General features: G+C 49.5%; 60 protein-coding genes, 1 other RNA gene, 1 pseudogene and 1 riboswitch (1 of these 63 running past the window's edge). Of the genes and pseudogenes, 17 read left to right on the forward strand and 45 right to left on the reverse strand.

What is annotated here, in order from left to right; all coding sequences use genetic code 11:
• Nucleotides 1–93 (forward strand): annotated as a pseudogene (locus HF569_RS08140) (IS5-like element ISLpl3 family transposase); the annotation flags it as partial.
• 137 nt (nucleotides 94–230) lie between these two features.
• Here HF569_RS08140 and HF569_RS08145 read toward each other — a convergent pair.
• The 3 genes from HF569_RS08145 to HF569_RS08155 all read right to left on the reverse strand — a co-directional run bounded on the left by HF569_RS08145 (nucleotide 231) and on the right by HF569_RS08155 (nucleotide 1,671).
• Entirely contained in the window at nucleotides 231–614 is a 384-nt protein-coding gene (locus HF569_RS08145) for a type II toxin-antitoxin system HicB family antitoxin (protein WP_168902043.1), read from the reverse strand.
• Nucleotides 615–680: 66 nt separating this feature from the next.
• Nucleotides 681–878 (reverse strand): type II toxin-antitoxin system HicA family toxin, encoded by a 198-nt coding sequence (locus HF569_RS08150; RefSeq protein ID WP_168902044.1) that lies wholly within the window; start codon nucleotides 876–878, stop codon nucleotides 681–683.
• A gap of 82 nt (nucleotides 879–960) precedes the next feature.
• Nucleotides 961–1,671, reverse strand: a complete 711-nt coding sequence (locus tag HF569_RS08155; RefSeq protein ID WP_168902045.1) for an MBL fold metallo-hydrolase — start codon at nucleotides 1,669–1,671, stop codon at nucleotides 961–963.
• Between the two features lie 184 nt (nucleotides 1,672–1,855).
• Between HF569_RS08155 and HF569_RS08160 the strand changes: the two genes are divergently transcribed.
• Complete coding sequence (locus HF569_RS08160) at nucleotides 1,856–2,278, forward strand: MerR family transcriptional regulator (RefSeq protein WP_168902046.1); 423 nt, start codon at nucleotides 1,856–1,858, stop codon at nucleotides 2,276–2,278.
• A 156-nt stretch (nucleotides 2,279–2,434) separates the two neighbouring features.
• Nucleotides 2,435–3,256: a helix-turn-helix domain-containing protein gene (locus HF569_RS08165; RefSeq protein ID WP_168902047.1), complete on the forward strand. Its 822-nt coding sequence runs from the start codon at nucleotides 2,435–2,437 to the stop codon at nucleotides 3,254–3,256.
• Nucleotides 3,257–3,354: 98 nt separating this feature from the next.
• Here HF569_RS08165 and HF569_RS08170 read toward each other — a convergent pair whose 3' ends face one another.
• Nucleotides 3,355–3,708, reverse strand: coding sequence for a YrdB family protein (locus HF569_RS08170; protein ID WP_168902048.1), 354 nt, complete (start codon nucleotides 3,706–3,708; stop codon nucleotides 3,355–3,357).
• 229 nt (nucleotides 3,709–3,937) lie between these two features.
• On the opposite strand from HF569_RS08170, the gene HF569_RS08175 reads away from it, so the two are divergent.
• The 3 genes from HF569_RS08175 to HF569_RS08185 are packed head-to-tail and all read left to right on the forward strand — an operon-like array spanning nucleotide 3,938 to nucleotide 5,426.
• Entirely contained in the window at nucleotides 3,938–4,363 is a 426-nt protein-coding gene (locus HF569_RS08175; RefSeq protein WP_168902049.1) for an SRPBCC family protein, read from the forward strand.
• Nucleotides 4,363–5,283 (forward strand): quinone oxidoreductase family protein, encoded by a 921-nt coding sequence (locus HF569_RS08180; RefSeq protein WP_332870969.1) that lies wholly within the window; start codon nucleotides 4,363–4,365, stop codon nucleotides 5,281–5,283. The genes HF569_RS08175 and HF569_RS08180 overlap by 1 nt, the downstream gene beginning before the upstream one ends.
• Before the next feature lie 2 nt (nucleotides 5,284–5,285).
• The gene (locus tag HF569_RS08185; RefSeq protein WP_168902050.1) at nucleotides 5,286–5,426 is read left to right on the forward strand and encodes a hypothetical protein; all 141 of its coding nucleotides are present in this window, start codon (nucleotides 5,286–5,288) and stop codon (nucleotides 5,424–5,426) included.
• 65 nt (nucleotides 5,427–5,491) lie between these two features.
• Here HF569_RS08185 and HF569_RS08190 read toward each other — a convergent pair whose 3' ends face one another.
• From HF569_RS08190 to HF569_RS08240, 11 genes are all read right to left on the reverse strand, one after another.
• Nucleotides 5,492–6,010, reverse strand: coding sequence for a hypothetical protein (locus HF569_RS08190; protein WP_168902051.1), 519 nt, complete (start codon nucleotides 6,008–6,010; stop codon nucleotides 5,492–5,494).
• A gap of 15 nt (nucleotides 6,011–6,025) precedes the next feature.
• Nucleotides 6,026–6,421, reverse strand: coding sequence for a DUF3021 domain-containing protein (locus tag HF569_RS08195; protein WP_168902052.1), 396 nt, complete (start codon nucleotides 6,419–6,421; stop codon nucleotides 6,026–6,028).
• 12 nt (nucleotides 6,422–6,433) lie between these two features.
• Complete coding sequence (locus HF569_RS08200) at nucleotides 6,434–6,889, reverse strand: LytTR family DNA-binding domain-containing protein (protein WP_168902053.1); 456 nt, start codon at nucleotides 6,887–6,889, stop codon at nucleotides 6,434–6,436.
• Between the two features lie 21 nt (nucleotides 6,890–6,910).
• Nucleotides 6,911–7,786, reverse strand: a complete 876-nt coding sequence (locus HF569_RS08205) for a YhgE/Pip domain-containing protein (protein WP_168902054.1) — start codon at nucleotides 7,784–7,786, stop codon at nucleotides 6,911–6,913.
• Between the two features lie 2 nt (nucleotides 7,787–7,788).
• Complete coding sequence (locus HF569_RS08210) at nucleotides 7,789–8,649, reverse strand: ABC transporter ATP-binding protein (protein ID WP_168902055.1); 861 nt, start codon at nucleotides 8,647–8,649, stop codon at nucleotides 7,789–7,791.
• Between the two features lie 236 nt (nucleotides 8,650–8,885).
• Entirely contained in the window at nucleotides 8,886–9,536 is a 651-nt protein-coding gene (locus tag HF569_RS08215; protein WP_168902097.1) for an endonuclease III domain-containing protein, read from the reverse strand.
• A gap of 126 nt (nucleotides 9,537–9,662) precedes the next feature.
• Entirely contained in the window at nucleotides 9,663–10,511 is an 849-nt protein-coding gene (locus HF569_RS08220; protein WP_168902056.1) for an alpha/beta hydrolase, read from the reverse strand.
• 199 nt (nucleotides 10,512–10,710) lie between these two features.
• Entirely contained in the window at nucleotides 10,711–12,066 is a 1,356-nt protein-coding gene (locus tag HF569_RS08225) for an MFS transporter (protein WP_408610797.1), read from the reverse strand.
• A 138-nt stretch (nucleotides 12,067–12,204) separates the two neighbouring features.
• A complete protein-coding gene (locus HF569_RS08230; RefSeq protein WP_168902057.1) occupies nucleotides 12,205–12,492 on the reverse strand; it encodes an ArsR/SmtB family transcription factor in 288 nt (95 codons plus the stop codon).
• Nucleotides 12,493–12,634: 142 nt separating this feature from the next.
• Nucleotides 12,635–13,552 carry a prenyltransferase gene (locus HF569_RS08235; protein ID WP_211089684.1) on the reverse strand — a complete coding sequence of 306 codons (918 nt, stop codon included), beginning with the start codon at nucleotides 13,550–13,552 and terminating at the stop codon, nucleotides 12,635–12,637.
• Nucleotides 13,553–13,653: 101 nt separating this feature from the next.
• Nucleotides 13,654–14,496, reverse strand: coding sequence for a class I SAM-dependent methyltransferase (locus HF569_RS08240; protein ID WP_168902059.1), 843 nt, complete (start codon nucleotides 14,494–14,496; stop codon nucleotides 13,654–13,656).
• 244 nt (nucleotides 14,497–14,740) lie between these two features.
• Between HF569_RS08240 and HF569_RS08245 the strand changes: the two genes are divergently transcribed.
• Complete coding sequence (locus tag HF569_RS08245; protein WP_168902060.1) at nucleotides 14,741–15,241, forward strand: VanZ family protein; 501 nt, start codon at nucleotides 14,741–14,743, stop codon at nucleotides 15,239–15,241.
• Between the two features lie 117 nt (nucleotides 15,242–15,358).
• Here the strand turns inward: HF569_RS08245 and HF569_RS08250 are convergent, their stop codons facing one another.
• The 6 genes from HF569_RS08250 to HF569_RS08275 form a co-directional block, all read right to left on the reverse strand.
• The gene (locus HF569_RS08250) at nucleotides 15,359–15,796 is read right to left on the reverse strand and encodes a GtrA family protein (protein ID WP_168848628.1); all 438 of its coding nucleotides are present in this window, start codon (nucleotides 15,794–15,796) and stop codon (nucleotides 15,359–15,361) included.
• 286 nt (nucleotides 15,797–16,082) lie between these two features.
• Nucleotides 16,083–16,610, reverse strand: coding sequence for a folate family ECF transporter S component (locus HF569_RS08255; RefSeq protein ID WP_232842598.1), 528 nt, complete (start codon nucleotides 16,608–16,610; stop codon nucleotides 16,083–16,085).
• A gap of 39 nt (nucleotides 16,611–16,649) precedes the next feature.
• Nucleotides 16,650–16,747, reverse strand: a riboswitch (THF riboswitch).
• A 51-nt stretch (nucleotides 16,748–16,798) separates the two neighbouring features.
• The gene (locus HF569_RS08260) at nucleotides 16,799–17,665 is read right to left on the reverse strand and encodes a DegV family protein (protein WP_168848630.1); all 867 of its coding nucleotides are present in this window, start codon (nucleotides 17,663–17,665) and stop codon (nucleotides 16,799–16,801) included.
• 212 nt (nucleotides 17,666–17,877) lie between these two features.
• A complete protein-coding gene (locus HF569_RS08265) occupies nucleotides 17,878–19,125 on the reverse strand; it encodes an MFS transporter (protein WP_168902061.1) in 1,248 nt (415 codons plus the stop codon).
• Complete coding sequence (locus tag HF569_RS08270; RefSeq protein WP_168902062.1) at nucleotides 19,112–20,422, reverse strand: alkaline phosphatase family protein; 1,311 nt, start codon at nucleotides 20,420–20,422, stop codon at nucleotides 19,112–19,114. Before HF569_RS08270 ends, HF569_RS08265 begins: the two co-directional genes overlap by 14 nt.
• A 22-nt stretch (nucleotides 20,423–20,444) precedes the next feature.
• The gene (locus HF569_RS08275; protein WP_168902063.1) at nucleotides 20,445–20,876 is read right to left on the reverse strand and encodes a MarR family winged helix-turn-helix transcriptional regulator; all 432 of its coding nucleotides are present in this window, start codon (nucleotides 20,874–20,876) and stop codon (nucleotides 20,445–20,447) included.
• Nucleotides 20,877–21,154: 278 nt separating this feature from the next.
• Between HF569_RS08275 and HF569_RS08280 the strand changes: the two genes are divergently transcribed.
• A complete protein-coding gene (locus HF569_RS08280) occupies nucleotides 21,155–22,873 on the forward strand; it encodes an NFACT RNA binding domain-containing protein (RefSeq protein ID WP_168902064.1) in 1,719 nt (572 codons plus the stop codon).
• A gap of 93 nt (nucleotides 22,874–22,966) precedes the next feature.
• Here the strand turns inward: HF569_RS08280 and HF569_RS08285 are convergent, their stop codons facing one another.
• The 7 genes from HF569_RS08285 to HF569_RS08315 all read right to left on the reverse strand — a co-directional run bounded on the left by HF569_RS08285 (nucleotide 22,967) and on the right by HF569_RS08315 (nucleotide 31,255).
• Complete coding sequence (locus HF569_RS08285) at nucleotides 22,967–25,540, reverse strand: carbamoyl phosphate synthase preATP-grasp domain-containing protein (RefSeq protein ID WP_168902065.1); 2,574 nt, start codon at nucleotides 25,538–25,540, stop codon at nucleotides 22,967–22,969.
• A 3-nt stretch (nucleotides 25,541–25,543) separates the two neighbouring features.
• Nucleotides 25,544–26,620 carry a carbamoyl phosphate synthase small subunit gene (locus tag HF569_RS08290; protein WP_168848635.1) on the reverse strand — a complete coding sequence of 359 codons (1,077 nt, stop codon included), beginning with the start codon at nucleotides 26,618–26,620 and terminating at the stop codon, nucleotides 25,544–25,546.
• A 25-nt stretch (nucleotides 26,621–26,645) separates the two neighbouring features.
• Nucleotides 26,646–27,179 (reverse strand): bifunctional pyr operon transcriptional regulator/uracil phosphoribosyltransferase PyrR, encoded by a 534-nt coding sequence (gene pyrR, locus HF569_RS08295; protein ID WP_168848636.1) that lies wholly within the window; start codon nucleotides 27,177–27,179, stop codon nucleotides 26,646–26,648.
• Nucleotides 27,180–27,313: 134 nt separating this feature from the next.
• Nucleotides 27,314–28,237: an RluA family pseudouridine synthase gene (locus tag HF569_RS08300; RefSeq protein WP_168848637.1), complete on the reverse strand. Its 924-nt coding sequence runs from the start codon at nucleotides 28,235–28,237 to the stop codon at nucleotides 27,314–27,316.
• Nucleotides 28,237–28,701: a signal peptidase II gene (lspA, locus tag HF569_RS08305; protein ID WP_168848638.1), complete on the reverse strand. Its 465-nt coding sequence runs from the start codon at nucleotides 28,699–28,701 to the stop codon at nucleotides 28,237–28,239. Before lspA ends, HF569_RS08300 begins: the two co-directional genes overlap by 1 nt.
• A 485-nt stretch (nucleotides 28,702–29,186) precedes the next feature.
• The gene (locus tag HF569_RS08310) at nucleotides 29,187–30,842 is read right to left on the reverse strand and encodes a formate--tetrahydrofolate ligase (protein ID WP_168902066.1); all 1,656 of its coding nucleotides are present in this window, start codon (nucleotides 30,840–30,842) and stop codon (nucleotides 29,187–29,189) included.
• Complete coding sequence (locus HF569_RS08315; protein ID WP_168848640.1) at nucleotides 30,839–31,255, reverse strand: EbsA family protein; 417 nt, start codon at nucleotides 31,253–31,255, stop codon at nucleotides 30,839–30,841. Before HF569_RS08315 ends, HF569_RS08310 begins: the two co-directional genes overlap by 4 nt.
• 38 nt (nucleotides 31,256–31,293) lie before the next feature.
• Between HF569_RS08315 and HF569_RS08320 the strand changes: the two genes are divergently transcribed.
• Nucleotides 31,294–31,701 (forward strand): ribonuclease HI family protein, encoded by a 408-nt coding sequence (locus tag HF569_RS08320; protein WP_168902067.1) that lies wholly within the window; start codon nucleotides 31,294–31,296, stop codon nucleotides 31,699–31,701.
• Here HF569_RS08320 and HF569_RS08325 read toward each other — a convergent pair.
• From HF569_RS08325 to HF569_RS08335, 3 genes are all read right to left on the reverse strand, one after another.
• Nucleotides 31,677–32,801, reverse strand: a complete 1,125-nt coding sequence (locus HF569_RS08325; RefSeq protein WP_168902068.1) for an NAD(P)/FAD-dependent oxidoreductase — start codon at nucleotides 32,799–32,801, stop codon at nucleotides 31,677–31,679. The two genes, HF569_RS08320 and HF569_RS08325, sit on opposite strands and share 25 nt — an antisense overlap.
• Before the next feature lie 241 nt (nucleotides 32,802–33,042).
• Nucleotides 33,043–33,645, reverse strand: a complete 603-nt coding sequence (locus tag HF569_RS08330; protein ID WP_168902069.1) for a nitroreductase family protein — start codon at nucleotides 33,643–33,645, stop codon at nucleotides 33,043–33,045.
• A gap of 219 nt (nucleotides 33,646–33,864) precedes the next feature.
• The gene (locus HF569_RS08335) at nucleotides 33,865–34,383 is read right to left on the reverse strand and encodes a TetR/AcrR family transcriptional regulator (RefSeq protein ID WP_168902070.1); all 519 of its coding nucleotides are present in this window, start codon (nucleotides 34,381–34,383) and stop codon (nucleotides 33,865–33,867) included.
• A gap of 178 nt (nucleotides 34,384–34,561) precedes the next feature.
• Between HF569_RS08335 and HF569_RS08340 the strand changes: the two genes are divergently transcribed.
• Nucleotides 34,562–35,227, forward strand: coding sequence for a CPBP family intramembrane glutamic endopeptidase (locus HF569_RS08340; protein WP_168902071.1), 666 nt, complete (start codon nucleotides 34,562–34,564; stop codon nucleotides 35,225–35,227).
• Between the two features lie 45 nt (nucleotides 35,228–35,272).
• On the opposite strand, the gene HF569_RS08345 is transcribed toward HF569_RS08340, so the two are convergent.
• The 10 genes from HF569_RS08345 to HF569_RS08390 all read right to left on the reverse strand — a co-directional run bounded on the left by HF569_RS08345 (nucleotide 35,273) and on the right by HF569_RS08390 (nucleotide 42,508).
• Nucleotides 35,273–35,614 (reverse strand): hypothetical protein, encoded by a 342-nt coding sequence (locus HF569_RS08345; protein ID WP_168902072.1) that lies wholly within the window; start codon nucleotides 35,612–35,614, stop codon nucleotides 35,273–35,275.
• A gap of 70 nt (nucleotides 35,615–35,684) precedes the next feature.
• A complete protein-coding gene (locus HF569_RS08350; protein ID WP_168902073.1) occupies nucleotides 35,685–36,149 on the reverse strand; it encodes an 8-oxo-dGTP diphosphatase in 465 nt (154 codons plus the stop codon).
• Entirely contained in the window at nucleotides 36,146–37,228 is a 1,083-nt protein-coding gene (locus tag HF569_RS08355; RefSeq protein ID WP_168902074.1) for an acyltransferase family protein, read from the reverse strand. The genes HF569_RS08350 and HF569_RS08355 overlap by 4 nt, the downstream gene beginning before the upstream one ends.
• A gap of 95 nt (nucleotides 37,229–37,323) precedes the next feature.
• Entirely contained in the window at nucleotides 37,324–37,512 is a 189-nt protein-coding gene (locus HF569_RS08360; protein ID WP_168848649.1) for a hypothetical protein, read from the reverse strand.
• A 121-nt stretch (nucleotides 37,513–37,633) separates the two neighbouring features.
• Nucleotides 37,634–38,968: an ammonium transporter gene (locus HF569_RS08365; RefSeq protein ID WP_168902075.1), complete on the reverse strand. Its 1,335-nt coding sequence runs from the start codon at nucleotides 38,966–38,968 to the stop codon at nucleotides 37,634–37,636.
• Nucleotides 38,969–39,337: 369 nt separating this feature from the next.
• Nucleotides 39,338–39,718, reverse strand: a complete 381-nt coding sequence (locus HF569_RS08370; RefSeq protein WP_168902076.1) for an HIT family protein — start codon at nucleotides 39,716–39,718, stop codon at nucleotides 39,338–39,340.
• 6 nt (nucleotides 39,719–39,724) lie between these two features.
• Nucleotides 39,725–40,870 (reverse strand): THUMP domain-containing class I SAM-dependent RNA methyltransferase, encoded by a 1,146-nt coding sequence (locus HF569_RS08375; protein WP_168848652.1) that lies wholly within the window; start codon nucleotides 40,868–40,870, stop codon nucleotides 39,725–39,727.
• Between the two features lie 263 nt (nucleotides 40,871–41,133).
• Nucleotides 41,134–41,513: RNase P RNA component class B (rnpB, locus tag HF569_RS08380), an RNA gene on the reverse strand.
• A 17-nt stretch (nucleotides 41,514–41,530) separates the two neighbouring features.
• Nucleotides 41,531–41,884: a cell division regulator GpsB gene (gpsB, locus tag HF569_RS08385; protein WP_168848653.1), complete on the reverse strand. Its 354-nt coding sequence runs from the start codon at nucleotides 41,882–41,884 to the stop codon at nucleotides 41,531–41,533.
• Nucleotides 41,885–41,938: 54 nt separating this feature from the next.
• Nucleotides 41,939–42,508 (reverse strand): DUF1273 domain-containing protein, encoded by a 570-nt coding sequence (locus HF569_RS08390; protein WP_168848654.1) that lies wholly within the window; start codon nucleotides 42,506–42,508, stop codon nucleotides 41,939–41,941.
• Nucleotides 42,509–42,701: 193 nt separating this feature from the next.
• Here HF569_RS08390 and recU point away from each other — a divergent pair, with 193 nt between their 5' ends.
• The 3 genes from recU (at nucleotide 42,702) to HF569_RS08405 (ending at nucleotide 47,748) form a co-directional block, all read left to right on the forward strand.
• Nucleotides 42,702–43,310: a Holliday junction resolvase RecU gene (recU, locus tag HF569_RS08395; protein ID WP_168902077.1), complete on the forward strand. Its 609-nt coding sequence runs from the start codon at nucleotides 42,702–42,704 to the stop codon at nucleotides 43,308–43,310.
• Nucleotides 43,311–43,340: 30 nt separating this feature from the next.
• Nucleotides 43,341–45,671, forward strand: coding sequence for a transglycosylase domain-containing protein (locus HF569_RS08400; protein WP_168902078.1), 2,331 nt, complete (start codon nucleotides 43,341–43,343; stop codon nucleotides 45,669–45,671).
• A 349-nt stretch (nucleotides 45,672–46,020) separates the two neighbouring features.
• On the forward strand, nucleotides 46,021–47,748 hold the full coding sequence (locus HF569_RS08405; RefSeq protein ID WP_168902079.1) for a phosphatase PAP2 family protein: 1,728 nt from the start codon (nucleotides 46,021–46,023) through the stop codon (nucleotides 47,746–47,748).
• A gap of 121 nt (nucleotides 47,749–47,869) precedes the next feature.
• Here HF569_RS08405 and HF569_RS08410 read toward each other — a convergent pair whose 3' ends face one another.
• From HF569_RS08410 to HF569_RS08425, 4 genes are all read right to left on the reverse strand, one after another.
• On the reverse strand, nucleotides 47,870–48,568 hold the full coding sequence (locus tag HF569_RS08410; RefSeq protein ID WP_168902080.1) for a DnaD domain-containing protein: 699 nt from the start codon (nucleotides 48,566–48,568) through the stop codon (nucleotides 47,870–47,872).
• A 133-nt stretch (nucleotides 48,569–48,701) separates the two neighbouring features.
• Nucleotides 48,702–49,877 (reverse strand): pyridoxal phosphate-dependent aminotransferase, encoded by a 1,176-nt coding sequence (locus HF569_RS08415; RefSeq protein ID WP_168902081.1) that lies wholly within the window; start codon nucleotides 49,875–49,877, stop codon nucleotides 48,702–48,704.
• 16 nt (nucleotides 49,878–49,893) lie between these two features.
• Complete coding sequence (locus HF569_RS08420; protein ID WP_168902099.1) at nucleotides 49,894–50,397, reverse strand: cell wall elongation regulator TseB-like domain-containing protein; 504 nt, start codon at nucleotides 50,395–50,397, stop codon at nucleotides 49,894–49,896.
• A 49-nt stretch (nucleotides 50,398–50,446) separates the two neighbouring features.
• Nucleotides 50,447–53,290, reverse strand: coding sequence for a helicase C-terminal domain-containing protein (locus tag HF569_RS08425; protein WP_168902082.1), 2,844 nt, complete (start codon nucleotides 53,288–53,290; stop codon nucleotides 50,447–50,449).
• A gap of 301 nt (nucleotides 53,291–53,591) precedes the next feature.
• Between HF569_RS08425 and mvk the strand changes: the two genes are divergently transcribed.
• The 4 genes in view from mvk to fni are tightly spaced (at most 59 nt apart) and all read left to right on the forward strand, a layout consistent with a single transcriptional unit that may run on beyond the window.
• Nucleotides 53,592–54,539: a mevalonate kinase gene (mvk, locus tag HF569_RS08430; RefSeq protein ID WP_168902083.1), complete on the forward strand. Its 948-nt coding sequence runs from the start codon at nucleotides 53,592–53,594 to the stop codon at nucleotides 54,537–54,539.
• Nucleotides 54,536–55,513, forward strand: a complete 978-nt coding sequence (mvaD, locus tag HF569_RS08435) for a diphosphomevalonate decarboxylase (RefSeq protein ID WP_168902084.1) — start codon at nucleotides 54,536–54,538, stop codon at nucleotides 55,511–55,513. Before mvk ends, mvaD begins: the two co-directional genes overlap by 4 nt.
• Nucleotides 55,514–55,572: 59 nt before the next feature.
• Entirely contained in the window at nucleotides 55,573–56,646 is a 1,074-nt protein-coding gene (locus HF569_RS08440; RefSeq protein ID WP_168902085.1) for a phosphomevalonate kinase, read from the forward strand.
• A gap of 10 nt (nucleotides 56,647–56,656) precedes the next feature.
• Nucleotides 56,657–57,671: the 5' portion of a type 2 isopentenyl-diphosphate Delta-isomerase gene (gene fni, locus HF569_RS08445; protein WP_168902086.1), read on the forward strand. Its footprint extends 26 nt past the window's final position; only the first 1,015 of its 1,041 coding nucleotides appear in the window; it begins with the start codon at nucleotides 56,657–56,659; the stop codon falls past the right edge of the window.

Raw genomic sequence — 57,671 nt, forward strand, 5'->3', positions numbered from 1 at the left:
AACTTTCGTAGGATTGCAACGCGTTATGATAAGCTCGCTCATGTTTATCTGGCTACGGTTTACATTGCCTCAATTTGCATCTTACTTAAGTAGTTTTCAGACGGACCCTAGTCAAACTAAAATAAGGTTCCCCAACGCTTGACTGAATCGTCGAAGAACCTTATTTTATGGACTACTAATTGTAATTTCAAATTGTGCGTGTAATTCCGAAAAATGGCCTCACCCCGAGATTAAACTCCCAGCTTTGTTCTTAGCGCTTCTGTCAGCACCTGAGAAACGTTAATTTTTTGTTCCTTAGCTATTTCATTTAAATACTCTGGAATCGTCACATTTTTACGTACCGTTTTTGAATATTTTATACGAAATGCTGCTAAGTCGACGGAGATATAAACCAGAGACTCTCCAGCTTCTAACTTGATGTCCTCTGGATTGGAAGGCTGCGGATACTCTGATTGATCCTCCAACAAGTTGCCAATCAGATCTTCAGCCATCGTCACAGCGTCCAAGGGATCGTTTCCCTGTGTAAATCCGCCTTGTAGATCGGGAATGTGAACTAGCGTATAGTCCCCATCCTGACTAAAAATAGCAGGGTAAATAACCATATCCTTTTTCATCGCATCAACTCCCTTTCAATAATCCGTTGGTTACTCAGAAAATAGGTAACAGCAGTAAATACGGATCTATACTTCCTTTATATTTGCTTCTTTCAAAATTGCCTGCTCTAATCCCTTGCCTAATTCCTTAGCATGAATCGGTATCATAACAGTAATGTTTGTTTGAGGATTGTAGAGCTTCAAATGTGATGACCCATTCTGGGATTTCTCAATGAAACCATACTTTTTCAACAGCTTAACCATTTGTCGTGGCTTCATTGGCATCCAGAACACCTCTTAATTTAATTCGTGATTTTATTATACACACTGAATACGCATAAAGCAAGTAGGAAATATTCCCACTTTTTTAGATTCTCTCCTGTCTTCTCTTTGCTCGCTCAATCGCAATTGCCATCTGCTGATTTGCCTGTAAAATAACTTTACCGTGGCCGACCATTAAATACTGAACTGGCAACTGATTCAGACGTTCAGCACTTTTAACGGCAGTCGGTAGGCTCCACGTCGCCGCTGCGGAAAAGGGGAATCGCCACCGTTTATCACCAGCTACTGCCAGCCCACCTTGAACGACAAATGCGTCGCCTGCCAATAGAGATTGCGAACTCGCCTGATAAAAAGCCATGGAACCCGGCGTATGTCCCGGTACCAAGTAAGCCGTCAATGACCCCACGTGGTCTCCTGATGCCAATACGTGATCTGGCCGAGTTTCAATTTGCATCGTACCACCTTTAATTTCAGTTTGTGCTTCCCCAACCTCCAAACTGAGATCACCTGTGAGCAACCTGGCATCACGCTTAGAAATATAAACATCAACCGCTGGAAATGCCGCCTTAATGGTATCTAATGACCCAACATGATCGACATGCGCATGCGTCAGAAGAACACGTGTCAACGGCTTCTTTAATCGCTTAATTGCTTTTAAAATTCTCTTTGCACAAAATTTCATACCCGTATCCACTAGTGTCAATTCCACCCCTTCATCAACTAAATAGCAGTTGATTGGAAAAAGATGGGGCAAAAAGGTTAGCTGATAAATGTTACCGAACCGTCTCATTCTCATAAGTGCTTTCCTCCCAAGTAATGCCATTACTTTGATTGTCACGAGCTTAACATAGGGGTAAAGCCCCACCTCAAGGAATTTCTCAAAAATTAGTCATTTTACGGCTTAACTAACGAGACGTTCCATAAGTTGCCTAGCACCCGTCACATGCTATACTCAGTACATTATTGAGGAGGTCTACGTGATGAACACCACTGAATTTTGTCAGCGTACCCATGCAACCCGTGATACCCTGCGTTTTTATGATACTATTGGCATTCTGACACCCGATCGACGATCAAATAATTATCGTGATTATTCGGAGGACGATTTAGTTACCTACCAGATCATTCAAAACCTAAAGGTAGCCGACGTTTCCCTAACTGAAATTGCACAGATTCTGACCTTACGAACCCGGCCAGTCACGGTGAGTTGTCGCGACGATGTGCTGACAATTGTGCAGGAAAAGACTACTCAATTTGCTAAGCAACAGCAGTTCTACAGCCAGTTGTTACAGATAACCACTCAGATGTGTACGACATTGCAGACTAACCACCAAGAACAATTGATGGCTCTGATTGAACAATTAGGTGGTATTGGTGATCCCACAGTCTCTGATAGAACCTAACTGGATAAACACTTGCTAAAAAATAGCATACTTCATCCAACTTTCGTGAATTATACTAGCACGATTGCAACTCACCTCAAAAAAATTCCGTGCATTCCTTTTCAATTCAGGTTATCCTACCCATACCAAGTAACCACCTAAGGAGGCCTACCAAACATGTCTCTTGGCACCACACTCAAACAAGTTCGCCAACAACAAGGCCGCTCACAAAAAGACGTGGCTGTCGGCATCTGCGCACAGTCCATGTTATCCGCCATTGAAAACGACCACTACACCCCCAACGCCAAGCTCCTACTAGCACTTTGCCGACGACTGGCTATTTCCCTTGACGAAATTAGTCTAGCTAACGACTTTGCCATTAGTGGGGATGATACACTTAACGCCCACATGCAGAGACTCTGCAATCAGCATCGTTATCAAGCGCTTAACGATTTTTTACTTTTACCTAGCACGTTAGCCGCCGTGATCACCGATCAGCAGACTCAGGCATACTATTACTACCTGGGCGTTTCTCAATTACATCTGACCGCGCAATTAGATGAAGCTGAGCAGAATCTTAGATTTGCCACCACGATGAGCACAGGTAAAACACCCACAACCTTAACGCGTTTGGCACTGGCTTCACTCGCGACCGTAAAAGCCCAACAGCATCACAACCATGTCGCAAGCCAACTCGTTGACCAAGCGCTAGCTGATATCGATCAAGTCGTTTATGAGGAAAATTGCAATATCATTTTCTACTTGGCCGCTTTGACGGCACACTTTCTCCACGATAGCCAGCTGGCAACCCAGCGACTCCTGACCGGGATTGCCTACATCACCGACCACGACTCCCACTACATGCTCGCCAATAGCTATCGCCTACTCGCAGAGATTGCCGATCAAGCCGGCCGAAGAAACGACGCTCAAGCCGCTCGGCAAAAACAACAATTTTTAAGCAGCCTCTTCCATGAAAAGGTTCCGGAAAGGTTTAATTAAGGCTGCCCGTCTTTCTATAAGTACCTAACACCAATAAAGTAAGGCCGTCCATTGCAGGCGGTCTTTTTACATAATATTTTTTCAAAGCGTCATAAATTTCAGCGTACACTGCCGTACAGTTCATCTCCAACGTGCGCCACGATGGCATTCAACCCAACTATGACAGCATATCCAACACCCACATGAAGCGCCATTTTGGAAATCAGTAAGTATGTGCACCCGCCAAAAATGACCATCTCAATCACTATCCTCCAAAAGAGGCCGACACGCCTCGGGGATAGCGGCGCCATACAGATCGACCAAACCACATAGATCGCAATAGGAACCAACACACCTATCAACAGATTAAGCGGCAACTTATATTTCGTAAGACCTATCAAAATGATGAAGACTAAAGTCACCACTTCTACTAAGAACCGCAATAGCGCATTCATTTGAAAGAAAATTGGCATTCGGCTCAACCTCCATTAACTAACATCTATTTGATCGCCCTTACCTTAACATGGGGGTGCACGCCCAGCTCAAGAACTTTTCTCACCAGCGGTTCAACCTTTAAGTGAACTAACGAGGAAAACACTAAGAGCGAATCCCCCCAAGAAATTTCAACTATCAGTATTCTGATTTTCCCTCAAGTTCAGATTCAGTTAAAGTTAGGCCATCCACATGAAGGAGGGCCTTTTTATGTCAGAAATTTTATTCACCAATACTGTTGTCACACTTGCTGATGCTACTCGGATTCAAACCATTCTCGCCCACCCAGAGAATTTACTGTTATGGGACAATGAAATTACCACCGTCACCGCCATACCAACTGGTTTCACCCTCAAACGGCAGGTGCCCGCACTGAACGCTTCCGAACAGATCACCGTCTCGGCAACCACCGGTCACATCCGTTATCACAGTCGTGGCGGTCGCTTGGCTTACCAGCTTGATTTCAAGCTGGCCACTACCGATAACTTGACCACGGTCACGGAAACGCTCAATGCCTCAGCCAACGCTTTACCGGTGCCGACCAGCCTATTGGTTCCTATTGCCAAGCAAGCCTTCGCTCAAAAACTACAGGCATTGGTCACCTTGGCGGAATCAGACCAGGAGGTGACGGCATAGTGCAGGCTATCATTCAAGACAGTTATCAAGGAATTGAGGCATTGAAGCTCCAACAACGGCCACTAGCTGCGCTCAATCCACTCGCAGTTCGCGTTGAGACGCGCTACACCCCGGTGATGCCCTACGATGTGCTCACGGAAACGGGCCAGTTAAAACAACTACGACCGGTTAACCTTCCCATTGTCGTGGGCTACGGATTCGGCGGTATCGTCCGGGAAGTCGGTCAACTCCGCCACACACAACTGCTGGATCGCCCCGTGATTGGCGTTCAACCAACCGGGAGTCATCAAGAACAACTACTTTCAATGCTACCGCCCTTACTCTGGCCGGTCCCAGCAAACGTCTCCTTAGCAGCCGCTACGACCCTCATCGGTGGTGGGGATGCCGCCTACTTTGCCCTTAAGAAAAGCCACCTCCATGCCGGTGACACCGCCTTGATCACGGGAGCTAGTGGCAGCGTTGGAACTTATCTGATCCAACTACTCCGTCTTTTTGATATTCACGTGATTGCGGTGGGACACTCGACCCGCCATGACCTATTGCGTGAACTGGGAGCTGAGCAGGTTATAGACTACGACCGACCATTAGCCGAGCAATTGACCGTAACCGGCGCTGTGGATCAACTGATCGACCTGGCCGGCTCACCACAATTACTCGATCAGCTAACCACATTACTCGGCACCGTGCCAATTCTTTCGCTGGCTCTAACCTCTTACGCATCACAACCAGCATTTACCTTTGCCAGCGGGGCCATCTTGCCGAAAGACTACCGTTGGTTACTGAACCAGCTCGCAGAGGGAACCATTAGGGCGATCATTCAGGAACAATTACCCTTCACCGCGGTCAAAACCGTGCAGCATCACCTACTGGAGCAACACGCAGCTGGCCGAATTTTACTCACTTATCATCAGGAGGTCTAACCATGTTTCTAACACTAACCACAGATTGGGATCACTTACTACCACAATTGATGACGCTTTGGCTGATCGGCTGGGGGCTGCGTGCCCTGCTGGTTGGCCTCATTCTAGGAAGTCTCTTCTGGCTTTACAAACGGTTGAAATAACTCACTCGAAAAGGCAGCTGAACCGAGAATTTTTCTCCGGTTCAGCTGCCTTTTGGGACTACAATTTAACGTTGGTGGCGCTCATGATGACTTGCCGCTTGGCGAACTTGATTAGCTTGCATGGCGACCGGATACTGTCGTTGGGCCAGACACCAGACACCGCCGCGTTGCGCTAATAAGGTAACCCCCAAGTACAACAGAAGTGTGACTGAGCTGCCGGTCCACAAATGATCAACACCCAAGTGAACCGCGATTCCAATCAGCCACCACACCAGAGTTAACCAATTACCTTGCCGCATGACCAACCCCTGATCATTGACCCAGAGATGGTATGATTGTGCCCGTAACCAGCCAAACACCAAGGCACCGGCTAAGCTAAGACTGCCGAAAATGGCCGCCTGTGTCGGTGTAATTTGCAAATGTTGCTTCTGAAAGGCGTCACCAATGGAGGCAACGCCCAATAAAATAATCAAAGTAAAGAAGTTTACTTTGAACCGAATCACGCGTGGTTCCAATTGCCGCTTAACCACGACAATCAATAGCCATGCCCCCAAGACCCAGTTCACTAAATTTAAATTTCCCATCACAATTCCCCCAACTTACAAGTCTCGTTGATTTCGTTTTGCTAAAGCCCGATTGATCTCCGTCACCTGCAGATGCCGAGTCGTCATGACGGCTACCCAAATACCAACGTAAATCAACCCAAAAGTCACTAAAAATATCAGCGGTGATGATGGTACACTGCCGAGATAGATCTGTCGGACGAAGACGAGCAATAAAGTGACACACAGGTGGATAATCAGTGCGACCGGAAAAGTCAGTCGTTCACTGTCAAAAATTAAACTAATCACGCCAATCGTCGCACTCAGCACCAACAAGCTGACAATTGCGCGCACACTGGCCAACGCATAACTGGGCTGGATAGCCATCATGATTAGATAAGCCACCGCTCCCAAGCCAGTCCCCCGTGCGGCGTAGCGTAAAGCTTTTCTCATACTGCTCATCTCCTAAATTCCGAGCCGTTTCATCAAACTCTTGACGTACTTTCGACTCACTGAAGTTTTTAATTGGTTCGTCAGGCACGCCGTCATATTCCCCGAAAAGCTATCTTCTAAGGATAGTAAATGGTTGAGATTGAGGACACCGTGCTTGGAAACTTGAATGAAATCGTCGTTGGCTAACCGCTGTAAGAGGTGACGTAAGGTTTCCCGTGTTTTGGTCATACCAGCTGCCGTATAAATCAATAACACAGTCTCCTGGACATCCGCTAAAACAATGTCCGCCGTACGAATCATCACGAGCCGGTCTGCCGTTTTGACCGGGATAATTTCGGGCCGTTGCTGCTGAAAATCATCTAAATACCGTTGTAATGCCGGCACCTCTCCTTGCCGATCAGCCGCCTGAATGATCACCAATGGGTCCGCTGCGTCAATCCCTACCTGCCGCTCAAATCGTTGATGCACACCAACCACCTCCACATAATTTTACCGACTGTGCATCAGTCGCCGTTGGTGCCAACGCTTCAGTCCCAAGGGAATAAAAGCGATAATGAGGGCACCACTCAAGATTAATCCTATTATATGGTAAGTTGTGGACTGGCTCAACAAGGTTGACCATTCCAGGCGGATGCCCATCAACTTTTCAAAATGGTTCTGGACGTCTTCATTTCCCTTAAACGCCGTCTTCAAACGATCGGTCATCAAGAATTGCCGGTAGAGCGCCGCCACATAGCTTCCTGGTGTTAACTTAACCAACGTTTGTGCCGCATTGGGAATAACGCCAATGGGAATGTAAGTGCCAACCAGGAATCCGGCGGCCGTTCCAATCACACTTGCAAGCTTGGTTAGGGTTGCCAGCGACTGAACTGATTGAACAACGATCGCATTGACTACCGTTGCCAATAAGGAACTCACAACAATTAGCCCTAAGACATGGGCGAGTTGTGTACCCGTGATTACCAATTGATCCGTCACGTAGAAATAGCCCCACATGATTCCCAGCATTGCGAGTTGCATTAAAATACCGATACACCCCGCACTAAGCAAATAGCTCACTTGAAGTCGCCAGGGTCCAGCGTCGGTCAGTTGCAGATCCTGATCAATATGTTTTTCTCGATCAATGACTGACTGTGAAAGGCCCCCCAAAGTAGTCGTTATACCAGTAATGGCTAACGTTCCCCCAATTAGCCAGGTATCTAACAATTTGGTTGTCTGAGGTACACGTGCCCATTCTGATTGCATGCTTCGTTTAAGAAATAACAAGTAAAGTACGAACGAGATGAGCGCTCCCAGTAACGAGAAGAAGACGCCGCTGTAATTTCTGAAATACAGCCGTAAATCTCGGTCAATCATAGCCCCCATGGTCACCGCATCTCCCTTCCAGTTAACGCTAGGAACGCATCATTCATCGTCCCTGAATGAAATTCGAATTTTTCAACCAACTGGCGATTTGCGAATAAGATATCAAGTGCCGCTGAGGTCGTCGGAACTTGAAACGTGACCCAATTATTACTAACACTAATCGGGAGCTCTGGCGTATTTGCGAGTAATTGCTCCGAACACATCGACAGAATCGTTAACTTATTCATCGCAAACTTTTCTTTGATTTCGGCAGCCGTTCCCCTTGCCAACAATTGCCCGTGATCAACGATATAAACACAGTCCGCGGTGTCGGCTTCATCCAAGTAGTGCGTCGTCAACACAATCGTAAGTTGACAATTTGATTGTAGCTGATGCAGCAAATTCCAGATAGCTGAACGGGTCTGCACATCTAATCCCGTTGTCGGTTCATCCAGAAATAGAATATCCGGCGTATTCAACAGAGCACGGGCAATATCGACACGCCGTTTTTGCCCGCCAGATAAGGTTCCATAATTCCGTTGCAAAAACTCGGTTAACCCTAACTGGTGACTGGCCACCCCAACCTGAGTGAGATCTACATGTCGATACTGTTTAGCCCGATTCCGCAAATTCTCTTCAACCGTTAACCGATCATCCAAGACACTGGATTGAAAGACGACCCCGATTCTGGGTTTGTTCTGCCAAATAATCTGACCAGCAGTGGGGATGCTTAACCCTGTTAGCATGCTCATCGTGGTTGATTTGCCAGCACCATTAGGCCCCAGTAAAGCGGTGAAACTCCCCTTCTCAATCTGTAGGCTTAAGTCATTAACAGCAACGTGATGCCCAAAACGCTTGATCAAGTGCTTAGCTTCTAATAGCATGGTCCCCATCTCCCATACGAGGAGCATACTACTGGAAATGGGCGCCGTCTCAGAATTTCGGTTAAGTGGTTAAAAGGTGTAGCTAAGAGGTTGCTAGCCACTGGTAACCGGCTAACCATCTAAAAAGCACACGGAATTGGTTGCTCACTAATTCTGTGTGCTTATTTAATCGCTCTTGGTGCCAGCCATGATGCCAGTTCTTGGCGACCAAAATCATAAGTGTCGTCAACAACCTACTACAACGCCGCCTCATTCTCCTCATTCAGCTGATCACAGTCAATAATCAATTGGCAGACTTCCTTATCCGGGGTCAGCTTCATCGAATACTTGCGACCATATTCAATCATCGTGTGATGGGCACGATGTAACTCCTCTGGCTGCAAGGCGCCGACAATTTTATTTTCCACTTGTAACGGTGTCGCCGTTTGTGGAACGAAGTGCAGGCGTTTAGCAATGGCCGAGACGTGCGTGTCCACCGCAAAGGTATTCTGCGCAAAAACATCGCTCAACACCACGTTAGCCGTTTTACGCCCAGCCCCTGGTAACGCCATAATCCCCTTACGATCCGTGGGAACCACATCATTCAGCTCTTCATGCACAATTCTCGCCGTCTTAATGATATTTCTGGCCTTGTTGTGGAAGAGACCCACACTCTTGATAATCTTTTCAACATCTGTAACGTCCGCAGTCATGAGGTCCTTGGGATCTGGATACTTCTCGAATAAGATCGGGGTCACTTTATTGACAGACACATCCGTGGCTTGCGCGCTTAAAATGACCGACACCAAGTATTGAAACGGGGTTCTGGAGTCCAGTGAAGGCCCAACTGGTCCAATATCTTCCTCCATTTGATGAATGGCCCAGACAATCTGTTCGTCCTTTAACATTACCTTCCCAGCTTTCTTCGTCATCTTCAGTAGTTCATTATCCCCTTTAATTCTACCCGAAATCTTTGGAAAAGACTAAATATTTAAAGGCCATTGTGTCACCAAATTATTTTTCGCTATTAGCGCTTACTTGCCCCACAGAAAATGAATCAGCGCTCGGTCAACTGCCGGATTCTCATGTAACTTACTGTGTCGAGCCAACTTCCCCGTAAATACGCGTTCTTGATAGGACTTTGCTCGTGGTTGAACCAAGTATTTCAACGAAAGACTTGAAACGTTGGGGACCGTACCGTCCGTATGCCCACCAATGTTGCCGTACAAGTTCAACACCTTAACCTGGTGATCGGGTAACACTTGCCGAAGTTGCGTCATCTCCCGGTAAGTCGCATTCATTTTGTTCGGCTTGCCAGCCGCATCTAATCGTAATCCTGCCGGCTGTTTCACCGCCGCTGGCATGTTCTTGAAATTCAATCCGGCAAAGTGACCCGCGATATCTACCTGTTTACGTAGTTGGGGGAGGTTATGCTGATTCTTCGCCTCCAATGAGTAATAAATCAGGGATATATTGCCCAACGAGTGTCCCACCAGATTGATGCTCTTGAAGTGATATTGCTTCTGCAGCGCACGGACCACGTTGATTGCCCAAATACCATGCGTGCGATAATTCATTTGCTTATTATCCGCGTAATTCACTTCAACGATGGGATTGATTGCACCGGGCTTAATTTTACCCACCAAGCGAACGTGTCCTTTTCGGTCGACCATCGCGCGAATAATGGTCCGCGTGACGCCGGCTTGTTTAGCCGCCTTAGCCATGTGCTCTTCCGCATGATAACTACTGCCACCACCGTGGAAGAAGAGCGTAGGCGTCGTCTCCTGGACGTATTTTTGTGAGTTGAGGTGCGCCCCACACCCTGCCAATCCACCAATAACTAATACCAAACAGACCAACAATAGCCAATATTTACGTCGCATCTCTCAAATTCCCCCTACCTTCCATTTCCTAAAGTATACAAGCTTTGAGCTACTCGAAGGCAAGTCTATTTTGAAAATAAAAGTTGACGAGCCACTGCTGATGATCGCTAATGGTCAATGGACTTCCTCCTTTAGGTATGGTTTTAACTGTAACAGATTCTCCAAAATTCGTAAATTTCATCTGACTAGTCACGTTGCTCTAGTGTCGTGACAGTCGCACTGACCATAAAATTCCTAACCAGGAAAACAACGTAGTTCCCAACATAGTCACTTGAAATCCACAGACAAACTTGCTAAGTATGAGATTACCACCAACCCAATTGAAGATAATGACGGCCACTGTCGTTCCCAAGGCACCACCAAATAAGCGAGAGACGTTGTAGATTCCGGAAGCCTGACCAATTGTTGATCGCGGAACAGCCCCTAAAACTGCCTTTTGTAATGCTGGTCCCGCCATGGAAAGTCCCATACCGGCCAATGCCAGCGGTAAAACTAACCAAACATAAGGTTTCTGTTGGTAGACCAGTCCTGCAATCAACCCATACCCTGACCCCTGCAGAAACAAACCCAGCGTCGCAATCTGGCCTTCGCCAAACCGATCAACGGCTTGACCAGCAAACGGCGCCACTACAACCAATGTTCCCGTCCATGGTAATAATTCTAGCCCTGCTGTGAGTGCTGATGCGTGCTGGCCTATCTGAAAAAATTGTGGGAGAAAAAATACGACACCATACATTGACCCATAGAGACAAGCCGTGGCGATATTTCCACTGTTAAATCGGACTGATTTAAAAAGACTGAGGGGCACCATTGGGGCAGCTTCTACCGACTGACGTTTAAGAAACCAAATACCGCTCGCTAAGCTAATAGTAGCAATGGAACCCACAATTGGTAGCTGACCGCTACGTGCTGATAGAACCCAGATAAACCCAGCAAGCGTCAAGGTAATCATTAAGCCATCTAGATAATTCACTGATATTTCACGACCATGGCTTTCCGGTAAATATCGACGCGATAAAGCGATGGCTGTAATTCCCACGGGAACATTAATCCAGAAAATCCACTGCCACGCCAACTGCGCGACAATAATTCCCCCCAGTGATGGTCCCACAATCAAGGCCAAACCGCCAATCCCACTCCAGATTCCTAGGACGTGCCCACGCTCGCTAACGGGTAAGGCACTCGACAGAATTGCCATGGACATGGGAGTCATCACGGATGCTCCGATTCCCGCAACCACGCGTGCTAGAATCAAAAAGCCAATATTCCCCGCTAATGCACACAAGATTGACCCGAAAGTGAAGATAAAAATCCCCCAATTATAAACACGGCGGCGCCCCCAACGCTCTCCTAGTGACACACCAACCAGTAAAACTGCCACAATCGTAATGTTGTAGGCATTTAATACCCATTGCAACGTACCTACAGAAATGTGAAAATCGGTTTGAATCGCCGTTGATGCCGTCGTTACGATCATGGCATCCATCATCGACATGAAAAATCCCAAAGAAGTCAGTCCTAAAAGCCATTTGGTGCTGGTTGTCTTGGTCATCATTTTTCGTCTCCCTGATTGGTCATAATAGTTCAAAATATTTTGAACTATTTAACCATACCATCTTGCCCAAAAGCTGACAAGATGGCAATCACTAAAAAAGGAAGACCTCAATAGTCTTCCAAGAAATGGTCTAGGCCATCAAAGATTGTCCCAGAAATGACCCACGACTTGTTCAAATGTCGACTGGTCTAGCGCAACATATTTTTCTCGTGATTCTTTGCGGGCCGTAATCAATCCTGCCGTTTGCAGTAACTTAAAGTGATAAGATCCAGACGTCTTGCTAATCCCGATAGCTTGCCCCACCTCACCACAGGAAACATCGTGGTCACACTGCTTCAAGTAGTGCAAAATCTCGAGTCGTACCGGGTCAGCGAGTGCCTTAAAGATGAGAATAGCCTGTTCATTTTTAGATAATTGTTTTGTCATATCCTTATCTTACTAGAAAGCAGAATATCTGCAAGCATAGCGTTTCTCTTGAGACGACTAGTTCATCGTCAAATACAGCAACTATCAAGATGGATACTCGGAAAGCTCGTATCCCATTTACGACTCATTAACTTTGTTCCCTTCAGAGCCAAGTACCGGCTACAAATAACAACGGATATAACAAGAAAAATAACGAGGCACTTTTCACCGTGGCCATAAAGGTTTTCTGTTTATCTTGAACTTTAAAGAAGGGCCGCATGCCCAACCACATGACGGGTAATAGTAGCGCGACCCACCCCGTGCTACCAGGCGCAATTCCCAGCATTAAGTTCACTAAGGGCCACAAACTGCCGATAACTAGGAAAACCTGAATCAACCTCACCGCTCCCATCTTGCCCAAATAATAGGCCAGTGTGTAGCGATGGTTTAAGATATCTTCCTCACGGTCGGCCGTATTATTTGCCAGCTGCAGAGTGAAGAAAATCAACGTTAGCGGTAAACACAGCAGGAAGGTTACACCCACCGTTGACCAAGTTAGTGGCTGCACACCATAGGTGGATACAACAACACAAGTTAACTGAATCAGAAAGGCAATCGACAACGCCACAACTGTCTCACACAGTGGCGTCGCATTAATGGGTCGAGGCCCTGCCGTGTAGAAAATTCCAATGAGGTACCCACAAACGCCGAGTAAGAAGACCAACCAGCCCGTTCGTAAGACCAACCAGACGCCCGGCAATAACGCAATCATGTACAATCCGGTCGCTAACTGACCGACCCCGCTTACCGGCAACTTCAGTCGACCAATCGGATTGGTCTTTTGCGCATAACCCTCTCGATCGCGAGCGTGTTGATAGTCAAAATAGTTATCGGAGACGTTGACCGCTAAATCAAAAATAAAAACCGTGATTAAACACAGACCAACGTTTCCCCAGTTCACAACACCCAAATGATACTGTGAAATCGCCACTCCCAACACAAACCACATGACGTTTAAGGGTGCCGTGTAAATCTCTGTCAGCTCATAAAATACGGGCCAAGTCAGCCATCGTTGCATCAAATTCCCCCAGAAAAAAGCGTTAATTTTTAAGCTACTTTAACCTTACCAAATCGAGCGCCATTTGCCACTTACCCCGCCTTATAAATTTTTTGTTTAAAGGATCAGGCTGGTTTCTTCACCACTAAGGCAAATGTCAACGGAATCCGCGGTGCAGACTCCGGAAGCACATACCAGTCATCACGTCGAATAAGGTCAGGCAGCGCCGGCCACTCTGTCCGGTCGTACTCCCCCAAGAATTCAATGGTCAACCCCGCATCACACAATGCAGACGTCAGCTCTTGAAAGTCGTGGTTCCAGTTGTGATTGGTCGTATGCTGAATTTTGTGCGCCGAATGATCCGTGTATGACCCATCCTCGTCATAGGTTAACACCCCATCGTTGAAATAATCTGTATGCACAACCAGCGATTCAAAGTCCAGTGCATTCAAGAATGGATGATCGTCACGAATCAGGAAAGTCCCGCCTGCCCTTAACAGTTGTGCGATGGACTGAGCCCACGACGTCAATTCAGGTAACCAAGTGATAGTGCCCATACTGGTGACAATAACATCGAACTGCGATTGGATTTTTTGACTGGCAAACCGCGCATCGCCCTCAACATAGGTGAGTGGCGCATTCGCTCGGTCCGCAATTTGACGGGCATATTCAAGTGACTGCGGTGAAAAATCCAATCCGGTGACGTGAGTAGCGCCTAACCGTTGCCAGGACAGCGTATCGGTGCCAATGTGACATTGCAAATGCAACAAGTCTAGCTTAGCCACCGTTTTTTGTGGCAGCCACGGCTTTAAAACGGCGTAATCATGCTGAACCGTATCGGTGATCTGGGTGGGATCAGCAATGAGATGCTCAACATCGTAGAAGTCAGAGACCAGATGAACCTTGGCCCGGTCGTTCCAGTTTGCCTGATTGTCACGTAATTCCGCTTGATAATCTGAATGAGTCATATCTCTACCTCCTTTTTCCTATCTCTTAGACTAGCATATTTAACCGCTGAAAGCCTGCCCCAATTACCATTTAATACCACTTAAGAACGACTTGCTGACAAGCGTTTAAGACCTTATGAATTTACTAAAGCCCCAAAGAAACCTTAAAACCCCCACGACTTTTCCCACAAGCGGTCCCTTCTGCGTTAATCTAGGAACATGATAAATGACCGTTTAAACAACCGCATCTTATGGAGGTGATTCGATGCGTTGGGAACCCTTATTGATTATTATACTGATGGCCAGTCTCAGCGGTCTCTTAATTGTAACCACGACTCATAAACATCGCTGGTTCGCGCTACTGACCCTAGCCTACTTAACTGGCTTGGCCGCCATTCTCTTTACCCCCATTTCCTTCTCTGGCACCGGAATTTACATCATGCCCGTTGGTTTTGGCCGCGTGAACCTCACACACTTGGATCTCGTCAACCTTGGTTTTGCGGAGAACATTCTCTTGACGCTACCTTTAGGCCTGCTCCTGAAATGGGTCGTTCCCCGAATGTCCCTCTGGGGCGTCGGCACATTCGGTCTCTTCGTTGGCAGCAGCATTGAAACCATGCAGTACATTCTCTCACAGCACTGGCTGATCAATCGCAGTAGTGATATTAACGATGTTTTAGCCAACGCCCTAGGTATTCTAATCGGCGGTATGGTAGTTGCCATTTACTTCCGTATTCGCCAACAGCGGACACGGGTTGTGGCCTAACAGTCAGTTAGCGCAGGTCCTTACGAGTCTTGCGTTTTTGTCGCCAGTTTTCACTAATTAAATTCATCTTCGATAAAAAAGTCACGCCATCCATTCGGACAGCGTGACTTCATTTTTTTAATTATTTACTGACGAGGTCGCTTTTGTTTTACGAAAGACAAACCATTTACTGAAGAAGTAGTTTGCTAATACAACCACCACTTGATCAACTAGCTTCGTCAACATCTCGTTTTGCGATAGTAGCGAAACCCCAATCCACATGATCCCCTCATCCATGATCAAGGTTGCTGCTCGTACCGAAAAGAACGTGACAATCTCACGTCCCAGCGCGCCAAAGGTGGTGAAGTGCGAATGGAAAACCCAAACCCGATTCGTCAAGTAAGCAAAGAGCACGGAGACAAACCAGGCGACCGCGGTGCCAATTTGGTAATTCCAGTGCCATAGACTGGAAGTCACGAAAAAGACCACCAGGTTGACTAACGTTGTTAGGCCCCCAAAGAATAGATAAGCAATGACGCTTTTGTATTTATCATAGAGTTGTAGTAGTTGCTTCATAAAAATCCTCCCTGGAATGAACCCTCGTCAATCTTTGTTATAACTGATATTTGGAAACGACACAAGTCCAATCTCCGATTCGATAGAAAAAGTTAAGGGTTCAGGTAGTTAACGAACTCTGCCTAGTGACTGGGTTTGTGTTTAAGCTGCAAGTTTGTCGTTGTCATGGGCGTGGTGGTGTGTTTGTTGACTCATAAGTTAAAGTAATTTATTTAATCGCACCAATACGCTACAATCCAATTAAAAACACCACCCCGACAACGCCGAGATGGTGTTCGTTTGACTATTAAAGTTTTAAACGTTGCTGAATCAGCGCAACCACGTGACTCTTGAAAAGCCAGTAGAGTAAAACCACCTGAATCGGGGTCATAATCCCCTGTTTAAGCAACCTGATGGGGAACAAGCCCCAGAACGGTGTCTTATACATGATCGCCACCCACAGTGTGTTTAACAGTGCGTTGATCACGACTGAGATAACTACTTGCGCCACAATAATCCGGGTCCAGCTAGCGGGTTGCCGATATAAGAATAAGGCATAAATTAACGATCCAAGAATTGCAGATACCGTAAAACCGATGAAAAACGGCCCACCCGACATCAGAGTTCCAATAACATCAACCAGTGCAGCGGTCATCATCCCCCACCAGGGGCCAAATAACCGGGCAATCAACGCCGCCACCAGAAACGTGAAGCTAAACTTCAAGAATGCTGGTCCCACCGAAAAACTCTTGATCACCAATTGTAAGGCCATCAATAAGCCCATCGTGACCAAACTCAACGTACTCAGCCTTGGCAGCCGAGTTTCTACCGTCATCTTCAATTCAGACATCTCCTAAGGGAGTTGCCACATCGCTGCGGCCAATGCGGAAATAAAATCGCGGGCCAATTGCCCTTCGTCCGGCGTTCACATTGCGTTCCACCAGCACTTGACGCTTTATTTCCTACTCCGTAAATTTTAATTACAGCAACTAGCTTACCATATCCACTTAGAAGATGCACGCTTTACGCACGGTCAAAATCTTTAAGCCACGCCAAAGCCAGCGCCTTTTCTCCCAAATGCGTCCCAATCACGGGGCCAAAGTAAGAGCGCTCCACCGGAATCTCTGGGTACTGGGTGGCAATCTTATTTGCCCACGCTTGACCAGCATCGGGGTCATTGGCATCTAACACCAAGGCACGTAACGGATAGTCGACCTTAGCCTGTGCTTCGACAAATAAGTCTTCCACCCGCGCTAGGGCCTTCTTCCGCGACCGGACCTTCTCAAAGGCCACAATCTCATGGGTCTCATCATCAAACGTCAGCAAGGGTTTAATCCGCAATACACTGCCGATAAACCCAGACGCATTGGATAGTCGACCACCCCGCACTAAATTTTGGAGGTCATCGACGACGAAGTATTCACCGATCGTTGACCGCAAATCATCTAAACGGGCGATGATCTCATCGGGATCGGCTCCCTTGTCTGCCATTCGTGAGGCTTCAATTGCCAGATAGCCCATCAGTTTGACCGTGATTTGTGAGTCATAAGGAATGACCTTAATATTTTCAATGGTTGGTGCTAACGCCTTCAATTGGTTCACAAAGCCAGAAATCGTGCTGGCCAGATGAATACTAATCACGGCGTCGTACCCTTCATCAGCTAACTGGTCATATAAGTTGATCATTTCGCCTAATGGCGGTTGCGAGGTGCTGGGAAATGACTTGGAGTTGCGTAACCGTTCGTAAAATTCGCTCGTGGTAATATCAACATCTTCATCATAGGAGCGACCATCAATGATCACCGGAATTGGTACGACGTGAATGTGATACCGCTCGACCTCTTCTGCGGACAAATAGCTGGTACTATCGGTGACCACAGCAATCTTCATGTTTATACCCCCACATTATCTTTGGTTTAGAATAGATCATCATTGCTAATAACATTTTGAATGGTCACATCCCCAGTAGCGGGCGTGACCATTCCGTCGGCTGACCTGATCTTACGGCCGAGCCATTCGCCTCATTCAAGGCGCTTCTTTAATCAATTTTTGCGACTAAATTAAGTTTCAGAAACTAGAATACCATAAATTGCCTAACCCGACTAGGATTTGTCTACCATAGTTCGCGGAATTGTCAGAAAAATCAGCAATCCCAACACAAACAAGATCGACAACGATGCCGCGCCAATTCTCGACTGACCCGTCATCTGTGTGACGACCCCGACTAATATTGGCCCGAGGACGGCAGAAAACTTACCTAGGATATTGTAGAAACCGAAGAACTCACTAGACCGATCCTTGGGAACCAACTGCGCAAAGTACGACCGCGACAGGGCTTGAATGCCGCCCTGACTGGTCCCGACTAACACCGCCAGAATCCAGAAATCCGTGGTCGTTTTCAGATTCAATGCATCTAGACAAATCACCAGATACACCACAATTGCCACTAAAATCCCCGTACGCGTACTGGTCTTGCCGGCGAGCCACCCATACAAGATGGAGAACGGAAAGGCCACCAACTGAACGACCAGCAGCACCAGAATCAAAGTGGTACTCTTCACGCCAATATCCAAGCCAATCGACGTTGCCATCGTGAAGATCGTGTCCACACCATCGATGTAACAGAAGTAAGCAACCAAGAACCAGGCCAGGTACTTATGCTGACGTAAATGTAGAATCGTTTGCCAGACACGATGCCAACTCTGCCGTAATGGTGCTGCGGTGGTATTGAGGGCATGACGTTGCTGGACATTTCGTTGAAATGGCAAGTAAAAGGCGAGCCACCAAACGGCAGCTAATGCAAAACCCCAACGTGCCACGCCTAGACTAGACAATTGACCAAAACCATTCGTAAATTCCAACACCATGAACAGCAAGAAGGCAATGACCCCGCCTAAATAGCCGAAGCCGTAGCCGACACTAGAGAGGCGATCCATTTGCCGGTTATCACTAACATCTGTGAGAAAACTGTCATAAAACAAGTTCCCCCCCGAATAGCCCAAGACCGACAGCACGTAGATCACCAGTAACCACTGCCACTGATTAGAGGGTAATAGTGCTAACCCGATGGTCATCACCATCCCCAGACTAGCGAATCCCGTGAGTAAACGTTTCTTATAGCCCTGGTAATCAGCCAGTGCCCCTAGAAATGGTGCCAATACCGCGACCAGCAACGTCCCAAAGCTATTCGCATAGCCCCAATAGGCCGTTGCATTGGCCGCCGCGACACCACTACTCTCGGCAACACCCTTAAAGTAAATCGGCAAGACGGCCGTCGTCACAATGATCCCGTAGCCAGAATTCGCCCAATCATAGAAGATCCAGCTCCACTGCTCTTTATTGAACGCCATCTTGGGCCTCCTTCAACGCTGCCGTCAGCACTTGCCCCGGGAGTGTCTCTGGAAATTGAACATTTAACAATTTAGCAAAGGTGGGCGCTTCATCAATTAGCCGCGCCTCTTCGATGGTCTCATGCGCTTTAATGGCCGGACCGTTCAGCACCAAGGTGGTGAAGTAGTCGGGCTTATCCGGGTCATAGCCGTGCACGCCATGGTACCGATCGGGTTGTCCCAGACTAGCTGGATCAACTGGCTCCACCGTTGCTGGGCGCTGCGCTTCGTCCGTGAAGTAATACCCCGACTGTGCCTCCACCATAAATTGGCAGTGCGGATCAGCACCCCGTTTAGCCGCAGCCTGACCCGTGATGACCCGTTCAATCCCGGGCGTCTGTTCCAGCAACCGTTGCAAGTTCTGCTTATCCGCAAAGTTACGCGTATAGATATAGCTACTCCCGTCACAGGACTTCGCCCAAACGTGCCAATCAGCTCGTACCGTGCCCTTAGCAGTTGACGTCAACCATCCCCGCTGCGCAAAGGCCCGGTTCAAATGAATCATGTGATCCACGTTAATCTGATAGTGATCACCCAACACGGCGAAATTGGTCGTCGCAAACGTCCCGGCAGCGATCGTCGCATCGATTAATTTGCCAACCCGGGCATCCAAGCGTTTTAACGCCGCCATCGCTTCCGCAGACCGTACGCCATAACGATGCCGCATACTGTCCATGTCCACGAGATGAATCAAGGTCAGCGCTGGCTTCTTATGAACGATGGTATCCGCCGCACATGCGGTAATGAAGTTATCCAATTCGGGCTGCTGAATGCCCCGACGCAAGTGCCCATATTTCTGATTCATCCGCAGCAAGAAGGCCGGACTGCTAGCCTTCAGGGAGACGAGCACCTGATTCGTCCAAATGCGATTAGGAAAAATCTCTGCTAAATTATATGTAATCTTGCTGCCCGCCGTAACCGGCCATAAGAAAGCCGCGGTCTTCCGATGCTGCTGCCGGACTAAGTCATAAAGCGTGGGTACCTTCACCGCTCGTTGGTACCAGTACCAATCCGGGGACTGCCGTTGCGGCTGCATCTTGGTATTGTTGATCACACCATGGACTGCCGGATACTGCCCCGTAATAATGGTCGTATGCGACGGATACGTCAGGGTGGGATAGATACCCCGAACCTTATTGACACGCGTCCCAGTGACCACCAAACGTCTTAGATTCGGTAGCTCATCTAAATGTTCATCCAAATCTCGACTACCCATTGCGTCTAAAGAAATCACAACTAAACTTTGCTGAATAATCACTCACTCCTTACACTCAACCAACTTATAATTCTTTGACCGTCCGTTGTCGATCCATGCTTTTATCGAGCCGGTTCAATAATATTTGTAGTAAATTACGTTCATCGGTTGACCAGTGTTCAAAGACCTCATCGGATAAAGCCTCAAACGCGGTATTAATAGTCGCCGCCGTTTCGGTCCCACTGGCCGTGATTGTATAGACCAACTGACGCTTGTCCCGACCAATGGCCTTCTTGGTCACCATCTCTTTGGCCACTAAGCCTTTGAGTTGCCGACTCAACGTTGATGTATCTAATTTAGTCTTTTGCGCAAGAATCTCTTGGGTATTCTCACCGCCCCCAATATGGTCCAGTAACTGCCACTCGGATACGGTAAGCTGATGTTGCTTGGTCATCCGTTGCAACAACGTTTGCTGCACTTTATTGATGGCCATTAACGCCGCTAAACTGGATTTCATTTACCCTCACTCCTTTTAATTGTATTGTACAACGAATTGCTTGGCTATCACAAGTCAATTTGATGACAAGTTTTCTCAGTATTTCCAGGAAATCCAAGGAAACATCTTTGCACTTCAGTCGCTGGGCCGGTATACTTTAAGTTGTGTCGTTTTTAACGGTGAAAATACTGGGTCGCGGGGCTGGTTCGGTCAGCTAACTTGGAATCGGTTCAACACGATCAGTGGTCATTTAAAACAAATTCTACTATAAAAATTTTCCAGAAAGGTGTGATCATTACATGTCATTTGACGGATCCTTTACCCATGCAATGGTTCGGGAACTCAGCCAAAGCTTATCGACTGGGCGAGTCAGCAAGATTAACCAACCTTATGATAACGAAGTCGTTCTGACCATCCGTGCCAATAGTCATAATTACCCGATTCTACTTTCGGCTAACCCGACTTACGCTCGGATTCAAGTGACGCAGATCCCCTACGTCAACCCGCCAGTTCCCACTAACTTTACAATGATTCTGCGCAAGTATCTTCAGGGAGCTATCTTAAAGGAGATCACTCAGGTTGCTAACGACCGGGTGGTCCACCTGCACTTTACATCGCGCAACGAGTTAGGTGACCAGCAAGAACTGCTGCTGATCATTGAAATTATGGCCCGGCACAGTAATGTTATCTTAGTCAACAGCGCTGATATGAAGATCCTCGACGCCATCAAACACGTGGGCTCTGATCAGAACCGCTACCGGCTCTTACTCCCTGGGGCACAATATATCAATCCGCCTAAGCAAGACCTGACGGATCCCTTCACCGGCCCCCGAGTGGACCTGACGCAAACGCTACGTGATTTCCCCAATCGTGATGTGCTAGCCCAGACGTTACAGCACCAATATCAGGGACTAGGCAAGGACACGGTGGCCGCTTTAGCAACGGCACTACACGAACCGGGTGATGTCCAACAACACTTCCGCGACTTCTTTGCTGGCTTCGACCAGCCACAACCCACGCTGAGCATCTCGCCTAAGGGCAAGACCAATTTTACGGCCTTCCCCTATCCAACGGATGGTCAACAACACCGTGCCGAAACGCTCAGCGACCTGTTAGACACGTATTACCAGGACAAGGCCGAACGTGATCGTGTTCAGCAACAAGGGAGTATCCTGATTCGCGTCGTTCGTAACGAACTCAAGAAGAACCGCAACAAGCTTAAAAAGCTACAACGGACGTTAGCCGAAACGGAAAATGCAGATGAATACCGCATCAAGGGTGAAATCCTCACCACCTACCTCAACCAAGTCGAACGCGGCCAAACTAGCGTCGCGTTGCCTAACTTCTACGACGACAACAAGCCGTTAAAAATTCAATTGAGCAATCAACTGTCGCCCAATCAAAACGCGCAGAAATACTTTAAGCGGTATCAGAAAGCTAAGAACGCGGTTAGCTATGTGACGGAACAGCTGAAGATCACTCAAGCGGATGTGGACTATTTCGCCAACATCATGGCACAGATCGAATTGGCTGCGCCGAAAGACTTGGTCGATATCCGGCTGGAGCTTCAACAAGGTGGCTACCTGCGCGATCACGATCACCAGAAAAATCAGAAAAAGAACAAGAAGCAACGGCGGCAAAAAGTCAGCAAGCCTGATCGCTTTACCGCCAGTGACGGCACCAAGATCTCTGTGGGCAAGAACAATCTGCAAAATGACCAACTCAGCCTTCACACGGCTAAGCGGACCGACATTTGGTTGCACGTTAAAGATATGCCGGGTTCCCATGTGATTATTCACGCGGATCATCCTAGTGACGCCACCATCTTGGAGGCTGCTAATCTCGCCGCGTACTTCTCCAAGGGGCGCGAGTCCAGTAACGTTCCCGTAGATTACCTGCCCGTTAAACGACTACACAAACCCAACGGTGCTAAACCCGGCTTCGTTATTTTCACCGGTCAACACACCGTTTATGTCACGCCTCAGAGTGATTTAGTTGAAAAACTCGCCGATAATTAATTTAGTTGTAACTAACAACTGATGATAAACAAAAAGCGTTCCATCATTTGAGCCTTGATGGAACGCTTTTTGTTATTTACATTTATTGTTCATTCAAATCGTTCGATTAATAATCTTATCGAGTTGCTCCGTGTCGCTCAAATTACTCAGAGTCAACGCCTCACTAGATCCAAACGCGATCGTGGCCCCCATTTCTTGATCCGTTGTCCCCGGACGATTCAGGACGTGGAGTTGCCGGAATGGGAAGACCGCGTTCATCAGAGCCACGCGCTTACTGTTAAGGTCAATCTTAACGCTGCTCAACTCGTCGTCATCCAAAGTACCGATGTGTTGACGTGTCAGCATCCGCACCCAATTAATCCCGGTGACCTTACTTAGAAAAGCCATTTCCGTTAAGCGCGTCGGTCGCACGCCAACAACTTCAAGCTGCTTACTGGATTGGCTCTTAGGGGCGAAGAGGATCTGCACCATCCCCGTCAGCTGATGCTCGCTGACTGCCTGCTTAGCCAGTTCAACCAGCCGCTGCCGATCAGCGCGTGGCAACTCCGCTGGCATCCGAAAGGCCGTGACCTGCGCCAACTTTTGGGTCATCCCGGGCGCAATCATATCCATGACGCCCACCGCAATCTTATACTTGTCGTGCACGAACAGACTTACCCCAATGGTCGCCATATCGGGTTGTGGTTGTCCAATTTCCTGATCCGGCGGCAACACATGCAAGTTCAAGTCCAACTTGCTGAGTTCCCGCGTCAGGTAGTGGCGGTTCCCGGGAACAATGACGATGTCCGGATGTTCCACCTTAATCACGTTCAGCACATCCCCCAACTGAATGGGATCAACGTATTGCTTGTCCGTGAACTCTGGGGCGATGCCAATCGCATTAGGATTCGTATTCATCAAGATCGTGTGGTAGCCCGCGCGCTTCAATTGCTTAAGCATTTCGGTAGTAAAGTACTCCGCTGCCGTATTGGGGCCCAGTTGATTACCACCACGCCCGAGGACCAGTGCTGTCCGGTCACCCAACGGGCTACTCTCATTTTCATATTCAAAGGTACTGTAATAGCCACTGGCATGCTCATCAAACTCGCCTGCCGTGGGTTCAATCATCTTGTAGGTCGGTCGGATATCCGCTTCCTCTGACAGCCGTCGTACCGTCGCCGTATCCGTCTGCCAGATTCGCGCGATCATCCCATCACCAAATCCATAGTAACGCCCCATCTTGAAGGTCTCCACATCTAGGGGGTTATCCTTGATTCGCTGTTCAATCTTGAGGAGATGCTGCAACTTAACAAAGTAAAAGTTGTCAATCTTAGTCAGTTCACTCAGTTCATCGGGCGCATAGCCTCTACGTAGCGCTTCAATCAGGACCAGAATCCGATTAGCCAGCGGATGAATCAGTTGGCTAATCATCTCACCGTCCGTTAAATTCCTCACGCTGGGTAAGACGTCCCGCGGAGAGAACTGGGAACTTCGTACCGACTTCAGCATCGCCTCTTCCACCGAACGCCCGACGCCAACTGTTGATCCCACCGCTTTCATCACCGTATCCAAGTGTTGATCGGCATCTGGAATCTCCTGAAACGGCCAGATCGGTATGCGGACGCTGACGTGATCGATGCTGGGTTCCATAATCGCGGTCTGCTTGATAAAACGACTCGGCAGTTTAATGTCAACCAACCGTTGGCCCAACAGTAAGTCACCCACGACGAAGGCTAACGGATAACCCGTAGTTCGAGCCGCCAAAGCCACGCCTCTGGTAAAGTACGGGGCAATCTTCGTGACGTAGAAATGCTGATTATCCGGATTCAGCGCAAAGTGAATGTGGATCACGCCCACGACGCCGAGCTCAGTCGCAACGCGAAAGGTCGCATCCCGTAGATCCTGATACTCACGATCGTTTAGGGTCTGTGGTGGCGTCACGACAATCGAATCCCCGGAGTGAATGCCAATGGGATCGACATTTTCCAAGCCGGCAATTAAAATTCGCGTGTCGGCCACATCACGGACCGCGATCATTTCAATTTCTTTATAACCGACCACACTGCGCTCCAACGTGCACTGATCAAATCGCGACTGCGAGAAGCCTTGGCCCAACGCATCCAGCATTTCATCGACGTTTTCACACACCGTTCGGTTCGTATCCAGTCGCGGGGCGACCGGCTTCACAATCAGTGGGAAGCCGATGGATTCAACTAAGCCTAGTGCTTCGTCTTCCGTCGCCACCACCTGAGCCTCAATGACGGGTTCATGGATTTCCTTTAGCGTACTATTCAACGCGGCCGGGTTGTTAATTTGCCGTACCGTCGCAGCGGGCATCCCTAAAATGGTAATGCCATAACGCCCAATGTCGCCGCTTTCAATTAATTCTTGCGCAATCCGCACGCCTAATAACCCACCTAGTGTCGGCAAGATGGCGTCCGGCTGATCGCGTTCGATAATGTGCCGCACGTTAGCTGTCGTCACAGCTTGCACGTACATGTTAGTCGGCTGAATCTCCTCTAATGCCACGGAAAACGGATTATTATCAATGACTAGAGTGCGTACCCCGTGCTTCTTGAAATTAGTAATAATCTGCACGGTGGCACTATCCAGCTCGGTCTCGTGGCCAATTTCCGTCGGACCACTCCCAATAATTAAAACTTTTTGTAAGTCATCCAAGTTCTGCAAGCCTTATCCCTCCCGTGCTGTCATTGCTTCCATGAATTCATCAAATAAATCACGACTCTCGTGAGGACCGGGCGCACCGTCCGCGAAGAACTGCACAGAAAACGCCGGGAAATCCCGGTGGCGCAACCCCTGGACGGTCCCATTAATCAAGTCCACGTAAGTTGTAATCAGCCGGTCACGGTCAATTGACTTGGCAATGACGGCGTAACCTTGGCCCTGAGTCGCATAAATAATATCGTTGGTGATAATCCGGCGAATGGGATGACTACTCCCGTGATACTCCACGGGTAATGCGGCGAGTTGGGCCCCATTAGCCAGCGCAAATAATTCATGTCCCAGACCAATCGCAAACAATGGAATCTCCGCTTGAACCTTCCGAATCATCTCGAGGACCCCTTCGCCAAGATCTAGCGGTGAACCGGGTCCCGTTGACAAGAGGACGCCATCTGGATCCAGATTTAAGACATCCTGCGCACTCGCCGTCCACGGTAAAACCGTGACGTTACAACGTCGCTCGGATAACTGGCGTAAAATCCCGTGTTTCAGGCCAAAATCAATGACCACGACATTCTTACCAGTATCGGGGTTAGGGTACGGCTTGGGCGTTGCCACCTGATCAACCTGGCGATTCGTCAGCACCGTAGCATTCAACTGATCGAACGCGTGGGCATCCGCCACGTCGACAATGCTCCCCTTAACCGGTCCATCCATCTTTCGCAGCTTACGAATGAGATGGCGCGTATCAATACCGCTAATGCCCGGAATATTGTGTTGCTGTAAGAATTCGTCTAATGATAGTCGTGACAAACGATTGGTGGAGATATTCGTCACATCGCGCACAACCATCCCCTTAGCAGTCGGCAAAATTGACTCATAACTATCGTGATTAATCCCCACGTTGCCAATTGCTGGTTGTGCAAAGATAATGATTTGGTTGTGATAAATTTGATCGGTGATCGTTTCCTGATAGCCCAAAAGGTTCAAATTGGAAATGACTTCTCCGCTCGTAGTGGCGCCAGCACCAAATCCTTCACCGGCGTAGGCCGAGCCGTCTTCTAAAATCAAATAGCGTTTTGCCATGCTAAATCGGCCCCTTTATCAAAGTCTATGCCTGCTGGATTTCAACCGCGTCACGATCATCAATCTCACTGACGGAGACCTTGATCCGTTCGCGTTGAGAACTCGGAATATTTTTACCAACAAAATCGGCTCTGATCGGCAGTTCGCGGTGGCCCCGGTCAACCAACACGGCCAGGTTGATGGACTTTGGCCGGCCCAGGTCCATCACGGCACTCATTGCGGCGCGAATGGTCCGGCCGGTATACAACACATCGTCAACTAAGATAACTTTCTTACCTGCCACCGAGAAATTAATGTTCGCTGCAGATACTTTAGGATCGTGATCAGCATCATGCTCAATGTCATCGCGATATGACGTAATGTCTAAATCACCAACTGGCACCGTCACATTTTCAAGTTGTTGTAAGCGACTGGCAATTCGTCGCGCTAAATAAACCCCGCGCGTTTTAATTCCTAGAATAACAAGGTCATCGACGCCCTTGTTTCTTTCGATAATTTCGTATGTGATCCGGGTCAGGGCCCGTTGCATTGCCATTGCGTCCACAACTACCTTTGCCATCTTAAATTCCTCCTTAAAGTTTCACGCGTTCATGTGCAGGAAACGGGCAGGCTTCTTCGGCAAAACCTGGTGAAGAAACCCGCCCGCCTAGCTACCGGCAAACCCGCTTATCTTGTACGTTTAGCATAAAAAACCTAAATTGCTTTGTCAACTGGTAATCCAGCTTCTCGGCGCAGTTTCTTCACTACGGCCGCGAAGTGTGCGGGCACGGGGGCCGTGAAGTCTAACTGTTCTCCTGTCGTCGGTTGTACAAACCCTAGCTCACGCGCATGTAAGAACTGGCCTTCACCCTTAAGAGTCTTCTTGGGCCCATACAGGGGATCCCCCGCTACCGGATGATTAATGTAAGCCATGTGCACCCGAATCTGATGGGTACGGCCCGTCTCCAAGCGACAGGCAATCAGGGTGTACGTCCCGTAGCGCTCTAACACTCGGAAATGGGTAACGGCGGGTCGCCCATCGGCCACCACTGCTTGCTTCTTACGGTCTTTAGGCGACCGTCCCAGGGGCGCCCGAATCACGCCCTCTTCTTCCTTGAAGTTACCGTGAACGATCGCGACATATTCACGCAAGTTCGTCTTCGCTTGTAACTGTTCGGACAGGCTATGATGGGCGTGGTCGTTCTTCGCCACCATTAATAGGCCGGACGTGTCCTTATCAATCCGATGAACAATGCCGGGCCGTAAAGTCCCATTGATACTCGACAAGGGGCTATGATACAGCAGGGCGTTAACCAACGTATGGTTGGGATGTCCCGGTGCCGGGTGCACGACCATCCCCTGGGGTTTATTCACGACGATGACGTCATCATCCTCGTAGACGATATCCAGTGGAATATTCTCTGGGGTTAAGTCCAGTGGCTGTGGATCGGGGAGTTCAATATGAATCTGTGCGCCGACCGCGGGCTTATCCTTAGGCCGGGCCGGTTGTCCATCAACCGTAATCTGACCAGCCTCAATCGCATTTTTAGCCTGTGACCGTGAAATTGTGGGGACCGTCTCGGCCACCAGCTTGTCCAAACGCGCTACCGCCTGCACTGTAAAATCTTCTATTTGCATTAATGAGCCTCCCGACGATCGGCAAGAAAGACGCCGATCGCAATAAATATCACACCGACCGTCAAACAACTGTCGGCAAAGTTAAAGATTGGAAAATTAATAAAATTCAGTTGGAACATGTCAACTACGTATCCTTGCATTAACCGGTCGATAAAGTTTCCAATCGTGCCAGCCATCATCAAGGCCAGCCCTAATTCTTCTGGCCAATGGTCACCGCGATGCCGGTATTGCCAAAAGAAATAGCCCATGATTCCTAGGGCAACCACCGCAATAACGGCAAAAAACCACATTTGACCCTGCAAGATACTCCACGCCGCCCCATTATTACGGAGGTGCGTAAGGGACACAATTCCAGGGATGAAGCTTTGCTCGCCACCCAAGGGAATATTGGCCACCACGGCGTATTTGATCCACTGATCAATTCCGACCAGTAAGATGATTAAAATGGTATCAGCAATCAGCATAACTTTTGGAACACCTTTCCTATAAGTCGTTGTTGAAAATTATACCAGAAAAACCCGGCTTCCGACGGTTTGTCGTAAATAAAAGTTATCTCCGGCGTGAACCAGACCGCTATCCCCACCCAAAGGCGCTTTAACTAGCCCAATTCAGCCAGTTAATCACTAATACTTTCAATCACCTTGTCGCCAGACATGGCCCGATAACCGTCTGATTTTTGGCTGCCAACGTGAGCGGACAAGATCGCCCCCCTATTTTAGTCCCCAGTTATCGAACATTGGTCAAGCAGCACCTGCCCCAACAATGCGCTGTACCGGACAACTCTCTGGCAAGCGACAATTAATTTCAAAAAGGCTGCAACAATTTGGCCTGAAATAACCTTAGTATGAGTAGAGGGGCCATTCTGACTATTAGAAAAGCCCTGCAATCATCGGCTGTCTAGCCTGACGTTTGCAGAGCCCCTTGATCTTTAATTCTTTATAGTCACAGTCTAAAACAGTCCAGTAATTTTCCCGTCCGCGTCAATATCCATGTCTAATGCTGCCGGATGCTTAGGTAAGCCCGGCATCGTTAAGACGTTTCCGGTCAAGGCCACCACGAAGCCGGCGCCTAACCGTGGCGCAAACTCCCGCACGTGAATGGTAAAGTCCGTCGGTGCTCCCAATTGATGAGCGTCATCCGTCAGTGAATACTGGGTTTTCGCCATGCAGACGGGTAACTTATCCCAGCCATATTTGGCAAAGGTCTTCAATTGCCGTGCGGCCTTCGTCGACAGCTCAACGTGTGCGCCACCGTAAATCTTCTGGGTAATGGCCGTCATCTGCGTCATCAAGTCAGCGTGTTCTGGCGACAACCGGGTGAAGTGACTCGCCTGTTTCGTTGCCGTCACGACCTTTTCTGCCAAATCCATCGCACCCGCACCACCATCGGCCCAAACGGTCGTCGTGGCCACGGGAACGTTTAAGGCTTCAATATCATGCGTCAGTGCCGCAATCTCATCATCGGTGTCACTGGTGAACCGGTTAATCGCGACCACCACGGGCACCCCATACTGCTGCATACTGGTAATGTGGCGCTTCAGATTAGCACTTCCGACCTGCAAAGCAGCGATGTTTTCCGTCTCTAAATCTGCTCGTTTGACGCCGCCATTGTACTTGAGTGCCCGCACCGTTGCCACAATCACCACTGCGTCTGGTGTCTTTCCCAAAACGGGCGTCTTGATGTCCATGAACTTTTCGCCACCCAGGTCGGCACCGAATCCAGCTTCAGTCACCGCAAAGTCGCCTAGTTGCAGAGCCGTTTGGGTCGCTAACACCGAATTACACCCGTGCGCGATATTGGCGAAGGGACCACCGTGAATAATTGCGGGATTGTGTTCCAGCGTCTGGACCAAGTTCGGCTTAATGGCGTCTTTTAGCAATAACGTAATGGCCCCGCCAACCTTCAGATCGCCCACGGTCACGGGCTCCTTATCCACGTTATAGCCAATCAAGATGCGATTGACCCGCCGTTTCAAATCCGCCAAATCTTCGCTCAAACACAGCACGGCCATTAGCTCACTGGCAACCGTGATATCGAACCCATCCTGCCGCGGTACGCCCGAAGTCCGGCCACCTAAACCAATCACCGTTTGCCGTAACTCCCGGTCATTGATATCGAGCACGCGTTTCCAAACAATCCGGCGCGGATCCAGCCGCAATTCGTTACCCTGTTGGATATGGTTGTCAATCAACGCTGCCAAAGTATCGTGAGCTTCCGTCAATGCGTGGAAATCCCCGGTAAAGTGTAGGTTGATATCTTCCATGGGAACGACCTGCGCATAACCGCCGCCGGTAGCGCCTCCTTTGAGTCCCATAACTGGACCCATAGAAGGTTCTCGTAAGGCCAAGACAGTCTTGTGACCAGCCCGGTTCATCGCATCCCCTAAGCCAACGACCACCGTTGACTTGCCTTCACCAGCTGGTGTGGGATTAATCGACGTGACCAATACCAACTTTCCGGCGTGATGCTCCCCGGCAAGCGGCAAATTGATCTTGGCCTTGGTGTGACCATACGGTTCAATCTGATCAGGCGTTAAGCCCACCTTAGCCGCGATCTTTTCGATGGATTCGAGCGGCGTTGCTTGCGAAATTTCAATATCACTCAATTCAGTTCCTCCTTAGCCACATCCGGCATCGCCGCTTGGATTAATCCCGCTAGCTCAATCACCGAGTTTCGTGGTAACAAAAATTGATAAATCTTTCCTTGGGCAACGATTCCTAGCCGGTACCGTGAGATATGGACCCCACTGACATGGGCCAGCGGAATCACCAAATGGCGATGATTCAACACGGCACTCACGGTGAGTACCCCATTAGCCATAGTAATGTTGCGATAGTGGACCTCAATCCAGCAGAGCACTGCAAACGCAGCGAAGAAACCGAGCGTCCACCAATTAAAGTGGGTCACTTCTAGCCAGAAGATTGCGCCCACCATCAGCACCATCAAGGTCCAACTCCAACAAATAATGCTGCTGACTGGATTGGGTTGATACAAAAATCGTCGTTCTTGGGTTATCATAACTTAAAACACCTCACGCAAAAGATTGGAGTGATTCTTTGTTTTCCTTATATACTGATGCCGCCACACAGCCCCAGACTGGATTGAGCGCCGGTGGTATCCTGATTATTCACGACCACCAGCAGACCCAGCTCAAGCAGCTACTGACCGCCACCAACAATCACGCCGCTGAATTTGAGATTGCCCGCTTAGGCTTTCTGAAATTAGCGGCGTTAGTGGGCCCGGCTTGCGCAACGACTACTGTCTTATTCTATACCGATAGCCAGATTGTAAACGACAGTTTAACTAAACATTATGCAAAACATTACCAATCCTTAGTCGATGACCTGCTGGCTGCCCAAGCACCCTTTCAACTGGTGCTCACGCAATGGGTGCCGGAGAAACAAAATCAAGGCGCCCACACGCTAGCCAATCAGGCCCTTCACTCTGCCGAAGACGCCAAGTAAGTCGTCAACGGCTTCTCGTACTGGCTCCAATCCGGCGTACCACCGTAGAGCGCGGAGCCGGCTAGGAACTTTCCGATTTGTGGTCCGGTCGTCAAGCCCGATGACCCCAAACCTGAAGCCACTAAGAAGTCCTCGTGATCAGGCACCAAACCGAAGAACGGTGCGAAATCACTGGTGTAAGCACGGGTACCCACCCGTACACCAGTGAGACTATCTGCGGTTACTGACTTGACTAGGCGTTGGGCACTCCCTAGCAGGTCAGCCGTGACCTCTGGATCAACACTGAGGTCAAATTCACGATCATTTTCGTGGGTCGCCCCCACGATCAGTTTGCCATGGCCAAACGGTACAAAGTCACGTTCACCCTCAGGCATGACCACGGGCATATGCTCTTGGAGTGGGTAGTCTTTAACCGCTAACTCGATCAGCTGACCCTTCTGCGGCCGAATATCGGCCACAATCCCCAGTGGGGCAATCAATTCTTTGAGCCAAGCCCCCACCGCAATAATGACCCGATCAAATTGACGGGCACCCAGTGAGGTCAGTACTTCACCTTGCGCGTTTAATTTGACGCGTTCCCGGCTAATCTTCAAATTGCGTTGACTAGCGATTGCCAACAATCCATTGACCAAGGCCGCGCCGTCGACCCGAGCACCACCGGAAATCATCACTCCCGGCTGCGGTGTCATTAACAAGGGAACCCGCGCCTGGACTTCTTGTGCCGTCAGCAGGCTGACATCCCCCATCGTGGCTGCCGCCTTGCGCCGGTCCTGTGCCAAAGCAAATAGGGTCTCCAAATCCGCTTCGTCTTCACGCGTCACAATCGTCCCCGTCTGCTGGTAGACGTCCGTCCCTAATTGGGCGTTGTGAATTAACTCTGGATAGAGGTCAGCACCGGCTTTGGCCAAGCGATACCACTGCTGGTTACGACGCTTAGATAGCCACGGCGAAATGATGCCTGCCGCCGCTTTAGACGCCTGACCCACACCATCGTCAAACAGGGTCACTTTAACCTTCTCACTACCCGGTAATTGACTCAAATAATAAGCTGCAGTGGCACCAACAATTCCGCCACCGATAATGGCAATTCTCTTTTGCATGCAACTTGACCTCCTAATCAAGACAGTTTTAACTAATTTTCATTTTAGCATACCTTGCCCCTGATAACCGTTGAGTTAATCTGGCAACTTGCTCATTTTAAAATTTCAACTGATTCATTCACAAACCAATCAGCACTTCTCCAACGTGCAGGGACCTCACTAGTCACTGACACGGGGTATGCCAAAAGGGCACTTGCCATGACGGTAAGTGCCCTTTCTGATGGTCTATAACTGCTGAAGTCTACTTAAATACCCGGAAGCGTTCACTATCGTCCAGGTAATCTTTATCACCGGCTGGGGCTTCAATCGAGCCAAAGTCCATTTCGGCTCGTAACCGCCAACTGGCAGGGACGTCAAAGGCTTCCCGTACAGCGTCATCAATCAGTGGATTGTAGTGTTGGAGGTTAGCCCCCAAGTCGTTTTCGGCTAAGGCTGTCCAGACCGCGTACTGGGCGTTACCTTGCGCTTGCTCGGACCAGTCCTGGAAGTTATCCGCGTATAACGGGAAGTTCTGTTCAAAGTCCTTAACCGTTTGCGTCTCCGTAAAGAAGAGGATCGTCCCGTAGGCCGCTTTAAACCCATTAATCTTAGCCTGTGTCTTAGCAAAGGCGTCATCGTCTTTGACGACTTGACGTAGAGCTGCGGCAACGATATCCCACAGTTTTTCGTGAGAATTGCCAAATAGGATCATCGCCCGAGTGGTTTGATTGTTAAATGGTGACGGTGCTTGCTTAATCACTGAGGTGATCAGGTCAACTAACTCATCCTGTGAGAAGTCAACTTTGCGTCCCAAAGCGTAAATACTCCGCCGTTTCTTAGCGAGTTCAATAAATTTAGTTTCCATGATTAAAAGGCCTCATTTCATTTGTCGTGGGTAACGTGTGCATTTTAGGACTAATGTTTGCATGATGACTACTAGTGTACCACTTACTTTTAGGAAGTAAAGCGACTTATGTTTAAATTTCCTATCGGTACATGTTAATCCCCTATAAAAACGGCTTCACATCCATTAACTAAACTTTTCACCTTCATAAAAGTGCTTTACTAAATTTTATCAGTAAAGTTATTCGGCCAACAATTTCAGCAGTTGTTCGCTGATCCACGTCGCGTCAAACGGGGTGCCTCGTTGTAGCAAAACGCCCAATAAAAACGTCCACATCGCGGTCGTCGTTTGTGGTGTAGCCACGGCCTGCCGCTGAGCCGCCAGCAGCGTTACCACCGTTTGTAGGCTTTGTGGCACCGGTGGCGGTGTCACGACAATGAAGGCCACCGCATGGGGATGAGCGGTCACATAGGCCAGCAAATTAGTGACCATCCGCTGCAGCATAGCGGTGGCGTCCGCTGAATCGAGAACGCCAGCGTGAAGCGCCGCCGTCAGCTCCTCAATAATGTCTTGTCGCAATTGCGTTAACAACGCTGCCTTATCCGGATAATGTCGATAGACGGCCGCTGGTGTAACTTCAAGAAATCGGGCAATTTGTCGCAATGAGAGGCGATCGCCACCGGCTTCCTCCAACTCTTGTCGTGCTCGCTGAACGATGGCCGCCGCTAAATTTTGTCGATGATAGGGTTGCTGGGTCATTTTTTGTCATCCCTTTCCAAAACACTGTTCACTTCGTAATGTTATCACTGATTACATTTAAAGTAAACAGTGATAACATTGACTTGCTTTAGCAGATTCTTACACAAGCTTTACACGCACGGCCCGTTGAAAGTTTTATAATGAACCTAACCATTACTTTTAGAAAAGAGTGTCGTCTATGTCTCGTCCTATTTCTACCCGTCGGCTCGTCTGGCAAATGATCGGGTGCTGGCTAATCTGGTTGCTAGCGCAATTCGTGTTAAACGTTCCCATCGAACATCACCTCACTGGCTGGCCAGAAGAGCTGGCACTTGATGCCGTCAAGCTGATTATCTGGATCGGCGCTGCCTGCTGGCTATTGCACCAAGCAAGGCTTGAAGAACTCGCCGTCGCGCCTCGTGAACAGTGGCGTCCTAACTGGCATTTCACCGCTGGTTATGTCGTCTGGTTAGTTATCGTCGTTTACTTGCTGGCGGAATTTTGGCTCATGCATCACGGGCTACGCGTCAAACCCAGCTTTACCCCTGAGTATTGGGGGCGCTACTTTCTCGTCGTCGGCATTACTGAGGAATTTCTTTTCCGCGGTTATTTTCTGAACGTCTTACTTAGAAAGTTCAATCTTACTCAGGCAAACACCATCCAAGCGCTCGTCTTCGCCAGTATGCACATCCCCCGTTACCTCACCACAGTTCCTGCGATGGGTCCCATGACTTGGATCGGTAATCTCATTACCGTAACCGCATTGGGTGCCCTCTTCGGGTGGCTGTACGCCAAGAGCCATTCACTCTGGCCGGGCATCATCACTCATATGACTTGGGATATTCTGGTGACTCTATTCGCCTAGTGCAGCAAAAAAGCGTGCCGTCAAAAATTGACGACACGCTTTTTATTAATGTCTGATATATCGCCGCAGGTAGCCTAGCAAAATTCCTAGAAATATCAACGGAAGTAAAAAGCTCAGCAACGGCGTTACAAAATACGCAGTCGTCCAAGCCGAACCGACATCCAGAACGAACACGATCCCACTTGCGATCAACAAGATCTGCCACCACAGGCGCGTGATCTTAGCCTCATACGTCAGACCATAGACCAACAGCGTCAATGCGGTTGTTATCAGCAAGGCCCGTTGAAACAGTGTCACGGGCACCACGCCAGCTAAAATCAATGCGACAACGCTAAGACCGATGAAAAAATAACCGTACCAGCGTTGGGTCTCTTTGATTGCTTTCACGATTATCGCTTCCCTTTCTTATCTACCTTTAGTGTAGCGATTCACGCGACTCTTTTCAAATAGTTGACGTTTACAGGCTCGGATCCGGTTGTAGCTGACCATTCCAATCATCGCTAGTGACCGCAGCTACCTCATGACGAAAAACCTTTAGCAGCGTCAGCAAGCTTTCCGCACTGTTTTCCGCCGTCAATTCAGTGGGATCTAACCAGTAGATTGGCCCCTCAGCGCTCGCCTTGATCGTTCCCGTAAATTGATCGCCCCGATAAAGCAGTCCTAATTTCCGTTGTTGGCGATCGGCCGAAAACCATTCGCAGGTTCCACAAAAGTCGACAGAAGTTAACGCCAGTCCTGCTTCCTCAAAAACCTCGCGGATGGCCGCTGCCGCACAGCTTTCGCCAACTTCTACGTGGCCTCCCGGAAAACTATGCCCCGCTTTCCATGGCACATTTACTTTATCCTCAACCAGCACTTTTCCCGTTGCGGGGTCTGTCACCATCACCATGGTCACCAATTCTACTGCTTGTGTTCTCGTCATCTTTGTCTCCTCCAGTTTTTGAACCTTTCAAGTAATGCCGTGAAGCCAAACGACCAGCACCACGTTAAGCTATAACAAAGCGCAATCCCCCAAATGGGATGGAACCGCGTTAACGTTGCCCCACCTAGCCGCCAAATAATTTGTAGCCAGAATACATTGGCCAAGTATGACGGGTAGGCGTACTGGGCTAACCGATGAATCACCGGCAGAAAACGCGAGCGCCGAGCCTGTTGCCGACCAGCCAGCGCTAGCACGAGCCCAATCACCGTCAGCACATAGACTATCGTCGCCGGTAAGTAATAACTGGTCTGCGATAACTGAATTGGCCGACCCTTGGCAAACCAAGCGCCACACTGCGCCAATAGTACCAAGCCCCATAACAGACCTAGCCCCCAGCTCCAACGGCGCAATCGATACTGAATGACCGGCCAACCGCGCCAAGCCAACATTCCTAGAATCGCGTACGGCCAGAAGCCCCAAAACACACGATCCAATAGGTACCAGCTCATATACCGCGACGTCGGATAGACCCGCACGACATACCAGCCCACCCACAACGCATAGCCTAGCCCAGTGATGCCTAGAATCCAGCCACTCGTCCACCGCCTCATTAGCTTGTGACGGATACCCCAAAGTACCGGCATTAGGATGACGATCTGCAGCATCATCGTGTTATACCACAGATGTGGCGCCGCATTACCATTCACAAATTGCCATCCCCAGCTAAGCAAGTCATGAAAATGTTCATGCTGCTGTAAGTTGGGAAAAACCAGTAGGTACGCCAGTGTCCAACAGATCGTCGGGAAAAATAGAGCCGACCATTGATTATGTAGGTAATGGCGATAAGTTGGCTGGTGTTCCGCTGTCGTTCGCATCGTGGTTAATAATATCCCGCAGATAAAAGCCGGGGCCGTGAACTTCGTCAGCAAGTAGAGTACCGCCAACCCCGACTGATGTGCCGTCACGCTCGGCAGTGACCAGGCTAGGCTTAACACCGACTGGAACATTACCGCCGTGCAGGCAAATACCTTGAGATAATCGCCACCGTCCGCTATTTCATTCGTTGTTTTTACGTTCACCACATCATCGCCTTTACTCTGCCTATTTTAGCAAGCGCTACCCAGAAATGTAAAGGCACGAAAAAAGAGGCTCACTGGCCTCTTCTGTTTTCTCATTATGCTTCGCGTTCGCGATCTTTGAATTTAGCAAATAGTTCATCAATTCCGTAGCAGACAGCGCCTAAACCAGCAAATGCTACTGGAAAAATAATCCACAGTGGTGATTTCATCAAGACCAGCACTAGGCTCAGAAAGCCTACTGCTAGGACAACTAACACCGTTAAAGCAATCGTGTCTTTTGTCATATTGCTCCCCCCAAGCTAAGTTAATTTTCGTGGCCCCTAACCACGTCCTTAGTTTATCAGGTCTATCCGCAAACGACAACGACTTTGACTAAGCTTAATAAAGTCACTAACTTTTGCATCTTTATTTATGCGGCGATTGCGGTAAGGGATGTTCCAAGTGCTGTAGCTGACCACGAAATTCCGGCTCGTACCGTTCCTGATCGGGTTGAAAATCCGTCAGTCGTTCAGTTAGCTTTACGGCGTAGTCGGCCTGCTCACCATGTTCACCCTGATCAAGACCGAGCTCTTCTTCCCCAGCCGTTACTCGCATCGGCATGAAACGACGCAGTACCACCACTAAGAGACAACCAACCGCCGCTACGAAGACAATGGTAAACACCGTAGCGAGTACCTGAACCCCCAACAGATGCCAGCCGCCACCGTAAGCTAAGCCATTTTCAGCAATCGTCGGGTTGACCGCCTTAGTCGCAAAGACCCCCGTTAAGATGCTGCCGACAATCCCACTAACACCGTGACAGCCAAAAGCATCCAGCGCATCGTCTATCCCTAGCCGTGGCTTCAATTTTTGAATGAACACGTAGCTCGTCACCGTGGCAATCAGGCCAATCGCAACGGACCCCAGCACCGTGACGTATCCAGCGGCCGGCGTAATCGCCACCAACCCGCACAGCGTTCCCGTACAAACACCGACTAAAGTGGGTTTCCCGGTCGTCCAAACATCTAACACCATCCACGTCACCATCGCCATGGCAGTCGCCACGGTACTGGTAATGGCGGCTTGTAAGGCAACGCCATTGACCGCTAACGCACTGCCCGCATTGAAACCATACCAGCCAATCCATAAGATCGCCGTGCCTAACAATACCCAAGGCAGATTATAGTGCGGATTGTCCCGATTGCCCGAGAGCCGCGGTCCCAGCCAGGCCGATAAGACCAGTGCCGTGACACCGGCATCAATGTGAACCACCGTCCCACCGGCAAAGTCCAACACGCCTAATTTAGCCAACCAACCTAAGGGGCTCCAAACCAAGTGAACCATGGGGTAGTAAATGAAAATCGACCAGGCGATTAAAAAGACCAACAGAAACTTGAAGCGAATCCGCCCGACGACCGCCCCCACAAATAGCGCTGGCGTGATAATGGCAAACATCATCTGAAACAGTGAATAAGCGCCCACCGGAATATGGGTTGCTGTCAGACTAGCGAGATTAATTCCCGCCATGAACAAGTGGTGCAGGTTACCAACCAGACCAGCAATATTCCCGGAAAACGCCAAGCTATAACCTAAAAAGATCCATAGAAGAATGGCGACGCCCGTCATAATAAAAACTGACAACATGGTATTGACCACGTTCTTCTCAGATACCAAGCCCCCGTAGAAAAAAGCTAACCCCGGGGTCATGAACAAGACCAAGATACTCGCAATTAAAACAAATGCAGTGTTCGCAAGATTCATCAGCGACGCCCTCTTTATCTCTTAATGTCATGAATCCTAACACCAAAAGTGGTCTATGTCCACTACAAATTTTAAGTCAGCCTATCGTTAGCCGTTTTGCCTTACTAACCAAGTTGCCATTGGCTTTTGGTCTACGTTTTGCTCTACCAATCCCGCTCAACGTGTTATGTTTGCTGACATATTTTTTAAAATTATAGTCGTTTTTTTGGGGGGAAGCATGCCGACTTATGATTGCCATCATCTGACCTGTTTCAACTAAACACGCCTAAAACAAAAAGACCCGAGAATTCTCCCAGGTCCCGTGAATGATTTTTACTTGATCTTGCTACAGTAGCCGCTCAAACGGTGCTGCTTCGATTCTTAATCACCCTAATGCCGCCAGTGGCTGACAGCATGCGGAATCATTTTTCGGATACCACCACGCGGATCACGGACATCGCCCTCGTACCGCGGAATAAGATGGATATGGGCATGCATCACCGTCTGGCCGGCTGCGGGATTAACATTAATCCCAATATTATAGCCCGCCGGTTGATACCGCTCGTCCAGTAACGCCTTACCTGCCATTAACAGATCATCCAGCGCTTGCTTAGTCGTTGCCGGCACATCAAAGTAGGTGACGTAGTGCTGCTTGGGCACGATCAACAGATGACCTTCGCGGACCGGATGCTTATCCCAGAACGCCTTGGCCAACTCATTTTCAATGACAATATCGTCTTTTTGACAGAAGATACAGTCCGCCTTAATCACTTTAATCTACCCCTTATGTTGCCGTGGTCGCCGTTGCGCCCAGAACTGGAAGTAATCCGTTCGTAACGCCCCGTTATAGAGTTTCCGGGTCTTGGTTGCCTTCTGACCGTAGAAATGTTCGAACTCTAAATCGGCCGTCAAAATATACTTCGACCAATCTGTATACGGCTTGAACACCTGTCCCATTTGCTTATACAGTTCACGGACGCTCGCTTGGTCACTCAGTCGTTCCCCATAAGGCGGGTTGGCAACGATGACGCCGTGCTTCAAGTCCGTATTGAAATCTTGAACCGCTAACTGGCGGAAGGTAATGTCTTGTGACAGTCCCGCTTCTTCAGCGTTCTTTTTGGCAACCGCCACCATGTTCTCATCAATATCACTACCAAAGATTTGTAGGGGTGTATCGTAGTCCGCCTTGGCATCCGCCTCATCACGAACCTTATCGCTCAGCTCTTGTGGGACCCAATCCCAACTCTCACAAGTGAAGTCGCGATTGAAGCCTGGTGCTAAGTTCCGTCCAATCAGTGCCGCTTCGATCGGAATTGTCCCAGACCCACAGACCGGATCCCAGAACGGCATATCTTTGTGCCAACTGGTTAACGCAATCAGCGCTGCCGCCATGTTTTCCTTGATTGGCGCGCCACCCTTGCCAACCCGATAGCCCCGTTTGAAGAGACTAGGGCCGGTCGTATCCAGCGTCAGCATCACGTGATCCTTATCAATCATCACTTCTAACGGATAAGTTGCCCCCGTTTCTGGCATCCGGGTGCGCCGGTGATAAACCGCGGCCAGTTTCGTGGCCACCGCTTTTTTCACAATCGCTTGTGCATCCGGCACACTATGTAACTGCGACTTCTTGGAACGTCCCTCTACCGGAAAAGCCGCGTCCATTGGCAATAACTCATCCCAAGCAACCGCCTTGGTCGCTTCAAACAATTCATCAAAGGTTACCGCATTAAATTCGGCCACAATGATCCGGACACGATCGGCCGTCCGGAGCCACAGGTTAGCTCGTAAAATATCTTCGATGGTCCCGTCGAAGCGAACCCGACCATTTTCTACCTGAGTCTCGTAGCCCAAGTCACGCAATTCACGACCAGCCAAGGCTTCAATACCACTCGCCGTTGCCGCGTATAAATGAAATTTCTTCATAACGTCCTCCTTATTTTCAAATCAACTATGATCTACCAGCCAATGAGTTAGTTTGCTGGCCTTAATTTCGCTAGTTTGGCTTACTTTCCACCAAATACAGGCAGTTAAACGTCGATACTCAATCGTTATCAGTGTACCACCATCGTTCGCCACAAGATATCCTCAGATCTCGCACGCCTGGACACTAGCTATTGGGATTATTCCCGTAAAAAGTCTAAAAAAAGGGTGGGAGCAAGCTCCCACCCACCTGACATGGTGTAAATCCCTGTAAGCCATGTTTTGTACCACCCAACCGTTTCAGGCAAACGATTGACTGGCAGTAATCATCTATCTCGAGAGTTTCCTCTCCCCCCACATTTCGTTCATTTCCATATGTGAAGCGCCCCTACCAAAAGTTTGGGTTGCCCGCTCGAGGGGTTTACCGCGTTCCACCGCCTAAGTTTCCTTAGACGTATCGTCACTGTGGCACTTTTCAGGGATACTAGAGCATAGCCGAAGCCTTAGCTGTGTTTTCCCGCCGTAACGTTATTGCTAACGTCCCCCGGCTTATTTTTTCACCGAGCACGAACACTACAGACATCGCAGTCTGTGCGAGCATGGACTTTCCTCAGCCGACAAAAGCCGACCGCGATTACTCAGGATTTACACCAGTCTATAATTCTACAAACGATGTGACTCGTTTGGATCATTATCTAATTGTGAACCGAAAACGTGCCGTTCCAAATTGGATAGCCGTTTCAAGATGTCCATGTTAGTGGCACTTGAAACCGGTTGGCTCGTCGTTGACGTTTGACGCTGTGCGCCACCCACTTGAACTTGTTTCGTAAGTTCGTCGACCTTAGCCAGTAACCGTTCGTTTTCTTCTTGAAGCCGTTGATTTTCCTTAACAAAGGTGTCGTAGTCCTTAATGACGTTGTCTAAGAAACTATCAACGTCATCTGGATCGTAACCGCGCATCTTTTGTCGAAATTGCTTTTGCAAAATTTCCTTGGGAGTGAAATTAACGTTTTCCATTGATCTTTACACCTCGTTGTCTTATCAAACCGGCAATTAATATAATACCAGTTTTTATTCGTTTTGGGAACCATTATTTAAATTTTCTTGATATTCATTGGCACTTTCTTGTAACCAATCCATATCGATGAGTGTTAAAGGGTAAGTATGTTGCTCCTGAAACTGCTGAATGGCGCGATAATCATACTTTGGTTTGCCTTCGACCTCTAAATCATATACCATGACCGCCTCATCTGTATGGGTCAACATAAATTCTTGATAGTTTCTTAACTGTTGGGGGCCATGATAAGGTTGCTCACTAACGGATTGGTGAAAATCCACCTGACTGGCCAGTGTCGCATACTGGGCTTGATTGCCTTCGTTCCAGTTGTTGCCAAATTCAGCAAACGGCGTCATCATCGCGATATTCAGTTCGGGATAATCCTGCTTGAGCTTCAAAGCCACTTCCGCGGACCACTGCTCGACCCCCAGCTGACCACCCGTGATGACCCAATTAGTCCCGGCTTCGACCTTGTTAATCAACAATTTACGTAGTGTATCCTTGATGACCAACAACTTGGGATCTTGATTCCCAAAGACCCCTAGCTCGTAGCTTCGGTACCCTGTTAGCCACAATCGACTCACCAAATTCCCCCTTTTGATACTAGTCTACCTATTAGTGTAGCGAAAATTCGGGGCAGCAGCAAACAAAATCGTCAAATAAGAAAACATTTCTTTAGAATTTGTTTGGGAGTTTTTATTTCGGGGTCAGCTTGGTATAATGTCAATAACTGGGCCGCAAATGAAAGCCTGCTTTCAACTAAGGAGTGAGGAACCAATGACTATTCGGTACCCCAACGGAAATGCTTATCGAGCACCAGCCACATCAACGGGGCCCAAATTTGCCAGTCGCTATACCAACTACGGTAAACGCGGTATGACACTGGAAGAGGAGCTAAATCAAAGTAATACCTATTATCAGACGCATGGTCTCGCGGTGGTACATAAAAAGCCCACCCCGATTCAAATTGTCAAGGTCGATTACCCTAAGCGGAGCGCTGCCGTCATCAAGGAAGCCTACTTTAGTACCGCGTCCACGACTGATTACAATGGCGTCTATCAAGGGCATTATCTGGATTTCGACGCTAAGGAAACCAAAAACAAGGCGTCATTTCCACTGAAGAATTTTCATCAACACCAGATTGATCATATGCGGGCCTGTCTAGGTCAAGGCGGCATCTGTTTTGCCATTATTAAATTCGTTAGTCGCCAAGAAACCTTCCTATATCCTGCATCTGATCTATTTACTTTCTGGGATAATCAAGCTAACGGTGGGCGTAAGTCCATTCCTTACACGGACATCGCCGCTAGTGGTATCAAGCTCATCGCGCAGTTACAATTGCCGGTGCCCTATCTTAACGCCGTGGACCAGCTACTTAAGCGGTAGCTGACACGTTTAAATGCAAAGGAGATTACCATGTCTAGTAACAATTCAAGCAGAGAGACTCGGATGAGCCGCAATGCCGAACGTCGCGTCAATCAAACTGGAAATACGGGCGGTCCCAAACGTCCCCATAATGGTTGGCGGACTTTTCGTCGCGTTCTTTTCATCATTATCGCCATTGGGGTGTTGGGCATTCTCTTCGGCGCTGGACTTTTCTTTTTCTACGCGCAAAGCGCACCGAAGATTTCCCAATCCGCCCTCTCCAGCGACGCCTCAACTCGGGTATACGATGCCAATGGGACCGTCATTTCACGGTTGGGCGCGCAGAACCGGAGCTACGTTAAATCCAAGAACATTCCGGCAGCACTGAAACAAGCAGTCGTCTCCACTGAAGATCGTCGTTTCTACAAGAACAGCGGGGTTGATCCTATCCGAATCGTTGGTGCTGCACTGGCCAACGTCACTGGTTCGTCACTCGGAATGCAAGGTGGGAGTACCTTAACGCAACAACTGGTTAAGCTCTCCGTCTTCTCAACGGCTGCTTCTGACCGAACTTTGAAGCGTAAAGCGCAAGAAGCTTGGCTAGCGCTGAAGGTTGATCACAATTACTCTAAGGATCAAATCCTCGAATACTACATCAACAAGGTTTACATGGGTAATGGTGTCTACGGGATGCAAACGGCCGCCCAATATTACTACGGTAAAAACTTAAAAGCATTGGACTTGTCCCAACTCGCCATGTTGGCGGGGATGCCCCAATCACCAACTAATTACGATCCAACAACCTACCCAGCGCTGGCTAAGAAGCGCCGGGACCTAGTCCTCGATGCCATGGCCAAAAACAATGTCATCACCAGTGCTCAGGCCGCTCAGGCTAAGGCAACGAGTGTTAAAGCTGGTTTAGCCACAACTCACAAGTCAACGGCTACTGCCAGTGCTAAGACAACTAAAGTGATCGACGCCTACCTCAAGCAGGTGTACGCCGAACTCAAGACCAAGGGCTACAACACGACAACTGGTGGCCTCAAAGTTTACACTAACCTCGACATGGGTGCTCAGAGAAAAGTGTACGACATCGTCAATGGCGGTAGCTACGTTAACTTCCCTTCTAGCAAGTTCCAAGTCGGGTCAACCATTGTCGATCCTAATAATGGGAAGGTTGTCGCAATGATCGGTGGCCGTAAGACTGGTAATGTCACCTTTGGCCTGAACCGCGCTGTTCAAACTGACCGGTCCAGTGCTTCCACGGCTAAACCCCTAATGGATTATGGTCCAGCGATCGAGTACCTCAACTACCCAACTTATGAGCCGGTTAAGGATACGGCATTTACCTACCCGGGCACGGATAAAAACCTCTACGATTGGGATAAGCAGTATCAAGGGACCATCACCATGCGGAAGGCCTTGTACGAATCTCGAAACATCCCCGCTATTCGAACCTTACAAAACGTTGGGATCAAGAAAGCCACAACCTTCCTTAACGGCTTAGGCATGTCATTTGATAAGACGTTAACCCTGCAAAATGGGATTGGCCTCTACATCTCCACTGAGCAGGAAGCCGCCGCTTATGCCGCCTTCGCTAACGGTGGGACCTACTACAAGCCTTACCTGGTTTCTAAAGTTGTGACTCAGGATGGTAAAGCGCACAACTACGCCTCGACTGGTAAGAAGGCCATGAGTGCGGCGACGGCCTTCATGCTCACGGACATGATGAAAGACGTCATGACCAACGAGAATGGTTCTGGTCGTTCCGCCGCCATTTCCGGCCTGTATCAAGCTGGTAAGACTGGGACTGATTCCTACCCTGATGACTACGCGGACAAGGTCCCGGATGGCGCCACGATGGATTCCTGGTTCACGGGATACACCAAGAACTACGCCGTCTCTGTCTGGACGGGTTACGACAAACAGTTCCAGACGGGTCACTACGTCAGCGAGTCTGAGACAACGATCGCTCAAGAAATTTACAAGTACACCATGAGCTACATGGCCTCCAAGTCGACCAATACGGACTGGACTAAGCCAAGCACCGTCACGGAAACGCGGCAAAATGGCAAGACGGAATACTATGTCACTGGACATCCTGGTACCGTCTCTGACACCACCGCGACGAGCCAGTACGGGTCAACGAATACCACTAGCTCCTCCGCCTACAGTACCAACGGCCAGGTGACGACCAATTCAAGTAGCAGTTACCGGACAGAATCGTCCACAACCAGTCAATCGAGTGCCAGCAAGGAATCATCAAGCACTGAGCAGACGACTGGTGGCAACAACGGACATGATGACAACGACAACTCTACTAATTCCACCGACACATCATCGGCAACAACCACTCAGAACAAGGACAACGACAAGGATTAGCATTGCCGGCTAGCTTAACCGGTCAAAGCCTGTTGAAGAATTTCTTCAACGGGCTTTTTTGATTTAACCGTCTGATTTCAACATGACTGTTTGGCGACTGCGTGTTAAACGCCAACGACATTGGACTACCTCAAAACGAGGTGGTCTTTTTTACTGAAAAATTAATGAAAACAGGTCATTATTAGTCTTGCAATACTCAAATATTAGCGTATTCATCGTTGTGTATCGGTTTGGTATGGTTCACGTATAGGTTTGATGAAGCCGCCCACATTATGATTCAAGTCAGGTATGATGAAAATTGAACCACAGAATCAAAATATATCTTTCAAAGTGAAAGGCAGGAGTTTCAATGAAAACCAGACAACGTACATGGACTAAACGGGTCACCGCCATTCTCTCATTGGCAGCCGTAACGCTTCCCCTAGCAACCAACGTGGCGCAAGCCAGCACAACTGCGCAATTAGCGCCGCAACGGGCCGTTTATGGCTACTTTACGGATACATATAAGCAAAACGTGCCGACCTACAAGACGGCGGCCAACAATCCAATGATCGGGATGCTTTCCGAATTTTCCAACTACTACGCGGACGGCAAAAATCTGAATAAAGAGTTAATGCAGGAAAACATTGACAAGTCAGCACAGATTACCCAGAATCGAACACCCGCAGAAGAAGAACGCTCCTACTTAACCGACCGGCGTGATCTTCGCTACAGCGTTATTAACGCGCTTGGCCCCTATGCACCCGCATTTATTAAAAATGCAAATGCGCAAACGCCTTTCCACAAAATGCCAAGCACACCCGACCCGGTCAACCAAAAGCACGCCCACGTTGATTGGGCCGATGAACATGCCAAATTAGGACCGATCGTGGCCTTCATGAATCACAATTCCTACACAGCCTATTCCAACACCGGAATTGTAAAAAGCGTTGTTCGCTACCAACGCCCTTATCGTTGGAGTACCGACGTTAAACCCTTACCCGCGCTTTCAAAAATTATGGCTGCAGCTCCCGCAACCGATTTTGACTTTGCTAGCGGCCACACCACCACTGGCTTCGAAGATGGTCTGTCACTAGCTTACGCGTTCCCAGAAAGATTCCAAGAACTCCTCACGCGTTCCTCAGAGATTGGACTTGACCGTGTCATCGCCGGCCGCCACTCGCCGCTTGCAGTGATGGGTGGCCGGATGGCCGGAAGTGCCGTTGTCGCTTCCGCTTTGAATAACTTCAGTAACCAGGACATGATGAAAAAGGCTTATGATGCCGCTCATTCTGCTGATTTACTAGGAAGCAGAGATACTTCGGCCCAGGATGATTTCGCTGACTACCAAAAGAACCGGGACGACTACCGGTACCGAATGACTTACGGCTTCAAGCAAATCGGAAATCCCAACGTTGACATGCACGTTCCCAAGGGGGCCGAAGCTTTGCTTGCAACTCGCCTCCCTTATCTGACGGACACGCAACGTCGTGATGTTCTGTTCACGACTGGTATGCCTTCCGGTTATCCTTTAATGGATGATGCCGAAGGTTGGGGCCGCTTAGACCTCTTCTCCGCTGCCAGTGGTTATGGCAAGTTTAACGACGCCGTTACGGTTAAAATGAATGCTGCTAAGGGCGGCTTCAACGCCCAAGATAATTGGCGTAACGACATCTCCGGTAAGGGATCATTAATCAAGGCCGGTAGTGGCTTACTCCAATTGAGTGGGAACAACACTTATGCCGGTGGCGTGAGCGTAAAGGGTGGCACAGTACGATTAGCCTCCACCACAGCTACTGGTAAGGGTAGCGTGCAAGTCAAGCGCGGTTCCCTTCAACTAAGCACTCAAAAGGCCGTTATCAAGGGACACTACCAACAAGCCAAGAACGGCCAATTATCCCTAGCGAAGACTGCCCGCTTAACCATTGAGAAGAATGCCAAGTTAGCTGGTACGTTAAAGTTAACGAATGGTCATTTGAAAAATGGCGCCACAATTATGACCTTCCATAGTCATAAGGGTAAATTTGCCCACGTGACGGGGCTTTCAAAGGGCTGGCACGTCGTTTACACGAAGCATGCCGTTAAATTAGTCAAATAGTTCAATTCAAAAGATCCAGTGGCCGATAAAATTGCGCCACTGGATCTTTTATAGGTTATTTTCTTTTAAATTACCTAGACGCGGTTACGGTTAAAGTCAACCATGCGTTCCACAATAGGCCCTAGTTATCCGTCAATTTAAAAATCGGGACGTCGGGAATATCATTGCCAGGCGTTGCCGGGTTGGCCGCATTGGATCGGGGATGCTGGCGTTCCTTTTCGCGCTGCACCTGTGCCGCTGTCTTGAGGTTTTTCTTTTCCCAATTGAGCAAGATGCGGTCCATGTATTTCAGACTGTAAGCCTGGCTCAATACCGCTTCCTTTAACGCCAACTGAATCAATTCTGGTCGATAATGGTCCTCGTCCAACCACTGATTAATGCTCTCCATCTCTAGCGGTGACAGCGGCCGGCCAAACTCGGTTTCAATCTGATTAAATACCGTGGCGCGATCGTTGGTTGCGGAAACCTTGGCTGCCTTTTTCGTCGTCTGCACAGCCAGCTGACTGAGTTTTTCGGTCAATAGGTGAAAGTCATACGCATCTTGTTTCTGTCCCTGTGCGTCGGGCACACTCGTAATGGTCATCAACTTATTCGCAATCAATTCGTGCAACACCTGATAGACCCGTTGCTTATCCCAACCTAAATGGTCCGCCAAAATATCAGCTTCGGGCATCCGCTGGCCCCGATCAATATACCGGCGTAGCTGCAAGAACACCAATAATTGATCGGTAGTCATTCCCACCTCGCGAAAATGATCCAGCAAATAATTGGCGATACTCGTCTGGCCCGCTTGAATATACCGTTGTGCAAATTCCTCCATGCAAATTCCTCCCACATTTAGTTCATCTACTGATGGCAAGAAACGACCGAGCACCCTCGCGGCAACTCGATCGTTCATCATTTCAAGTCTATTTTTCCACTACTCATGCGTGCGTTCGCTTAACCACAAGTGACTAGTGACTCAGCCAATCTTTCAGCCGATCCATTGCGCGTTGCAGGGTTGCTAAATCCGTCGCATAACTTAACCGAATATGCCCTGGTAGCCCAAAGGCTTCGCCGGTAACGGTAGCGACGTGTGCTTCATCTAGCATCAACGCGACAAAGTCGGTCGTATTCTTCACGTGTTTGAGCGCCATAGCGGCAGTCACATCCGGGAAGAAATAAAAGGCACCGGCCGGCTTAGTGAGGTTAAACCCCGGTAACGCCGCTAATTGCGGATAAATGGCATCACGCCGCCGCTTGAATCCAGCCTTCATTTGCGTCACCGCTGATTGATCCCCCGTTAACGCCGCCGTTGCCGCCGCTTGGCTCACAGCTGCCGGATTACCCGTCATGTGTGATAAAACGGTCTTCAACGCGCTAGCAATCTTTGCGTTAGCCACCGCATACCCAATCCGCCAACCCGTCATAGCATAAGTCTTCGAGACACCATTAATCAGCACCGTATGGTCATCAATCTCAGGGGAAATGCCTAACATTGAAGGCGCTACGTGCGACGTGTCATAGAGCAATTCGCCATAAATTTCATCGGCAACCACCGTCAAGTCATGGGCTACCGCAAATTCACCAATCGCTTGGAGTTCCGCCCGCGTGTAAGTCGTGCCACTTGGGTTCTGCGGTGAATTCAAGACGACGGCCTTGGTTGCTGGCGTTAAGGCTTGTGCCAATTGCGTCGGGGTCACCTTCAGTGAAGCCGTGGGTGCCACCTCGATAGGCTGACCACTCGCTAACTTGACCTGTTCACTGTAGCTCACCCAGTAAGGCGCTGGCAAAAGCACCTCATCCCCCGGGTTCAACAGCACTTGAAAGAGTGCGTACAGCGCCATTTTGGCACCCGTCGTGACGACCACTTGACTGGGGTCAACCTGTACACCGTGCAGTGTTGCCAGATTAACCGCAATAGCTTGCCGCAGTGGCAACACCCCTTCAGTCGCTGTATAGCCATTCACTTGATCATTTTGAATCGCCGTCACCGCCGCATCTTTAATCGCTTGCGGAGTAGCGTAATCCGGCTGACCAACACTAAGATTGATCACGTCGACGCCCTGTGCTTGGAGCAACTGGGCTTTTTGGCCCGTTGCCAATGTTGCTGACGGACTAACCGCCAATGCCCGTTGGGACAATTGCATATGACCTGCCTCCTCGTTAGATATTGGAGATTTGTTGGAGAACTTTTCCGTTACTGTACTGGTACGTGAGGTAGCAGAGCTTACCACTCTTATTCAGGTAGCTAATCTGCCAAGCTGGCTTCCCGTTAAACATACTCAATGCCGCTGACAAAACCTTCTTCGGGTTATGTTGCCAAACCTTTTGCAACGCCGCATTGCGAGATAAGCCCGCGCTTTGCTTCAAAACGGTGACATCATTGCCAGTCTTGGGCACGATGGCATAGACCGCCTGCTTCGCCTTATTCTTCCCTACGACTGTGTAGTACGTTGTATCTAAATTTGTCCAGTAGAAATCGCTGGTGCTCGTCAAATGACCCGCTTTTTTGGCGACCGATTCGGCCCGCGTTTGGTCTTGGCTGAGTGGCTTCGTGGCCTTATGAATCAGATAACCCGCACTCAGCAACAACACCAGGATAACCACTAACACACTGAGTAATACCCAGTGCCGCGGCCGTTGGCGTCGTTGATACTGTTGTCTCATCAATTTTCCATCGTACTCCCTTGTCAGAATTCATTCTGCTCCAATTATATCAAACTTCCGGTGGCGTCTGGGGACCGGCCGGCTGTTTTTCAAAAAAATTAATTAAACCTTGGGAAATTGTCGTCACGTCTCCGGTGGTACGCGGCAAGTCTGCCGGCAAGGCGCGTAAAATACTCTGTCCGTACTGCCGCTCGACCAATCGCTGATCCAGAATCACAATGGCCCCGTGATCGGTTGGCGTCCGGATTAACCGTCCCACTCCTTGACGCAACTTCAGCGTTGCTGCCGGGAGAGCCGCATTGTAAAACGGATTCTTGCCAGCCGCCTCTAAGCGTGCATAGTCCGCCTTCACAAAGACCCGATCGGGCGAATCGAACGGTAGCCGGGTCACAATCAACAGTTCCAGTTGTTCAGCGGGCAGATCGATGCCCTCCCAGAAGCTAGCCGCCCCCAAGAGAATGGCCCCGTGGCTGGTGGCGAACCGTTTGGCAATCCGTTCACGACTCCCACTGATCCCCTGAGCGAAGATCTCACGTTGGGCAAATTCGGGCTGATCAACCAATTGCTGGTAGACCTGTTCAATCACACTGAGTGAGTTGAATAGAATCAACGTCTGTTTATTCACCGCACCCGCAATCTGCGTAATGGCGGCCGTCAGGTAGGTGACATAGTCGGCCGGCGCTACCCGATTAAGCTCAGGCCCCGACTCTGCAATAAAGAGCTGGGCTTGCTGTGCGTAGTCAAAGCTCGACCGCATCCGATGCGTGACCGTGGCTTCCCGTTCCAAATCGAATTGATCCAAAACGTACTGTGACCGTCCCGATGAGAAGAGGGTCGCCCCCGTCAAGAGCACTGGCTGAAAGTGACTGTAAATTTGTCGGCGTAGAAAGCCTTCGGTCGCCAACAAGCCACTGGCTAACTGCAGACTCGTCCGGTCCCCAACGTGATTAATGGTTACCCAGAACAAGCTGGCCGTCTGGGTCTTCGTCACCTGGGCAAAGATGTCTTGCAACTGTAAAACGTCATCATCAAATTGATGAACGCGCGTATCGACTTGGGCAAATAGATGCTGCTCTGGCGCTGAGAAACGATCCCGCTGCCGGTCAAAGCTTTGCCGTAGCGCTGCCAACTCGGCCAACAGGTCCGTCGTATCCTCCTTGATCGTCGCCATTAACGGATCCGTCTGGGGACGCAACGCGTTCAGTGCTGCCGTTGGGATTAACTTTTCAATGGTTTGGTTCTGATTGTTTCCACGTTGCCGGGCCAAGAAGGCTAAGAAGAGTTGATTGACCAGTTGATTCAACGTGGCCTCTAATTTTTCACTCAGCCGAACCATACGATGCAACGTATTAACCGCTTGCGTATCTCCCGTGAATAGGCCTAACAAGCTAGGCCCCATCTCCCGATTGATATCGCGTTGAATGTGGTGCAACGCATTGGTCAGATTCGCAAACTTAATCTGCGTCCGCCGCTGACGTAAGGTATTCTCTACCAAGTGCTGGGCTTCATCAATCACCAGGTACGGCCGTTCTAAGCGTTCTCCCAAGTCCTGAGCGTGCTCACTCAAATAAGCATGATTGACAATCACGACTTGCGCCTGCGCCATTTGTTCATCCCGCCGCCGCAAGAAATCATCGTCAAAGAATGGACTGTCCGGTTGAACGGCCCCTTCGTGAACAACTTCCTGAAAGTAAGGTGCCCGGTAGGTGGCTAAATGCAATTCATCTAAGTCCCCCGTCGTGGTCATGGTTAACCACACCAATAAACGCAGCTTCAGCAACTGCGTTTGCTTAGAACTCTCAGCAACTTTGAGGGTCGTCGCAAATTTTTGCAAATCCAAGTAATGGCGGCTTCCCTTGACCAACACCGCATTAATCTGAAATGGCACAATCTGGTTAAGCAACGGCAAGGTCTGATCGAGCAGTTGCTCTTGCAACAGCGTCGTGGCCGTACTAATCACCACGGTATGTCCCTGCTGACTTAGGTAGGCCATCGGCAACAAGTAGCCCAAGCTCTTCCCAATTCCGGTTGGAGCCTCGACGATCATCTGTTTAACCGGATGCTGATCACTGGCCGCATAATTATTGTAAATATAATTCATCATTTTGGCCTGTTCTGGCCGCCATTCCAAATTATCCGGCATCAATTTCTGTTTCTGCTTCTTGGTCTTCGGATACTTAGTCGGCGCGGCCAACGTGGTGGCTGGAAGCGCGGTGGCATGCCGTAGTGCCAGCCCATTTTTAACGTACAGATAATTAGGGAGTTGCCGCGGCCGTTCCGTGTTGAGCCGCAAAGCCACGTCAAAAAGAGCTGCCGTTTGGAGCGGTAGTTCTGGGTGCAGGTTAATCATTTGTTGTAGCGTGACCATCGGCAAGGCCCGCAAGCGACGGAAGAGAAAGATGAAAAGTTCCGCCGTGGCACTCGCATCGCTGTCCGCTGAATGGGGGTTATCGTGTTCAATATTAAATAACCGACTTAAATCACGTAACCGGAAACTCGCCGCTGTCGGCAATAAAATCTGACTCAATGAAACGGTATCGAGCCCTTCAATGGTCAGCTCAGGATAGCCTACGCGGGCAAATTCAGCGTTAATGAAGGGTAAATCAAAATTAACGTTATGGGCCACAAAGACCGTATTGGTCAACTGGCTGTACAAAGTTGCTGCCACATCATCAAAGAGTGGCGCATGCCGCACCCGCTTGTTGGTGATTCCCGTCAGCCGTGAAATGTTGGCCGGAATCTCTCGCAGCGGATTCACATCCGTCTCGAAGCGGTTAATAATCTGATTGTGTTGAACGAAGACGCACCCAATTTGGATAATGCGGTCGCCATCTGTCACACTGGTCCCGGTAGTCTCAATATCAACTACCGCATACACCGTGTCTTTATCCATAATTTGTTCACCAATTTCTGCGCAATTGCGATAATAACTGGCACTATGATACACCACTTACGCGGGTTGTGCTACCACGGAGTTATCCGGGGTCCTCCCCGATCTCTACCTATCAGGATCACCATCTCATCATCACGATTAGCCTTGGTGATAATCGCAGGTGTTTTTTCGGAAAATTTTCTATAGAAAGGGTTAATTTTTAGTCGAAATCGGGATTTTCGACTGCAAAACTAGCACAATGACAATCAGTAGAGTATGATATTCTGGTAGGAATTTTAATGAAGAAAGTGAGCGAGTACCCTTGGGAAGAACGGTCCACGGAAAAAGTAATGCCAAAATCATTCTAATCGGTGATCACAGCGTGGTGTACGGTCAACCAGCCATTGCTTTGCCACTACCCTCGGTGACGACTAACGTCACTATCCGTGAAACAGCCACCGGCCAACGACTAAACAGCCGGTACTTTGACGGACCAATCAGTCGTTTAGGCCAGAACTTAGCCGGCGTTGCTAAGCTCATCGACACCTTACTCACCCGGTTTGACGGTCAACAAACGCCCTTTGAAATGACCATTACCAGTGATCTGCCTGCTGAACGGGGGATGGGATCATCCGCGGCAGTTGCGGTTGCCATTACGCGCGCACTCTACGCCTTCTTTGAGCGACCATTGAACCGTGACCTCTTGCTCGCCGATGCCGAAATTGCCGAGAAAATTACCCACGGCAACCCGAGTGGCATTGACGCGGCGACGGTCAGTTCAAACGTTCCCATCTGGTTCGTGCCACACCGGGAGACCACCCAGATTCCCTTTGCCTTACAAGGTTACCTGGTCATCGCCGATAGTGGCATCAAGGGTCAGACTGGTAAGGCCGTTGCCGCCGTGGCGCGACGCCAAACGACGATGCCCACTGAAACCAACCAGCAGATTCAGACGTTAGGTCAACTCAGTGTGGCCGCCCGCGCAGCCTTGGCTAAACCCGACCTGCGCCAACTCGGTCAAATCATCAGCGATGCTCAGCAGCAATTACAGGGGCTGGGCGTGAGTTCGCGTGAACTGGACCATCTCACCCAGGTTGCCACGGCTAACGGCGCGCTGGGGGCTAAATTGACCGGTGGCGGGATGGGCGGCTGTCTGATTGCCCTGTGTCCCGACCGGTCAACCACCCAACGGGTTCAACAAAGTTTAGTTGATGCCGGCGCAACCGCCACCTGGATCGAAGCCTTTAATTTAGAGGAGGACCCCCAATGAACGCAGCTGTAACTGCACGAGCACACACCAATATTGCGTTAGTTAAGTACTGGGGCAAAGCGAATACTGACCTCATCATCCCCCAAACCAGTAGCTTGTCACTCACGTTGGATCAATTTTATACTGAGACGACGGTCGCCTTCGATGAGGGGCTGACGAGTGACCACGTTTCGGTCAACCACCAAGTGCTGACTGCTCAACAAGCTAGCAAAGTACATAATTTCTTAAACCTAGTGCGCCAGCAGTCCTCGCGCACCTCTTTTGCGCGGGTCACCTCGGTCAATCATGTGCCAACGGCTGCGGGACTGGCTTCTTCTGCTTCCGCCTTCGCGGCCTTAGCGGGGGCTGCTAGCCGTGCTGCGGGGCTTTCGTTGGATCGCACCGCGCTCTCCCGCCTCGCGCGCCGCGGTTCGGGCTCCGCAACGCGGTCCATCTTTGGTGGCTTCGTTGAATGGCACGCTGGGCATGACGATCTTAGTTCATACGCGGTTCCGTTGATTGAAAAGGTGGACTGGCCGATCGCCGTTGTCGCTTTAATCCTTGACTCTCACCACAAGAAGGTCAGTTCTCGGCAAGGGATGCAAAATAGCGTGAACACGTCACCCTACTATCCTGCTTGGAAGCAGATTGTCGCCGACGACCTCGCTGCCATCAAGCCAGCCATCCTTGCCCAAGATTTCACCACGGTAGGTGAAACGTTGGAGTCCAATGCCATGCGGATGCACGCGTTAACACTGAGTGCTTGGCCACCTTACAGTTACTTCAACGGTGATACCCTAACCGCCATGCAAACGGTCAAATTGCTCCGCCATGAAGGGATTGAATGCTATTATACGTTAGACGCTGGCCCTAACCTCAAGATCTTCTGTAAGGCTACCAACGTCGCCACGATTCAGACACGCTTGGCACAACAATTTGGTGCCGACAACATCATCGTGGCGCAGCCCGGACCGGGCATTCAATTTCTAGATTAGCTTTAAGTCAACTCAAAACAATTTTAAAATATGCTATGTTACAGAAGGGACCTGATTTTTTGATTTCCGCGCAAGCACCCGGAAAACTCTATATTGCTGGTGAATACGCCGTCGTCGAACCGGGATATCCGGCAATTATCGTTGCCTTGAACCAGTTCGTTACCGTGACGATCACACCAAGTCACGACTACGGGCGAATCGCCTCCAAACAATACCAAGAGAACTCTCTTTACTGGCAACGCCAGGGAAGTGAGCTCGTTTTTGACAATCGGGATAATCCCTTTCACTACATCTTATCTGCGATTCGTCTGACTGAACAATACGCGCAGTCACTAGGCAAGCCCTTGGCGATCTATCACCTAAACGTGAATAGTGAGCTGGACAGCGCCGACGGTAAGAAGTACGGTCTGGGCTCCTCAGCCGCTGTTACCGTAGCCACCGTCAAGGCGTTATGCCAATTCTATGATATTACGATGCCTAAGGACCGCCTCTTCAAGTTGGCCGCTATTGCCCACCTAGATGTTCAAGGCAACGGCTCCTTGGGTGACATTGCAGCCTCCGTCTACGGTGGTTGGATTGCCTATCAAGCTTTCGACCGTGACTGGCTGGCTTCCGCTCGGCGTGAGATCAAGCTCAGCGACCTCCTCAATATGGACTGGCCCGGACTGCAGATCGAACTCCTGACGCCACCCGAATCTCTTCGCCTCATGATTGGCTGGACCGGAACTCCCGCCTCAACCTCTCATTTGGTTGATAAGGTGGCGCTATTTAAAGCAACCCGGCGAGATGACTACCACGCCTTTCTACGTGAGAGTAAAGCCTGCCTGCAACGCATGATCGCTGGCTTTCACGCCCAAGACTTAGCTGCCATTCAAGCCGAAATTGGCATCAATCGTCAGTTGCTCAATCGCCTAGCTGACTTGAGCCACGTAACCATTGAAACCACGTTGCTCAAAACGATGTGCGACGTGGCCGTTCACATCGGCGGTGCCGCCAAGTCTTCTGGCGCCGGTGGCGGGGACTGTGGTATCGTCATTATCAATGCGGCCAAGGATTTAGCCGGTCTATTACGCGAGTGGGAACACCGCGGCATCGAGCCCCTAAAATTGAATGTCCATCACGTGATTGAATAAGGAGATCATTATGGAACAGCTTTCACGCCACGCCCATCGAAAAGATGAACACCTTTCGTTGGCCGAAAAATTCTACGAACCCCGCGCCACCAGCCAATTCGATCAGCTCCGTTTTATTCATCAGAGCCTGCCCGAGATGTCCTATGACCAGGTGGATCTTCACACCCAGCTGGGACCGCTCACTCTGCCGGTGCCTATGATGATCGAAGCAATGACCGGTGGCAGTCCCCGGACTGGTAAAGTAAACGCGATGCTGGGCAGAATCGCAGCGGCGACTGGTATGCCGGTCGCCAGCGGCTCACAGAGCATTGCGCTCAAAGATGCCCGGGCCGTCCCTACGTTTAGCGTCTTACGTGAAAACAATCCGGATGGCCTGATCTTCGCTAATATTGGCGCCGGTCACTCGGTCGCCCAAGCTCGGGCTGCGGTGGAAATGCTGGCGGCCGATGCGCTTGAGATTCACATCAACGCTGCTCAGGAGCTCGTGATGCCTGAAGGTGACCGTGACTTTCACTGGCTCGCCGAAATTGGTGAAATCGTGGCAGCCCTAGACGTCCCCGTCATCGTCAAAGAGGTGGGCTTCGGGATGGCTCACGAAACGCTCAGCCAACTGGTCCAAGTAGGCGTACAATACGTTGATCTAGGTGGTCGCGGCGGCACTAACTTCGCGCAAATCGAAAACTTTCGGCGCCCAGAAAAGGAGCTCACTTACCTCGCGGGCTGGGGACAATCCACTGTCGAATCGCTACTCGAAGCGCGGCAGGTACCTGACCTCACCGTGATTGCTACCGGTGGAATTCGGCAGCCTCTGGATGTCGCAAAGGCCCTCGCCTTGGGCGCTACCGTCGTGGGAAGTGCCGGTCACATTCTCCACAGTCTGATTAAAACCGACGAAGCCACCACGACTGCCCAACTACTGGACTGGCAAGTCGGCTTAAAAACCATTATGACCCTACTGGGCGTGCAAAATGTAGCCGAGCTACGGCAACAACGCCTCCTGCTATCCCCAGAATTGGAGAGTTATT

The organism is Levilactobacillus tujiorum (genome assembly GCF_012641185.1).
GTDB lineage: Bacteria > Bacillota > Bacilli > Lactobacillales > Lactobacillaceae > Levilactobacillus > Levilactobacillus tujiorum.

Coding starts and splice junctions, on each gene's coding strand:
- HF569_RS08365 (WP_168902075.1), bottom strand. CDS start 38,968: ATGAATCTTGCGAACACTGCATTTGTTTTAATTGCGAGTATCTTGGTC.
- HF569_RS08410 (WP_168902080.1), bottom strand. CDS start 48,568: ATGGAGGAATTTGCACAACGGTATATTCAAGCGGGCCAGACGAGTATC.
- HF569_RS08160 (WP_168902046.1), top strand. CDS start 1,856: ATGAACACCACTGAATTTTGTCAGCGTACCCATGCAACCCGTGATACC.
- mvaD (WP_168902084.1), top strand. CDS start 54,536: ATGAACGCAGCTGTAACTGCACGAGCACACACCAATATTGCGTTAGTT.
- HF569_RS08225 (WP_408610797.1), bottom strand. CDS start 12,066: ATGATGACCAAGACAACCAGCACCAAATGGCTTTTAGGACTGACTTCT.
- gpsB (WP_168848653.1), bottom strand. CDS start 41,884: ATGGAAAACGTTAATTTCACTCCCAAGGAAATTTTGCAAAAGCAATTT.
- HF569_RS08415 (WP_168902081.1), bottom strand. CDS start 49,877: ATGCAATTGTCCCAACGGGCATTGGCGGTTAGTCCGTCAGCAACATTG.
- HF569_RS08340 (WP_168902071.1), top strand. CDS start 34,562: ATGTCTCGTCCTATTTCTACCCGTCGGCTCGTCTGGCAAATGATCGGG.
- HF569_RS08175 (WP_168902049.1), top strand. CDS start 3,938: ATGTCAGAAATTTTATTCACCAATACTGTTGTCACACTTGCTGATGCT.
- HF569_RS08275 (WP_168902063.1), bottom strand. CDS start 20,876: ATGAAATCCAGTTTAGCGGCGTTAATGGCCATCAATAAAGTGCAGCAA.
- HF569_RS08315 (WP_168848640.1), bottom strand. CDS start 31,255: ATGATAACCCAAGAACGACGATTTTTGTATCAACCCAATCCAGTCAGC.
- HF569_RS08350 (WP_168902073.1), bottom strand. CDS start 36,149: ATGACGAGAACACAAGCAGTAGAATTGGTGACCATGGTGATGGTGACA.
- HF569_RS08210 (WP_168902055.1), bottom strand. CDS start 8,649: ATGCTATTAGAAGCTAAGCACTTGATCAAGCGTTTTGGGCATCACGTT.
- HF569_RS08145 (WP_168902043.1), bottom strand. CDS start 614: ATGAAAAAGGATATGGTTATTTACCCTGCTATTTTTAGTCAGGATGGG.
- HF569_RS08215 (WP_168902097.1), bottom strand. CDS start 9,536: ATGTTAAAGGACGAACAGATTGTCTGGGCCATTCATCAAATGGAGGAA.
- HF569_RS08290 (WP_168848635.1), bottom strand. CDS start 26,620: ATGGCAAAACGCTATTTGATTTTAGAAGACGGCTCGGCCTACGCCGGT.
- HF569_RS08165 (WP_168902047.1), top strand. CDS start 2,435: ATGTCTCTTGGCACCACACTCAAACAAGTTCGCCAACAACAAGGCCGC.
- HF569_RS08195 (WP_168902052.1), bottom strand. CDS start 6,421: ATGAGAAAAGCTTTACGCTACGCCGCACGGGGGACTGGCTTGGGAGCG.
- HF569_RS08400 (WP_168902078.1), top strand. CDS start 43,341: ATGTCTAGTAACAATTCAAGCAGAGAGACTCGGATGAGCCGCAATGCC.
- HF569_RS08240 (WP_168902059.1), bottom strand. CDS start 14,496: ATGACTCATTCAGATTATCAAGCGGAATTACGTGACAATCAGGCAAAC.
- HF569_RS08220 (WP_168902056.1), bottom strand. CDS start 10,511: ATGCGACGTAAATATTGGCTATTGTTGGTCTGTTTGGTATTAGTTATT.
- HF569_RS08375 (WP_168848652.1), bottom strand. CDS start 40,870: ATGAAGAAATTTCATTTATACGCGGCAACGGCGAGTGGTATTGAAGCC.
- HF569_RS08405 (WP_168902079.1), top strand. CDS start 46,021: ATGAAAACCAGACAACGTACATGGACTAAACGGGTCACCGCCATTCTC.
- HF569_RS08250 (WP_168848628.1), bottom strand. CDS start 15,796: ATGAAGCAACTACTACAACTCTATGATAAATACAAAAGCGTCATTGCT.
- HF569_RS08265 (WP_168902061.1), bottom strand. CDS start 19,125: ATGGCGTTCAATAAAGAGCAGTGGAGCTGGATCTTCTATGATTGGGCG.
- lspA (WP_168848638.1), bottom strand. CDS start 28,701: ATGCTGATTGCTGATACCATTTTAATCATCTTACTGGTCGGAATTGAT.
- HF569_RS08260 (WP_168848630.1), bottom strand. CDS start 17,665: ATGAAGATTGCTGTGGTCACCGATAGTACCAGCTATTTGTCCGCAGAA.
- HF569_RS08155 (WP_168902045.1), bottom strand. CDS start 1,671: ATGAGAATGAGACGGTTCGGTAACATTTATCAGCTAACCTTTTTGCCC.
- HF569_RS08150 (WP_168902044.1), bottom strand. CDS start 878: ATGCCAATGAAGCCACGACAAATGGTTAAGCTGTTGAAAAAGTATGGT.
- HF569_RS08205 (WP_168902054.1), bottom strand. CDS start 7,786: ATGGGGGCTATGATTGACCGAGATTTACGGCTGTATTTCAGAAATTAC.
- HF569_RS08170 (WP_168902048.1), bottom strand. CDS start 3,708: ATGCCAATTTTCTTTCAAATGAATGCGCTATTGCGGTTCTTAGTAGAA.
- HF569_RS08245 (WP_168902060.1), top strand. CDS start 14,741: ATGCGTTGGGAACCCTTATTGATTATTATACTGATGGCCAGTCTCAGC.
- HF569_RS08325 (WP_168902068.1), bottom strand. CDS start 32,801: ATGCAAAAGAGAATTGCCATTATCGGTGGCGGAATTGTTGGTGCCACT.
- HF569_RS08300 (WP_168848637.1), bottom strand. CDS start 28,237: ATGCAAATAGAAGATTTTACAGTGCAGGCGGTAGCGCGTTTGGACAAG.
- HF569_RS08280 (WP_168902064.1), top strand. CDS start 21,155: ATGTCATTTGACGGATCCTTTACCCATGCAATGGTTCGGGAACTCAGC.
- HF569_RS08230 (WP_168902057.1), bottom strand. CDS start 12,492: ATGACAAAACAATTATCTAAAAATGAACAGGCTATTCTCATCTTTAAG.
- pyrR (WP_168848636.1), bottom strand. CDS start 27,179: ATGGCAAAGGTAGTTGTGGACGCAATGGCAATGCAACGGGCCCTGACC.
- HF569_RS08420 (WP_168902099.1), bottom strand. CDS start 50,397: ATGAGACAACAGTATCAACGACGCCAACGGCCGCGGCACTGGGTATTA.
- HF569_RS08335 (WP_168902070.1), bottom strand. CDS start 34,383: ATGACCCAGCAACCCTATCATCGACAAAATTTAGCGGCGGCCATCGTT.
- HF569_RS08360 (WP_168848649.1), bottom strand. CDS start 37,512: ATGACAAAAGACACGATTGCTTTAACGGTGTTAGTTGTCCTAGCAGTA.
- HF569_RS08185 (WP_168902050.1), top strand. CDS start 5,286: ATGTTTCTAACACTAACCACAGATTGGGATCACTTACTACCACAATTG.
- HF569_RS08330 (WP_168902069.1), bottom strand. CDS start 33,645: ATGGAAACTAAATTTATTGAACTCGCTAAGAAACGGCGGAGTATTTAC.
- HF569_RS08255 (WP_232842598.1), bottom strand. CDS start 16,610: ATGACGGTAGAAACTCGGCTGCCAAGGCTGAGTACGTTGAGTTTGGTC.
- recU (WP_168902077.1), top strand. CDS start 42,702: ATGACTATTCGGTACCCCAACGGAAATGCTTATCGAGCACCAGCCACA.
- HF569_RS08190 (WP_168902051.1), bottom strand. CDS start 6,010: ATGGGAAATTTAAATTTAGTGAACTGGGTCTTGGGGGCATGGCTATTG.
- HF569_RS08425 (WP_168902082.1), bottom strand. CDS start 53,290: ATGGATAAAGACACGGTGTATGCGGTAGTTGATATTGAGACTACCGGG.